56 protein-coding genes (1 of these 56 running past the window's edge) are annotated in these 56279 nt (G+C 68.9%); 20 read left to right on the forward strand and 36 right to left on the reverse strand.

From position 1 onward, the window contains the following. From NM1_RS25235 to NM1_RS25265, 7 genes are all read right to left on the reverse strand, one after another. The coding region (locus NM1_RS25235) for an ArsA family ATPase (protein WP_255286224.1) at positions 1-643 on the reverse strand (643 nt) is incomplete at its 3' end. Positions 644-651: 8 nt separating this feature from the next. Then, positions 652-1089, reverse strand: a complete 438-nt coding sequence (locus NM1_RS25240; RefSeq protein WP_068024656.1) for an SRPBCC family protein — start codon at positions 1087-1089, stop codon at positions 652-654. A 58-nt stretch (positions 1090-1147) separates the two neighbouring features. Next, positions 1148-1555, reverse strand: a complete 408-nt coding sequence (locus tag NM1_RS25245; RefSeq protein ID WP_068024659.1) for a polyketide cyclase / dehydrase and lipid transport — start codon at positions 1553-1555, stop codon at positions 1148-1150. Positions 1556-1644: 89 nt separating this feature from the next. Then, positions 1645-2796 carry a glycosyltransferase family 4 protein gene (locus NM1_RS25250; RefSeq protein WP_068024662.1) on the reverse strand — a complete coding sequence of 384 codons (1152 nt, stop codon included), beginning with the start codon at positions 2794-2796 and terminating at the stop codon, positions 1645-1647. A gap of 76 nt (positions 2797-2872) precedes the next feature. Further along, positions 2873-3880 carry a hypothetical protein gene (locus NM1_RS25255; RefSeq protein ID WP_068024664.1) on the reverse strand — a complete coding sequence of 336 codons (1008 nt, stop codon included), beginning with the start codon at positions 3878-3880 and terminating at the stop codon, positions 2873-2875. Positions 3881-3928: 48 nt separating this feature from the next. Next, the gene (locus tag NM1_RS25260; protein WP_246011369.1) at positions 3929-4966 is read right to left on the reverse strand and encodes an NlpC/P60 family protein; all 1038 of its coding nucleotides are present in this window, start codon (positions 4964-4966) and stop codon (positions 3929-3931) included. 300 nt (positions 4967-5266) lie between these two features. Next, positions 5267-5869 (reverse strand): C40 family peptidase, encoded by a 603-nt coding sequence (locus tag NM1_RS25265; protein ID WP_068024667.1) that lies wholly within the window; start codon positions 5867-5869, stop codon positions 5267-5269. 551 nt (positions 5870-6420) lie between these two features. Between NM1_RS25265 and NM1_RS25270 the strand changes: the two genes are divergently transcribed. Both NM1_RS25270 and NM1_RS25275 read left to right on the forward strand, forming a co-directional pair. Then, positions 6421-8442: a DEDD exonuclease domain-containing protein gene (locus tag NM1_RS25270; protein ID WP_114699625.1), complete on the forward strand. Its 2022-nt coding sequence runs from the start codon at positions 6421-6423 to the stop codon at positions 8440-8442. Between the two features lie 188 nt (positions 8443-8630). Beyond that, the gene (locus tag NM1_RS25275) at positions 8631-8906 is read left to right on the forward strand and encodes an Lrp/AsnC family transcriptional regulator (protein ID WP_068024669.1); all 276 of its coding nucleotides are present in this window, start codon (positions 8631-8633) and stop codon (positions 8904-8906) included. 174 nt (positions 8907-9080) lie between these two features. Here the strand turns inward: NM1_RS25275 and qcrB (NM1_RS25280) are convergent, their stop codons facing one another. The 4 genes from qcrB (NM1_RS25280) to ctaE all read right to left on the reverse strand — a co-directional run bounded on the left by qcrB (NM1_RS25280) (position 9081) and on the right by ctaE (position 13440). Continuing rightward, positions 9081-10712: a cytochrome bc1 complex cytochrome b subunit gene (gene qcrB, locus NM1_RS25280; RefSeq protein ID WP_068024672.1), complete on the reverse strand. Its 1632-nt coding sequence runs from the start codon at positions 10710-10712 to the stop codon at positions 9081-9083. After that, complete coding sequence (gene qcrA / locus NM1_RS25285) at positions 10709-11854, reverse strand: cytochrome bc1 complex Rieske iron-sulfur subunit (protein WP_068024674.1); 1146 nt, start codon at positions 11852-11854, stop codon at positions 10709-10711. The genes qcrB (NM1_RS25280) and qcrA overlap by 4 nt, the downstream gene beginning before the upstream one ends. Positions 11855-11874: 20 nt before the next feature. After that, positions 11875-12756 carry a cytochrome bc1 complex diheme cytochrome c subunit gene (gene qcrC, locus NM1_RS25290; RefSeq protein ID WP_068024677.1) on the reverse strand — a complete coding sequence of 294 codons (882 nt, stop codon included), beginning with the start codon at positions 12754-12756 and terminating at the stop codon, positions 11875-11877. Between the two features lie 72 nt (positions 12757-12828). Beyond that, complete coding sequence (ctaE, locus tag NM1_RS25295) at positions 12829-13440, reverse strand: aa3-type cytochrome oxidase subunit III (RefSeq protein WP_068024680.1); 612 nt, start codon at positions 13438-13440, stop codon at positions 12829-12831. A gap of 360 nt (positions 13441-13800) precedes the next feature. On the opposite strand from ctaE, the gene trpD reads away from it, so the two are divergent. From trpD to NM1_RS25310, 3 genes are all read left to right on the forward strand, one after another. After that, positions 13801-14856 carry an anthranilate phosphoribosyltransferase gene (trpD, locus tag NM1_RS25300; RefSeq protein WP_068024684.1) on the forward strand — a complete coding sequence of 352 codons (1056 nt, stop codon included), beginning with the start codon at positions 13801-13803 and terminating at the stop codon, positions 14854-14856. A gap of 86 nt (positions 14857-14942) precedes the next feature. Further along, a complete protein-coding gene (locus NM1_RS25305; RefSeq protein WP_246011371.1) occupies positions 14943-15404 on the forward strand; it encodes a nitroreductase/quinone reductase family protein in 462 nt (153 codons plus the stop codon). A 161-nt stretch (positions 15405-15565) separates the two neighbouring features. Continuing rightward, positions 15566-16222, forward strand: a complete 657-nt coding sequence (locus NM1_RS25310) for a YdcF family protein (RefSeq protein ID WP_068024687.1) — start codon at positions 15566-15568, stop codon at positions 16220-16222. Between the two features lie 18 nt (positions 16223-16240). Here the strand turns inward: NM1_RS25310 and NM1_RS25315 are convergent, their stop codons facing one another. Genes NM1_RS25315 through NM1_RS25335 form a run of 5 tightly spaced genes read right to left on the reverse strand, consistent with a single transcriptional unit; the run spans position 16241 to position 21310 of the window. Further along, positions 16241-16693 (reverse strand): MaoC family dehydratase, encoded by a 453-nt coding sequence (locus tag NM1_RS25315; protein WP_068024690.1) that lies wholly within the window; start codon positions 16691-16693, stop codon positions 16241-16243. After that, on the reverse strand, positions 16690-18174 hold the full coding sequence (locus NM1_RS25320; protein WP_068024694.1) for a long-chain-fatty-acid--CoA ligase: 1485 nt from the start codon (positions 18172-18174) through the stop codon (positions 16690-16692). Before NM1_RS25320 ends, NM1_RS25315 begins: the two co-directional genes overlap by 4 nt. A 9-nt stretch (positions 18175-18183) precedes the next feature. After that, a complete protein-coding gene (locus NM1_RS25325; RefSeq protein WP_068024695.1) occupies positions 18184-19341 on the reverse strand; it encodes an acyl-CoA dehydrogenase family protein in 1158 nt (385 codons plus the stop codon). Positions 19342-19366: 25 nt separating this feature from the next. Further along, a complete protein-coding gene (gene fabG, locus NM1_RS25330; RefSeq protein ID WP_068024697.1) occupies positions 19367-20125 on the reverse strand; it encodes a 3-oxoacyl-ACP reductase FabG in 759 nt (252 codons plus the stop codon). A gap of 33 nt (positions 20126-20158) precedes the next feature. Further along, positions 20159-21310 carry an acyl-CoA dehydrogenase family protein gene (locus NM1_RS25335; protein WP_068024699.1) on the reverse strand — a complete coding sequence of 384 codons (1152 nt, stop codon included), beginning with the start codon at positions 21308-21310 and terminating at the stop codon, positions 20159-20161. 140 nt (positions 21311-21450) lie between these two features. Here NM1_RS25335 and NM1_RS25340 point away from each other — a divergent pair, with 140 nt between their 5' ends. Continuing rightward, positions 21451-22113 (forward strand): TetR/AcrR family transcriptional regulator, encoded by a 663-nt coding sequence (locus tag NM1_RS25340; protein ID WP_068024955.1) that lies wholly within the window; start codon positions 21451-21453, stop codon positions 22111-22113. Between the two features lie 28 nt (positions 22114-22141). Here the strand turns inward: NM1_RS25340 and NM1_RS25345 are convergent, their stop codons facing one another. From NM1_RS25345 to cysD, 5 genes are all read right to left on the reverse strand, one after another. Then, on the reverse strand, positions 22142-23278 hold the full coding sequence (locus tag NM1_RS25345) for a sulfotransferase family protein (protein ID WP_068024700.1): 1137 nt from the start codon (positions 23276-23278) through the stop codon (positions 22142-22144). Between the two features lie 15 nt (positions 23279-23293). Further along, positions 23294-24079 carry an SDR family oxidoreductase gene (locus NM1_RS25350; protein ID WP_068024703.1) on the reverse strand — a complete coding sequence of 262 codons (786 nt, stop codon included), beginning with the start codon at positions 24077-24079 and terminating at the stop codon, positions 23294-23296. 17 nt (positions 24080-24096) lie between these two features. Further along, positions 24097-25284, reverse strand: a complete 1188-nt coding sequence (locus tag NM1_RS25355; RefSeq protein ID WP_068024706.1) for a hypothetical protein — start codon at positions 25282-25284, stop codon at positions 24097-24099. 40 nt (positions 25285-25324) lie between these two features. Next, positions 25325-27214: an adenylyl-sulfate kinase gene (gene cysC, locus NM1_RS25360; protein WP_068024709.1), complete on the reverse strand. Its 1890-nt coding sequence runs from the start codon at positions 27212-27214 to the stop codon at positions 25325-25327. 115 nt (positions 27215-27329) lie between these two features. Next, on the reverse strand, positions 27330-28235 hold the full coding sequence (gene cysD / locus NM1_RS25365; protein ID WP_068024712.1) for a sulfate adenylyltransferase subunit CysD: 906 nt from the start codon (positions 28233-28235) through the stop codon (positions 27330-27332). A 173-nt stretch (positions 28236-28408) separates the two neighbouring features. Between cysD and NM1_RS25370 the strand changes: the two genes are divergently transcribed. Then, positions 28409-29224: a helix-turn-helix domain-containing protein gene (locus NM1_RS25370; protein ID WP_255286225.1), complete on the forward strand. Its 816-nt coding sequence runs from the start codon at positions 28409-28411 to the stop codon at positions 29222-29224. Positions 29225-29238: 14 nt separating this feature from the next. On the opposite strand, the gene NM1_RS25375 is transcribed toward NM1_RS25370, so the two are convergent. After that, positions 29239-30123, reverse strand: a complete 885-nt coding sequence (locus tag NM1_RS25375) for an oxygenase MpaB family protein (RefSeq protein ID WP_068024715.1) — start codon at positions 30121-30123, stop codon at positions 29239-29241. Between the two features lie 91 nt (positions 30124-30214). Here NM1_RS25375 and NM1_RS25380 point away from each other — a divergent pair, with 91 nt between their 5' ends. Continuing rightward, positions 30215-30832: a TetR/AcrR family transcriptional regulator gene (locus tag NM1_RS25380; RefSeq protein ID WP_068024718.1), complete on the forward strand. Its 618-nt coding sequence runs from the start codon at positions 30215-30217 to the stop codon at positions 30830-30832. Between the two features lie 60 nt (positions 30833-30892). Here the strand turns inward: NM1_RS25380 and NM1_RS25385 are convergent, their stop codons facing one another. Further along, on the reverse strand, positions 30893-31714 hold the full coding sequence (locus tag NM1_RS25385) for an SGNH/GDSL hydrolase family protein (RefSeq protein WP_084520016.1): 822 nt from the start codon (positions 31712-31714) through the stop codon (positions 30893-30895). Positions 31715-31949: 235 nt separating this feature from the next. On the opposite strand from NM1_RS25385, the gene NM1_RS25390 reads away from it, so the two are divergent. Further along, complete coding sequence (locus NM1_RS25390) at positions 31950-32546, forward strand: TetR/AcrR family transcriptional regulator (RefSeq protein WP_068024725.1); 597 nt, start codon at positions 31950-31952, stop codon at positions 32544-32546. 3 nt (positions 32547-32549) lie between these two features. Here the strand turns inward: NM1_RS25390 and NM1_RS25395 are convergent, their stop codons facing one another. The 3 genes from NM1_RS25395 to NM1_RS25405 form a co-directional block, all read right to left on the reverse strand. After that, positions 32550-33470, reverse strand: a complete 921-nt coding sequence (locus NM1_RS25395; protein ID WP_068024961.1) for an alpha/beta hydrolase — start codon at positions 33468-33470, stop codon at positions 32550-32552. Positions 33471-33631: 161 nt separating this feature from the next. Next, positions 33632-34540 carry a cutinase family protein gene (locus NM1_RS25400; protein WP_068024730.1) on the reverse strand — a complete coding sequence of 303 codons (909 nt, stop codon included), beginning with the start codon at positions 34538-34540 and terminating at the stop codon, positions 33632-33634. Positions 34541-34740: 200 nt separating this feature from the next. Continuing rightward, entirely contained in the window at positions 34741-35142 is a 402-nt protein-coding gene (locus NM1_RS25405; RefSeq protein WP_169814323.1) for a DUF4440 domain-containing protein, read from the reverse strand. Between the two features lie 145 nt (positions 35143-35287). Here NM1_RS25405 and NM1_RS25410 point away from each other — a divergent pair, with 145 nt between their 5' ends. From NM1_RS25410 to NM1_RS25425, 4 genes are all read left to right on the forward strand, one after another. Next, entirely contained in the window at positions 35288-36259 is a 972-nt protein-coding gene (locus tag NM1_RS25410) for an NAD(P)H-binding protein (RefSeq protein WP_068024737.1), read from the forward strand. Between the two features lie 451 nt (positions 36260-36710). Continuing rightward, complete coding sequence (locus NM1_RS25415) at positions 36711-37079, forward strand: hypothetical protein (protein ID WP_246011374.1); 369 nt, start codon at positions 36711-36713, stop codon at positions 37077-37079. Then, positions 37057-37572 (forward strand): DUF6879 family protein, encoded by a 516-nt coding sequence (locus tag NM1_RS25420; RefSeq protein ID WP_068024740.1) that lies wholly within the window; start codon positions 37057-37059, stop codon positions 37570-37572. The genes NM1_RS25415 and NM1_RS25420 overlap by 23 nt, the downstream gene beginning before the upstream one ends. Continuing rightward, positions 37569-38423, forward strand: a complete 855-nt coding sequence (locus NM1_RS25425; protein WP_084520018.1) for a helix-turn-helix domain-containing protein — start codon at positions 37569-37571, stop codon at positions 38421-38423. The genes NM1_RS25420 and NM1_RS25425 overlap by 4 nt, the downstream gene beginning before the upstream one ends. A gap of 47 nt (positions 38424-38470) precedes the next feature. Here the strand turns inward: NM1_RS25425 and NM1_RS25430 are convergent, their stop codons facing one another. Next, positions 38471-40132, reverse strand: a complete 1662-nt coding sequence (locus NM1_RS25430; protein WP_246011375.1) for a hypothetical protein — start codon at positions 40130-40132, stop codon at positions 38471-38473. Positions 40133-40360: 228 nt separating this feature from the next. Between NM1_RS25430 and NM1_RS25435 the strand changes: the two genes are divergently transcribed. After that, complete coding sequence (locus NM1_RS25435) at positions 40361-41263, forward strand: alpha/beta fold hydrolase (protein WP_246011376.1); 903 nt, start codon at positions 40361-40363, stop codon at positions 41261-41263. 18 nt (positions 41264-41281) lie between these two features. Here NM1_RS25435 and NM1_RS25440 read toward each other — a convergent pair whose 3' ends face one another. The 3 genes from NM1_RS25440 to NM1_RS25450 all read right to left on the reverse strand — a co-directional run bounded on the left by NM1_RS25440 (position 41282) and on the right by NM1_RS25450 (position 43527). Continuing rightward, positions 41282-41512 (reverse strand): hypothetical protein, encoded by a 231-nt coding sequence (locus tag NM1_RS25440; protein WP_068024752.1) that lies wholly within the window; start codon positions 41510-41512, stop codon positions 41282-41284. A 104-nt stretch (positions 41513-41616) separates the two neighbouring features. Beyond that, positions 41617-42564: an NADP-dependent oxidoreductase gene (locus NM1_RS25445; protein WP_068024966.1), complete on the reverse strand. Its 948-nt coding sequence runs from the start codon at positions 42562-42564 to the stop codon at positions 41617-41619. 81 nt (positions 42565-42645) lie between these two features. Beyond that, complete coding sequence (locus tag NM1_RS25450) at positions 42646-43527, reverse strand: TIGR03854 family LLM class F420-dependent oxidoreductase (RefSeq protein WP_068024755.1); 882 nt, start codon at positions 43525-43527, stop codon at positions 42646-42648. A gap of 157 nt (positions 43528-43684) precedes the next feature. Between NM1_RS25450 and NM1_RS43105 the strand changes: the two genes are divergently transcribed. Next, positions 43685-44068: a cupin domain-containing protein gene (locus NM1_RS43105; protein ID WP_068024759.1), complete on the forward strand. Its 384-nt coding sequence runs from the start codon at positions 43685-43687 to the stop codon at positions 44066-44068. 15 nt (positions 44069-44083) lie between these two features. Here the strand turns inward: NM1_RS43105 and NM1_RS43415 are convergent, their stop codons facing one another. From NM1_RS43415 to NM1_RS25475, 4 genes are all read right to left on the reverse strand, one after another. Continuing rightward, positions 44084-44461: a hypothetical protein gene (locus tag NM1_RS43415; protein ID WP_068024762.1), complete on the reverse strand. Its 378-nt coding sequence runs from the start codon at positions 44459-44461 to the stop codon at positions 44084-44086. Between the two features lie 169 nt (positions 44462-44630). Continuing rightward, the gene (locus NM1_RS25465; protein WP_068024764.1) at positions 44631-46583 is read right to left on the reverse strand and encodes a vWA domain-containing protein; all 1953 of its coding nucleotides are present in this window, start codon (positions 46581-46583) and stop codon (positions 44631-44633) included. A gap of 16 nt (positions 46584-46599) precedes the next feature. Continuing rightward, complete coding sequence (locus tag NM1_RS25470; RefSeq protein WP_068024767.1) at positions 46600-47994, reverse strand: ATP-binding protein; 1395 nt, start codon at positions 47992-47994, stop codon at positions 46600-46602. Positions 47995-48098: 104 nt separating this feature from the next. Next, a complete protein-coding gene (locus tag NM1_RS25475; RefSeq protein WP_068024770.1) occupies positions 48099-48440 on the reverse strand; it encodes an MmcQ/YjbR family DNA-binding protein in 342 nt (113 codons plus the stop codon). Between the two features lie 222 nt (positions 48441-48662). Between NM1_RS25475 and NM1_RS25480 the strand changes: the two genes are divergently transcribed. Then, positions 48663-49397: a DUF6008 family protein gene (locus NM1_RS25480; RefSeq protein ID WP_068024773.1), complete on the forward strand. Its 735-nt coding sequence runs from the start codon at positions 48663-48665 to the stop codon at positions 49395-49397. On the opposite strand, the gene NM1_RS41480 is transcribed toward NM1_RS25480, so the two are convergent. Beyond that, positions 49309-50298, reverse strand: coding sequence for an aminotransferase class IV (locus NM1_RS41480; protein WP_114699608.1), 990 nt, complete (start codon positions 50296-50298; stop codon positions 49309-49311). The genes NM1_RS25480 and NM1_RS41480 overlap by 89 nt on opposite strands. A gap of 168 nt (positions 50299-50466) precedes the next feature. Between NM1_RS41480 and qcrB (NM1_RS25485) the strand changes: the two genes are divergently transcribed. The 3 genes from qcrB (NM1_RS25485) to NM1_RS25495 all read left to right on the forward strand — a co-directional run bounded on the left by qcrB (NM1_RS25485) (position 50467) and on the right by NM1_RS25495 (position 53222). Beyond that, positions 50467-52119, forward strand: a complete 1653-nt coding sequence (qcrB, locus tag NM1_RS25485; protein WP_068024776.1) for a cytochrome bc1 complex cytochrome b subunit — start codon at positions 50467-50469, stop codon at positions 52117-52119. Then, positions 52116-52361, forward strand: coding sequence for a hypothetical protein (locus NM1_RS25490; protein WP_068024779.1), 246 nt, complete (start codon positions 52116-52118; stop codon positions 52359-52361). The genes qcrB (NM1_RS25485) and NM1_RS25490 overlap by 4 nt, the downstream gene beginning before the upstream one ends. A 222-nt stretch (positions 52362-52583) precedes the next feature. Beyond that, positions 52584-53222 (forward strand): carbonic anhydrase, encoded by a 639-nt coding sequence (locus NM1_RS25495; RefSeq protein ID WP_068024782.1) that lies wholly within the window; start codon positions 52584-52586, stop codon positions 53220-53222. A gap of 34 nt (positions 53223-53256) precedes the next feature. Here NM1_RS25495 and rph read toward each other — a convergent pair whose 3' ends face one another. Then, positions 53257-55863: a rifamycin-inactivating phosphotransferase gene (gene rph, locus NM1_RS25500; protein WP_246011400.1), complete on the reverse strand. Its 2607-nt coding sequence runs from the start codon at positions 55861-55863 to the stop codon at positions 53257-53259. Between the two features lie 181 nt (positions 55864-56044). On the opposite strand from rph, the gene NM1_RS25505 reads away from it, so the two are divergent. After that, positions 56045-56279, forward strand: partial view of a DUF389 domain-containing protein gene (locus tag NM1_RS25505; RefSeq protein ID WP_068024969.1) — the 5' portion only. Its footprint extends 734 nt past the window's final position; the window shows 235 of its 969 coding nt (coding positions 1-235); its start codon is at positions 56045-56047; the stop codon falls past the right edge of the window.

Raw genomic sequence — 56279 nt, forward strand, 5'->3', positions numbered from 1 at the left:
CGCGGTCGGCCAGCAGGTCCCGCACGCCCGCGACGGCGGTCGCGATCCGTTCCACCGCCACCGCCAGCACCGCGCGCCGCAGGTCCGAGCCGCCCGCACTGAGCGCGCGGGACTGTGCGGGCCACACTCGCTCGAGATAGCCGAGCAGGGTCTCCGGCGCGGTCACGATGCGCAGCATGTCCGCCGACGGCGGGCAGTCCACGACGATCACGTCCCAGTCGTCCTCGTCGGCGAATTCCGCGATCTCGGTGAGCATCAGCAATTCCTGCACACCCGGCAGCCCGGTCAGCTCGGCCGGGTCCAGCGCGGCCAGGTCGACCCCGTGTTCGTGCCCGCCGCCGCTGCCCAGCATGCGCACCATGTCGCGGAACCGGTCCTCGAGCAGCGCCAGCGAGTCGATCTCGATCACGTCGAGTCCGGGCAGGACCGCGGCCACGCCGGCGACGGTGCCCGGGTCGTGCGGGAACCGGAACCCGAGCGCGTCGCCGAGCGAATGCGCCTGGTCCAGCGAGGCGACCAGCACGCGGGCACCGGCGCGGGTGTGCGACATCGCCGTCGCGCAGGCCAGGGTCGTCTTGCCCACCCCGCCCTTGCCGATGAACAACTCCAGGCGGGTCCGGCCCGCCGAGCGATCCGCAGTCACCCGCCCCGTCAGCCTTCGACCCGCTTCTTGAGTTCCTTCAGCGCCGTATCGGTGATCACCTTCTCGGCCTTGCGCTTGAACATTCCGATCATCGGGATCGTCAGGTCCACGGTCAGCTCGTAGACCACCTGGGTGGTGCCGTCGGGCTGGTCGATCAGCTCGTAGGTGCCGTCCTGGGCCTTCTGCAGATCACCGCTGACCAACTGCCAGCTCACCGCCTTGCCGTCGGGGCGCCAGGTGTAGGACAGCAGGTAGGTGTCCTTGACGACGCCCGCGTCGAGCACGAACCGCGCGGTGCGGGCGCGGCCGTCGGGGAATTTGTCGACGATCTCCACCGACCGGGCCGCCGATACCCACTCCGGATACGACTCCAGATCGGCGATGACGCTCATCACCCGATCCGACGGGGCGTCGATGATGATCGACCTCTGGGTCCGGTCGGCCATGAGTGCCTGGGTGTCCTTTCCGGCTTGCGGTGCGGGAGAACAGGTTTCGGACTGTGAATCAGGGTGAGACGGCGGTGGGGCGGGTGGGTCCGGGGGCGATTCCAGCCGCCCGGCCCGCCTCGAGCCGGGCCTTGATCTCGAACGACATCTTCTTACCCGCCACCCGGCGCGCCCGGTTGACGGCCATCAGGTCGCGCGCGGGCAGCCTGGACGCGTCACCGGGTTCGGCGTGCAGGAAGTAGTGCAGGATCACCCCGTCCATGCAGGGTTGCAGCCACACCTCCATCGTGCCGTCCAGCGGGCCGCTCACGGTCCAGCGAATCCCCTTGTCGCCGCGGTCCTCTCGCGCCTCGAGGGCGAGGTCCGGCCACCACTGCCGCCAGCGGGAGCGGTCGGCCAGGACCTCGGCGACCGCGGCGCCCGGCGCGGCGACGAACGTCTGATCGGCGACCTGGATGCTGCTCATAAAGGGTGAGCCTAATGGGCGCAGTCGGCGAAGCCGTCGTCAGCCCGCGCATGGCCGGAGCGAATGCGGAGGTACGCCTAACCCACCGTCTACCGGCGGCCCGATCGCGCGCTCGCATCCAGCAGGGTGCGCAGGCGACCGCCGAGCACATCCCAGCGCCACTGGTCGGCGACCCACTCGCGCCCCGCGGCGCCCATGCGCGCGGCCGCGTCGCGATCGCTCAGGATGCCCACGATCGCGTCGACGATCTGGTTGTGCGCGCGCCCGTCGACGACGTGCCCGGTCCGCCCCTCCTGCACGGTCTCCGGCGCCCCGCCGGAATTCCCCGCCACAACCGGGACGCCGGTCGCCGAGGCCTCGAGATAGACGATGCCCAGGCCCTCCACGTCCAGTCCGGCGCCGCGGGTGCGGCACGGCATGGCGAAGACGTCGGCGATGGTGTGGTGGGCGGCCAACTCCCCCGACGGCACCCGGCCGGTGAACACCACGTGGTCGTCGAGGTCGAGTGCGTGGGCGAAGGCGCGCAGCTTCTCCTCGTAGGGACCGCCGCCGGCGATCACCAGCACGGCGCCGTCGATGCGCTCGATGATCTCGCGCATCGAGATGAGCAGCATGTCCTGCCCCTTGCGAGGCACCAGCCGGGACAGGCACAGGATGGTGGGGCGGTCCCCCAGCCCGTAGCGGGCCCGAAGTTCCTCGCGCGCCGCCGGATCCGGCCGGAACACCGTGGTGTCGACGCCGGGCGGCAGATACTCCAGCGCCGCCTGCGGGCCGAACGCCGCCGCGAACCGGCGCCGGGTGTACTTGCTGACGTAGGTGACGACATCGGTGTGGTCGCCGATCGCCCGCAGCGACTGCCGGGCCGCCGGGAGCATCGACCAGCCCACCTCGTGGCCGTGCGTGCTCGCCACGATCCGCCGCGCGCCCGCGCGCCGCAGCAGCGGCGACATCAGTGCCAGCGGCGCCGCGGCGCCGAACCACACGGTGTCGCAGCGCTCGTCGCGCAGCAGCTTGGCCGCCCGCCGCAGGACCAGCGGCGTCGGCAGCATCAGCGTCGTCGGATGCCGCACCACCTGGAACGGCTGCTCGGCATCGAAACGCTGATGGCTGTCGCCCTTCCAGCGCGGCGCGTACACCACCAGTTCGTCCGGCGGCAGTTGCAGCGCCAGCGAATGCACATACGACTGGATACCGCCCGGCCGCGGCGGGAAATCATTGGTAACCAGCAGGGTGCGCGCCATGGGGGCAATCCTATCCACGCCACCGGGCGACGCCCCCGCGGGCGGTGGCGGGCACCACGCGGATTCCCTTGGTGCGCTAGGCGAGAATGCGGGAGCGGATCCAGTCCCGCCAGCGGGCGACGAAATCGCCGTGCCCGATGCCGAGACAGGACCGCAGGGTGCCGTCGAGCGCGTGGGCGTCCTTCGGGCCGGTCGCCATGCGGCGGTACAGATCCACCAGCTTCGGCTCGCCGAACTGGCTGGCGGCGAAGGCGTTCGCGGACCAGGCCTCCTCGTAGGCGAGCGCCGCGTCGTTACCGGCCGCGGGCGCGAAGGCGGCGTCGGAGGGCAGATCCTCCGGGAGGTCGCCGGTGCGGGCGCGGGCGGCCAGCGTCGGCGCCTGCTGGGCGAACGGATCCCGTTCCTCGCGCCGGGCCGAGTACTCGGCGAACCCCTCCAGCACCCACTGCGGTGAGCCGTCGGTGGTCCGCGCCCGCGCGGCGACGTGGGTGAGCTCGTGGCGCAGGGTGTCGCGGAATCCCTCCGGGCCCAGTCGGCGGATGGCGTCGGGGGCGAACACGACGCGCTGGCCGGTGGGCCGACTGCCGGGCAGGAAGGGATCCGAGACCGAGGCCGCCGCCACCGCCGCGGACACCGTCCCGGTCGCGTGGGTGAGCGCGGCGAATTCGGCGGGCCCCGAGGCGATGGCCACCACGGCCGACTGCGACCAGTCGGGCCCCCACAGCCCGGTGATCTCGGCGACCGCGGGACCGATCTCGCGGGCCAGCGTGTCGATGTCGCCGCGCTGCCGCGAATGCCCGAACACCGTCGACAGCCGACCGTTCTCGCCGGAAACCTGCTGGGTGACAACGGGTCCGTAGGACTCCATGACCCGGCGCAGCTCGGCGAGCTGCGGGTCGGGATCCACGGGCGCCACCGCCTCGGCGGCCGCGGGTGCCGGATGGATCCTGGTCAGTGCCGCCTTGGGCAGCAGGACCAGCGCGCCGCCCGCCGCGGTGAGCGCGACGACCATGGCGACGGTGGCCACGAATTCGAATCGCCGCCGCGCCCGCATCCAGTCACGGACCCGCCACCACGCGGTCATACCGCGCCTGTGCTGCACTCGTTCATGCCTCGGCTCACCTCGGTGTGATTACGACATGCCCTTCCAGTATCGCCGCGCGGAGTTGTACGGGGTCGAGTCCATCGGCGCCACCGCGACCGGAACTCCGAAGGTCGAGGCGTGCAGCATCAGGCCGTTGCCCGCGTAGATCCCCACGTGCGTGATGTCGGGATAAAAGAAGACCACATCTCCGGGCTGCAGGTCCCCTTTGCTCACCGGCGTGCCGACCGATGCCTGCGCCTGACTGGTGCGCGGCACGTTGATGCCGACCTGGCGGAAGGCCCACTGGACCAGCCCGGAGCAGTCGAACTGGTCGGGGCCGGTGGCGCCCCAGACGTACGGGTCGCCGATGCGGGTGAGCCCGGCGGCGAGCGCGCTGGTGCCGCTGCCGGGGACCAGGCCGTTGAGCAGCCGGTCGCGGTCGAAGCCGGGCGGGAACAGCGACCCGGCCAGCGCGGATTTATCGCCCGCCGACAGCTGGCCCCAGGCCCCGATCACCTGGGCGATCGACCCCTGCAGGTCGGCGCGCTTGCGCTCCAGATCCGTGCGGACCGTATCGGCCTGCTGCGCGGCGGCGTGGGCGGCGTCGGAGGCGGCGCGGGAGACGTTCTGGGCGGCGGTGGCGGCGTCGGAGGCCTTCTTGTACTGCGAGACCTGCGCGGCGGTCTGGGCCGACATCACGTCGAGGGTGGACATCTGGTCCAGCAGTTGCTGCGGCGAATCGCTGACCAGCACCGAGAACAGCCGATTGGTGCGGGCGCCCTGATAGGCGGCCACCGCGGTGCGGTCGATGGCGGGCTGGAACTTGCGGACCTCCGCCTGTGCCGCGTCGACGGCCCCGGTCGCGCTCGCCAGCTTGGCGTCGGCGTCGGCGGACGCGGCCTGCTTCACGTCGAGGTCGGACTGGGCGGCGAGCGCCTGCTGGTTGAGCTGCTCGGCCTGATGCGACAGCTCGATGAGCTGCTGCACGGCGTCGCTGGCGCTGGTCGGGGCGGCGACCGGGTCGGCGGGCGCGCCGCCGGTACCACCTCCGAACACCAGGACTCCCACCGCCAGGGATCCACCCACCAGGCGTCTGGTTCGATTGTTGCGGTGATGCGCAGTCACTGCCTGCCGTGCCCCGTTCTCGCTGAAGTCCGATGCGGTGTCCGCGGAACCTGCCACGCGGAAATCACGAAGGTCTCGATCAGGTTACGGAACGGCTACCGTCCGTGTCCAGTAGGCCACGAAACGATCACGGACTCAGAGGTTCCCGCAGTCCGAAGCAGCTGCTCGAGCGACTATTGAGAGCTTTGCGGGCGGGAGGCTCGCTCGACCACGATGTCGCGCGAGCACCCGCCCTTCGGCGCCGTTCCGAACGAACCAGCCTCAGTAGCGGCTGGCCCCGTCGGCCGGCATCGAGGAGATCGGCGCGACGGCCACCGGCTGGCCGTAGGTGGAGGCGTGCACGACGTTGCCGTCGCCGACGTACAGGCCCGAGTGGCCGCCGCCGTAAAACGACACCACGTCGCCGGGCTGCAGATCGTCCATCGACACCGGGGCGCCCGCGCCGGCCTGGGCCTGGCTGGTGCGGGGCAGTTCGACGCCCGCCTGCTCGTAGGACCACTTCACCAGACCGGAGCAGTCGAAGGCGTCCGGACCGGTGGCGCCGTACGAATAGGGCGTGCCGACCCGGGTCATCGCGGCATCGGCGGCGCGCTGGCCGGCCGACTGGCCCTGCGGGGCCGGGGCCGGGCCGACGCCCGGAAGTTCGACGCCCGGGGGCAGCACGCCCGGCGGGATGGCGCCCGGCGGAATCTGGGCGAGAACCTGATCCGGCACGTCGACGCTGCCGATGCCGGGAACGGTGACCGGCGCCGCCGAGGCGGGCGCCGCGGGAAGCAGCAGTGCGCTGAGGGTGGCTGCGCCAACGGCTCCGGCCGCCACGGCCCGGTTGGCGGTGCGCCCCGGACCCTGTCGCTTGTTCGCCATGATGCGGTACTCCTCATCTGCCCCACGACGCCGCACCCGGTGGTGCGTCGGACTCCGTGAGGTCTCAGGAAGATTACGAGCACATAACGGTGCGTTGTAAAGCCGCGAACAAGCGAAACGGGGCTGGACAAGATTTGCCGACCGCACGGCCTGCGACATATCTCACACCAATCACGAAACGATAACGCGGGACAGCTACCAGGGCGTTTCCCGTCCGCTACCGGACCCTGCACCCGGCGAGCCGATCTTGGGTTTACATCGCGGAAATTCGGGGAATCAGCATGTCGGGAGGATCCTTTCGCGCGGAAGGCGACCGATCAGTCCGCGTTTTGTGACCGACCACAACGACACGGCGTAGCACGCCCCGGGCAGCCCCCTGTCGTTATCTGCGAAGTCTCGCGAATTGATCCGGGTTACGCATGAATGTGACCCTGGTCTCATTTCCTCGGATTCCGGCAATTCGAACCCTGCAACCCGAAGGCTCGACCGGAACTTCAGGCAATTCCCACGTCGGGGCGTATGTGTCGGACCTCGTCGTTACGCTGCCCGCCGTGCCCGACACCGCGTTCGATGCGTCGTCAGGGTCCGTCGCGCCCCGTCCCGCCCAGCTGGCGTTCGACGACCTGGATACGCCGCTGTACGACACCACGTTCGTCGTCGTCGACCTGGAGACCACGGGCACCAGCCCGGAGCGCGACGCGATCACCGAGATCGGTGCGGTGAAGGTGCGCGGCGGCGAGGTGCTCGGCGAGTTCGCCACCCTGGTCGACCCGGGCTGCGCGATTCCGCCCCAGGTCGTGCACATCACCGGGATCACGACGGCCATGGTGATGGAGGCGCCGCGCATCGACGCGGTCCTGCCCGGATTCCTGGAGTTCGCCGCGGGCTCGGTGCTCGTCGCGCACAACGCCCGCTTCGACACCGGATTCCTGAAGGCCGCGGCGGCACGCTGTGCGGCCGCCTGGCCCGCCTTCCAGGTGCTGTGCACGGTGCAGCTGGCGCGGCGGATCCTGGCGCGCGACGAGGCGCCGACCGTGCGGCTGTCGGCGCTGGCACAGCTGCTGGGCGCCTCCACCCGCCCGACCCACCGCGCGCTGGACGACGCCCGCGCCACCGTGGACGTGCTGCACGCGCTGATCGAGCGGGTCGGCAACCAGGGCGTGCACAGCCTGACCGAACTGGTCGACTATCTGCCCGAGGTGAGCCGGCGACAGCGGTCCAAACGCTTCCTCGCCGCCGACCTGCCCGGTGCGCCCGGGGTGTACCTGTTCCGTGGGCCGTCGGAGGAGGTCCTCTATATAGGGACGGCGGTGCATCTGCGCCGGCGCGTGCGCAGTTACTTCACCGGATCCGAAACCCGCACGCGCATGCGGGAAATGGTGGCGCTGGCCACCCGGGTCGACCACGTGCGGTGCGCGCACGGGCTGGAGGCCGGGGTGCGGGAGCTGCGATTGCTGGTCGCGCACACGCCGCCCTACAACCGGCGGTCGAAATTTCCCAAGCGGGCGTGGTGGCTCACGCTCACCGCCGAGCCCTTCCCCCGCTTCGCGATCACCCGCACGCCCACCTGGGATGCGCTGGGCCCGTTCGGCTCCCGCAACGATGCCGCCGAGATCGCCGCCACCGTCGCCGAGTACTGCGGAGTGCGCACCTGCACGACGCGGATACCTCGGCACGGGCGGCACGGCGCCGACTGTCCGCCCGCGGCGGTCGGCGGCTGCCCGGCGGGCACCACCGGCGAACTCCGCGACGCCGCGGACTACGCGTCGGCGCCCCGGTCGGTGCGCGAACTGTTCACCGGAGGCGGTGACGCGGTTTTGCGAGTCATCCGGGATCGGATCGAAACCTATTCCGCCGCTGAGCACTTCGAGGCCGCCGCCCGGCTGCGCGACCGCCTCACCGCGGTGGTCCGCGCACTGCGCCGAACCCAGCGCCTCGCCGCCGTGGCGCGCCTCGCCGAACTGATCGCCGCCCGCCCCGACGGCTCCGGCGGATGGGAGTTCGCGGTGATCCGCTACGGCCGCCTCGCCGCCGCGGGCACCGCCGCCCGCGGCGTCTCCCCCATGGCCGTCGTCGAATCGCTCGTCGCCTCCGCGGAAACCGTCATCCCCGCCATGCTGGACGCGGGAGCGCCGTCGACGCACAGACCGAGCGCCAGGATCGCGGGTGACCCGGGCGACGGTCTCCCCCAGCGCCGTTCGGAGTGCGATGGCTCGAGCGGTGATCTCATCCCGGCCTCTCGCCCGGGCAGTCCCGGCATCGTCGGCGACTTCGAGCGCTCGCACGCCTCCCAGGGCATGCCCGCCGAGACCCTCGAACTCCCTCTCACCCCCGCCTCCGACGCCACCGATCTCCTCGCCGACCCGCGCTATCCGCCCCTGCGCGGCGCCTCACCCGAGGAGACTGCCCTCATCGCCCGCTGGCTCGAACAGCCCGGCACGCGCATCGTCCGGACCACCGACGGGTACCACGAGCCCCGCCTCGGCGCGGGCCACTGGCTGCGCTGGCTCGAGCGCGCCGAGGCCGCCGCCCGCACCGAGTTCGCCGCCAACGACTACCTCGCCCACACCTGACCCACCGGCAGGTCGCCACCGTGCCGCCCCGCCGACCCGGGCTCCGAGCCCTGCCGCACCCCGTGCGTATTCACGCACCCCGTACAGGGGGCTGCGAGGGGTGCGGGGACAAGCAGGGGGTGCGGGAAACGGAGTGGTCCTGGGTGGTTTGTGCCGCGGGCGCCGCGGGCCGCAATAGACTCGGCGGCATGATTACCGCGATCGTGTTGATCCACGCCGAGGCCGCCCGCATCCCCGAGACCGCGCAGGCGCTGGCCGACCTGGACGGGGTGGCCGAGGTGTACTCGTGCGCCGGGGATGTCGATCTCATCGCGGTGGTGCGGGTCCGCGACCACGAGCAGATCGCCGAGGTGGTCACGGGCCGCATCAACAAGACCCCCGGCGTCCTGCGCACCGCCACCCACATCGCCTTCAAGTCCTACTCCCAGGCCGACGTCGAAGCGGGCTTCTCCATCGGCGAATAGAGCGGCGAGCCCGGTCGTTCCCGCACCCCGGATTCGTTCGCGCACCCGCTACAGCTGATGCGGGGGGTGCGGGAACATGCACGGGGTGCGGCGAGAGCTGGGGCGTCCTGGGTGGCCTCGGCGACGGCGAAGGCCCCGAGTCGGTGACGACTCGGGGCCTTGCGCTTGTGCGGGTCAGTGGCCGGGTTTGCCGCTGCCCTCGCCGCTGCTCTGTTCCTGGTACTCGGCCAGGATCTCCAGCTGCTTGTGGTGCTCTTCGCGCTCGTAGGCCGTGAGCTGCTCGGCCTGCGGGGCGGGGTCGGCGCTGAGGAACGAGCCCAAGCCCGGCTTGCCCGCCGAACCCAGCTTGTTCATCTTCTTCGGCACCGGCGCACCCTGGTACTCCAGCGGGATCGGGTGACCGTGGTCGTCGACCGGGCCCAGCGGCTGGTGCACCTCGATGTACTCGCCGTGCGGCAGCCGCTTGATCACACCGGTCTCGATGCCGTGCTCGAGCACCTGACGGTCACTGCGCTGCAGACCCAGGCACATCCGGTACGCGAGGAAGTACGCGATCGGCGGGCCCACCAGCAGCGCGATGCGGAAGAACCACGTCGTCGCGTTCAGCGAGATGTCGAACTGCAGCGAGATGATGTCGTTGACGCACGCCAGGGTCAGCACCAGGTAGAAGGTGATCGCCATGGCGCCGATCGCGGTGCGCACCGGCACATCCCGCGGCCGCTGCAGCAGATTGTGGCGGGCGGTGTCGCCGGTGAGCCGCTTCTCGATCCACGGGTAGGCGATCAGCACCGTGAACACCAGGCCCATGATCAGCGCCACCCAGAACGCCGCCGGAATGGTGTAGCGGCCCAGATACAGCTCCCACGGCGGCATCAGGCGCGCCATGCCGTCGGTCCACATCATGTAGAAGTCCGGCTGCGAACCCGCCGACACCTGGGAGGGGTTGTAGGGCCCCAGGTTCCAGATCGGGTTGATCTGCAGCACACCACCCATGATCGCGACGATGCCGAGGGTGAACATGAAGAACGCACCCTGGTCGGCGGCGAACACCGGCACGATGCGGGCGCCCACCACGTTCTTCTCGGTGCGGCCCGGACCGGGGAACTGGGTGTGCTTCTGGTACCACACCAGCGCCACGTGCGCCGCGATGAGCGCCAGGATGATGCCGGGCAGCAGCAGCACGTGCGCGATGTACAGGCGCGGCACGATGATGTCGCCGGGGAAGTCACCGCCGAAGATCAGCCAGTGCAGCCAGGTACCGACCACCGGCACGCCGATCGTGATACCCGAGAACGCCGCCCGCAGACCGGTTCCCGAGAGCAGATCGTCGGGCAGCGAGTACCCGAAGAAGCCCTCGAACATCGCCAGGATCAGCAGCAGCGAACCGATCACCCAGTTCGCCTCGCGCGGCTTGCGGAACGCGCCGGTGAAGAAGATGCGGAACAGGTGGATGATGATCGACGCCGCGAACAGCAGCGCCGCCCAGTGGTGCACCTGCCGCACGAACAGGCCGCCGCGCACCTCGAACGAGATATCCAGTGCGGTCTCGAACGCCCGCGACATGGTCACGCCGCGCAGCGGCTGATAGGCGCCGTTGTAGACGACCTCGCTCATCGACGGGTCGAAGAACAGGGTCAGGTAGATACCCGACAGCAGCAGGATGATGAAGGCGTAGAGCGCGATCTCGCCCAGCAGGAACGACCAGTGGGTCGGGAAGACCTTGTTGATCGACCGCTTGACGAACGCAGCCATGTGGTAGCGCTCGTCCATTTCGTTGGCCTGCGCGGCCGCTTTGCTAGGACTCATGAACGACGCTCCCAGTAGGCCGGGCCGAGCGGCTCGATGAAGTCGCCCGCGGCGACCAGGTAGCCCTCGGAGTTGACGGTGATCGGCAGCTGCGGCAGCGCGCGGGCGGCGGGGCCGAAGACCGGCTTACCCCACTCGGTGGCCGAGAACTGCGACTGGTGGCAGGGGCACAGGATCCGGTTGGTCTGCTGCTCGAACAGCGACGTCGGGCAGCCCAGGTGGGTGCAGATCTTCGAGTAGGCGAAGTAGTCGCCGTAGTTGAAGCTCTCCTGGCCCTTGCGCTTGATCGCCTTCTGCGCGTCCTCGGTGCGCAGCCGGATCAGCATGACCGCGTTGCGGATACCGCGCAGCGATTCGAGGGTCTCGTGCTCGTCGCCGCGCCACTCCTCTTTCCAGGGGAAGACGGTCTCCATGGCGCCGGCGTCGAGATCCTCGGGCCGCACCAGCACGATGTCCTCGGGACGGCCGGTGTCCTTGCGGATGTAGATGGTCTGGCCCGGGAAGTCCGGCGTCCAGCCCGACACCCACAGCGGCGACTTGTCGCCCTTGGCCCACGGGTTCTTCACCAGGCCGCCGACGAACAGGAACAGCGCGCCGATGCCCAGCACGCCCACGCCCAGGCCAGCGGTGCGGGTGATCATCTTGCGGCGGCCCAGCGTCGAGGTCTCCCCCGCGTCCTTCAGCTGCGCGACCAGCGTGCGCCGCTCCACCTCGTCGGACTTGCCGTCGTGGCGGTCCTGGATGGAGATCTCCGGCGGGATGAACTTCTTGCGGATCAGCACCACCGCGATACCGATGGCCAGCACCGCCACGCCCAGCGTGATGCCGTACAGCGGGGTGGTCAGCGAGTAGATCCCGGCGCCGTCCTCGTGCCGGCTCTTGTACTCCCAGGGCCAGAACAGGAAGACGCCGATCAGCGCGAGGGCCGAGATCGCCGAGATGGCGAACCACAGCGACACCTGGCGCTCGGCCCGCTTCTCCGCGCGGGTGCCCGGAACCGGCCAGCGCGGGGCACGGTAGGCGACGTCGACGCCGTCGCGCTTGGTGCCGAGCTCGACCAGCTCGGACTGCGACATCGCGTCGAGCTGCTCCTCGGTGGGGTTCAAATCGTCCCCCGGCTTGCCGTCAGCGGGCGCGCCCATGTCGTTTTGCTCCTTATCACTCATGAGCGGGATCCGATCCACATCGCCGAGCCGACCAGCGCCACGATGCCGACCACCCAGATGGCCAGGCCCTCGGTCGCGGGACCGAAGCCGCCGAGGCCGTAGCCGCCCTCCGGCTTGGACTCGGTGCGATCCTTCACGTAGGCGACGATGTCGCGCTTCTCCTCCGGCGTCAGCTGCCGGTCGGAGAACTTCGGCATGTTCTGCGGCCCGGTCAGCATCGCGGTGTAGATCTGCTGCTCGCTGGCGGGGCCGAGCGGCGGCGCGAACTTACCGGAGGACAGCGCGCCGCCCTTGCCGGTGAAGTTGTGGCACGACGCGCAGTTCATCCGGAACAGCTCGCCGCCGCGGCCGAGGTCGCCGCCCTTGATCAGCGACTCCTGCGCGATCTCGCCGTCCGGGTCGCGCACGACCGTCGGGCCGCCGCCGTTGGCCGCGATGTAGGCGCCCAGCGCGTCGGTCTGGCGCTCGTCGAACTTCGGTGGCTTGCGCTCGATCTGCGCGCCGTTGGCCGCGGCCGGCATGCGGCCGGTGGAGACCTGGAAGTAGACGGCGGCCTCGCCGACGCCGATCAGGCTGGGGCCGCGGTCCTGCACACCCTGCAGGTTGGCGCCGTGGCAGGTGATGCAGGAGGTGTCGTAGATCTGCTTGCCCTCGCGGATCATCGCGGACTTGTCCTCGTTCGCCGTCGCGACCTGCGCATCCGGGGTCAGCGCGGACGCCGCGAAACCGGCTCCGACAAGACCCATCAGAAGAACCATTCCGCCCGCGACCTTGCGGCGCATCCGGCGCTGCTTCCGGGTCTTGGTGGCCTGGTTATTCCGAGCGCTGCCGATCCCCGGGCTGGCGGGATCTGGCGCTGACGGAGGAGATGAACTCATCTGTGTCCCTTTGGAGTAGACGGAACCGACTGATGCTTGGGGGCTGGTGCTTGCCGAAAAGCGTAGGTGTCCCTACCTGACGAAGTAGATCGTGGCGAACAATCCGATCCACACGATGTCGACGAAGTGCCAGTAGTAGGAGACGACGATCGCAGCGGTGGCCTGGGCCGGCGTGAACTTACTGGCCTTGGTGCGCACCAGCAGGAAGATGAACGCGATGAGACCACCGATGACGTGCAGACCGTGGAAACCGGTGGTGATGTAGAACACCGAGCCGTAGACGCTACCCGAGATGGTCGTGCCCTCGTGTACGAGGTTCATGTACTCGTAGCCCTGACCGCCGACGAAGAAGGCGCCCATGATGAAGGTGAGCACATACCAGCGCCGCAGCCCGAACACGTCGCCCTTCTCCGCCGCGAACACGCCCATCTGGCAGGTGAACGAGGAGGCGACCAGCACCGCGGTGACCGGCACGGCGAGCTTCAGGTTCAGCTCCGTCGGCTCCGGCGGCCAGTTGCCATGGGCCTGGGCACGGGCGACGAAGTACATGGCGAAGAGGCCGGCGAAGAACATCAGCTCGCTCGACAGCCAGATGATGGTTCCGACGCTGACCATGTTGGGCCGGTTCAGCGAGTGCACGCGCTGAGTAATGGCCGATCCTGGGGTGCCTACTGCGGTCGTCACGCGGGTAAGTATGACTCGTCGTAGTACGACAGGCGTAGCCGGGTACGAAACTTCCTGTCGCGTGTCGGAAATCCCACGGCGAGAGGGGGTCTCGCCACCCCTCCGGCGTGTCATACGAATATGCAGCTCGGAGGCGGTCCGAGTGGCCGTTCACCGGGCTTCCACCGCACTCGGGGCCCGATGCCTGTCGTTGTATGTCGGACGAATGCGGCGCCCGGTTCCCGGAGTGTCCCGAATTTTTTCGGCGGAGGGGCCGGAGGCACTGCGACCGGAGGCGTGCGTAGCCCCGCAACCAGGGGCATATCTCCTTGCCCCGCACCGTTAGGCTGCTAGCAAGCGGACACGCGACGGGAGACATTGATGAGCGCGCGCACCTGGCCCCAGATCCTCGGGGCCCTCACCGACGGGGTCGACCTGACCACGGACGAGGCGGCGTGGGCGATCGACGAGATCTTCTCCGACAACGCCACCCAGGCGCAGATCGCCGCGTTCGGCGTGGCGATGAAGATGAAGGGCCCCACGGCCTCGGAGCTGTCCGGGCTGGCGTCGGGCATGCTGGGCCACGCCCGGCGGGTGCCGCTGGAGGGCCCCGCGGTCGACATCGTCGGCACCGGCGGCGATCGATCGGGCACCGTCAATATCTCCACCATGTCCTCGATCGTGGTGTCGGCCAGCGGAGTTCCGGTGGTCAAGCACGGCAACCGGGCGGCCTCGTCCAAGAGCGGCGGCGCGGATGTGCTGGAGGCGCTGGGCGTCCGCATCGCCCTGGGGCCCGAGGCGGTCGCGCGGTGCGTGCGCGAGGTCGGCATCGGGTTCTGCTTCGCGCCGCTGTTCCACGCCGGGCTGCGGTTCGCGGGCCCCGCCCGCAAGGAGATCGGCGTGCCGACCGTCTTCAATGTGCTGGGCCCCCTGACCAATCCGGCACAGCCGCAGGCCGGGCTGATCGGCTGCGCGTTCCCCGATCTGCTCCCGGTCATCGCGGGCGCGTTCGCCGAGCGCGGGAACAACGCGCTGGTGGTCCGCGGCAACGACGGGCTCGACGAGATCACCACCGCCGACACCACCACCGCGTGGGTGGTCACCGGCGGGCATCTCACGCAGACGACCCTCGACCCCACTCGGATCGGAATCCCGCGCGTATCCCAGGAGTCGCTGCGCGGCGGCGACGCCGAGACGAACGCGGTCATCGCGCGCAATATGCTGGCCGGTCAGCCGGGCCCGGTGCGCGATGCGGTGCTGCTGAATTCGGCCGCCGCCATCGTCGCCTACGAGCTGACCCCGGAGACCGCCGACAAGGACATCCACGACGTGCTGGCCGGGGCCGTGGACCGGGCGGCGCACGCCGTCGACAGCGGCGCGGCGACACAGCTGCTGGACCGCTGGATCACCCTCACCAGCGAACTCGGTTCGGACTGACCATTCCCGGCCCGTCCGTCGCTTTTGCGCATGTCGGACGGCCGGAGTTCCTAGAATGCGGGGAAGCAGGCAGGCAGGAGCGGGCCATGAGCTTCCAGAAGATTCCGCCCGGCACGCGGGGGCCTTCCGGTATGCCCTCCACCTTCTTCACCCGGTCGATGATGCGTGTGATGGAGCAGCTGCACCGGTTCCGCGGGGATCGTTTCCAGGGCATGGACCTGCTGTATCTGACCACGGTGGGCGCGCGGACGGGGCAGAAGCGCCAGGCCGCCCTCAGCCGGTTCCACGACGGGGACGGCTGGCTGGTGGTGGCCTCGATGGGCGGCGCCATCCGGCATCCGGCCTGGTATCACAACATCGCGGCGCATCCGGACCAGGTGTGGGCGGAGGTCTGCGCGCGGGAGTTCCGGGTGGAGGTCGAGCAGTTGGAGGGCGCCCAGCGGGAGGCCGCGTGGAAGCGGATCACCGCCGAGCAGCCGCGCTATCTCGAATACGCGGCGAAGACCGATCGGCTGATCCCGATCCTGAAGCTGCGGCCCGTCACCTGATTTCGGCGATGGTACCGGACGAAATCCCGTTCTCGCCCGCCGTGTCACTTTCACGCCGATGTGGCGTGTCCCCCTGTCCCCCAGCTCAATTCGAGTGATCATGGACGGATGGCCCGTCTCTGCGCCGGGTACCCCGGCGCGGCTGTCCTGGGGAGGTTCGATTGTTTCCGACCGTCCGCTCCAACCGAATTCCGGCCCGTATCCGATTCCCGAAGCTCACCGCGGCGCTCGCGCTGGCCGCCGCCGCGCTCGGCGTCACGCTCACCGCGGCTCCCGCCCGCGCCGACGCACCCCCCGATCCGCTCGCCGCACTCTCCGAAGACGTTCTGGCCGCATTGAATTCGGCCAGTTTCCAGCTGCCCGGGCTGCCGCTGGTCGCGGGCCTGGGCGCCGACACCGCGATCGTGGTGCTGGGATACGGGCTGGAACCCGACGGCGCGATGCGGCCGGAACTCGCCGACCGGCTGTCGGCCGCATACGTGCAGGCGATGCTGACCCCGAACGCGCCGATCGTGGTGACCGGCGGCAACCCCGAGAACGGCATCACCGAGGCGCAGGTGATGGCGGATTGGCTTGTCGGCCGGGGTATTCCGCCGCATCGCATCCACATCGAGGATCGCGCGGAGTCGACGATCGAGAACGCCGAGTACTCCGCGGAGATGATGGGCACCATCGGCGCGAACAGCGCGGTGCTGGTCACCTCCTCCGACCATGTGCAGCGCGCACAAGGCGATTTCGTCGCCGCGGGCGTCACGGTGGTGGCGACCCTGACCCCCGATCAGGCGCCGCCCGCGGTGGTGCCCTTCGGGTCACCGTGAGCCGAGACCCGTTGTGGCTCAGGTGAGATACCGGGCGATGCTCGCGGCGACGCAGGCGGGCTTGTCGGCGCCCTCCAGTTCGATGGTGACGGTGCGCTCGGCCTGCACGCCGCCCGGGATGTCGCGCACCGCATCGAGGGTGACGCGGGCGCGGATGCGACCGCCGGAGGGCACCGGGGTGATGAAGCGAACCTTGTCGAGGCCGTAGTTGATTCCCATCCGGATGCCGCCGACGGTGGCGGCCTGGTTGGCCAGCGGCACCGACAGCGACAGGGTGAGGAAGCCGTGCGCGATGGTCCGGCCGTAGGGGCCCGCCGCCGCCCGGTCCGGATCGACGTGGATCCACTGGTGGTCGCCGGTGGCCTCGGCGAAGGTGTCGATGCGGTCCTGATCGACACGCAGCCAGTCGCTGACGCCGATCTCCGTGCCCACCGCGGCCTTCAACTCCTCGAGATCGGCGAAATCCGTCATGTGAAGCGCTCCTTCAGTTCTCGCTTGCGGACCTTGTGCGTCGGCCCGAGCGGCAGTTCGGTGACGAACTCGACCCGGCGCGGATACTTGTACCGTGCCACATGCTCGCGGCCGTAGGCGATCACCTCGTCGGCCGTCAGCCGGCCCGAGGCCACCACGACGGCCACGATCTCCTCGCCGTAGGCATCGTCGGGCACGCCGATCACCGCGACCTGCGCGATATTCGGATGCCGCAGCAGGGCCGCCTCCACCTCCGTGGGGTAGACGTTGAACCCGCCGCGGATGATCATCTCCTTGATCCGGTCCACGATCGTCAGATATCCGTCGGCGTCGCGCACGCCGAGGTCGCCGGTGCGGAACCAGCCGTCCACCACCACCTCCGCGGTGGCGTCCGGCCGCCCGGTGTAGCCGCCGAAGACGTTGTGCCCGCGCACCACCACCTCGCCGATGCTGCCGGTGGGCAGCAACTCGATGCGCTCACGCGCGTCCGGATCGGCGATCTCCACGTCCACACCCCACACCGGATGCCCGACGGTGCCGGGCCTCGCCCCGAGCAGCGGCTGATTCACCGAGGCCGTCGGCGAGGTCTCCGACAGGCCGTAGCCCTCCAGAATCTGTGCGCGGTAGAGCTTTTCGAACTCCTCGAGCACCGGCGAGGGCAGCGCCGCGCCGCCGGAGACGCACAGCCGCAGGGACGGGAGTTCCGCCGCGCCCGCGGCGGCCTCGATGAGCCCGTGGTACATGGTCGGCACCCCGTGGAAGGTGTTCACGTGCTCCCGGACCATCAGCCGGATCGCCTCGGTCGCCTCGAATCTCGGCAGCAGCACCAGCGTGGCGCCGACCCGCCAGGTGGAGTTCATCGACACCGTCTGCCCGAACACGTGGAACAGCGGCAGGGCGCCCAGGGCGATGTCGTCGCGGTGCACCTCGTTGGCGTCGAAGGCGTTCACCGTCGCGCACATCACCATGTTCAGGTGGCTCAGCTCCGCGCCCTTGGGCCGACCGGTGGTGCCGCTGGTGTAGAACACCACGGCGGTGTCCAGCGGACCGCGCGGCTCGAACCTCGCGATCGGCTCGGCGGCAAGGTCTTTCGGATCGACGCACGGAATGTCGGCGCGCTCGGCGGCGCGCCTGCCGACCGCTGCCACCTGCTCGTGGCAGACCAGCAGGCTGGCACCGCTGTCGCGGAGGACGTATTCCGCCTCGTCGGCGGTCAGCAGCAGATGGACCGGCACCACCGTCGCTCCGGCGGCCAGAATGGCGAAGTAGGCGCGGGGGAAGTCGGCGGTGTTGGGGCCCATGAGCGCGACGCGGTCGCCGGGCGAGACACCGAGGTCGATCAGTGCCGCCGCCTGTTCGCGTGCCTGCCGCCACAATTCGGCGAAGGTGATGCGCTGCTGACCCTCGATGAGAGCGATGTGGTCCGGCCGCCGCCGGGCCGGTTCGGCGAGGATGCTCGCCAGCGACAGCGTCGTGTTCACGGCAGCCCCCTACAGCCCCATATCCTTGGCGATGATCATCTTCATCACCTCGTTGGTGCCGCCGTAGATGCGGTTCACCCGGTTGTCGGCGTACAGGCGGGCGATCGGGTACTCGTTGATGAAGCCGTAGCCGCCGTGCAGCTGCAGGCACCGGTCGATGACGCGGGCCGCGACCTCGGTGCAGAACAGCTTCGCCGACGCGGCGTCGGCGGCGGTCAGAGTGTCGGCGTCCAGCGCCTCCAGTGCACGGTCGACGACGGCCTCGGCGGCATCCACCTCGGCCTGGCACGCGGCCAGCTCGAACTTGGTGTTCTGGAACGTCGCCACCGGCTTGCCGAAGACGTTGCGCTGCTGCGTGTATTCCTTGGCGAACTGCACCGCGGCCGCGGCCTGCGCGTAGGCGCCGACGGCGATGGACAGGCGCTCCTGCGGCAGGTTCTGGCCCAGGTAGGAGAAGCCCCGATGCTCCTCGCCGAGCAGATCCGCCACCGGCACCCGCACGTCGGTGAAGCTCAATTCGGCGGTGTCGGAGGTCTTCAGGCCCAGCTTGTCGAGCTTGCGGCCGACCGTGTAGCCGGGCGACTTCGTGTCGACGACCAGCAGCGAGATGCCGAAGCGGCGGTCGTCGTCCCGCGCGGGCGCGGTGCGCGCGCACACGATCACCCGGTCGGCGTGCACGCCGCCGGTGATGAAGGTCTTGGACCCGTTCAGCACGTAGTGGGTGCCGTCCTCGGAAAGCTTTGCTGTGGTGCGCATTCCGGCCAGGTCCGAGCCGGTGCCGGGCTCGGTCATCGCGATGGCGAACATGATCTCGCCGCTGACGAAGCCGGGGAACCAGCGCTGCTTCTGCTCCTCGGTCGCCAGCTTCTTCAGGTACGGCAGGCACAGCCCGACGTGCACGCCCGAACCGCCGAAAGACACTCCGGCGCGGGCGGTCTCCTCCATCAGCACGGCCTGGAACTTGAACGATTCGATGCCCGCGCCGCCGTACTGCTCGGGCACCTCGATGCCGAAGGCGCCGAGTTCGGCCAGCTTGTAGTAGAACTCGCGGGGCACGATCCCCGCCTCGTACCAGTCGTCGTAGACCGGTACGACCTCGGATTCGATGAACTTGCGCGCGGTCTCGCGGAACGCTTCGTGGTCGTCGTTGTAGACGGTTCTCTGCATGGGGTCTCCGAAATCTGCGTGGTGGTCAGAGGCGGCGGCCGCCGTCGACGTACAACGTCTGGCCGGTGATGAAGGAGGAGGCGTCCGAGGCGAGGAACGCCACGGCGTTCGCGATGTCCTCCGGGCGTCCCACCCGGCGCACCGGGGTGATCTCGGCGGTCTTGGCCTGCAGTTCCTCGGGGGTGGTGCCGAGGCGGGCCGCGGTGGCCGCGGTCATCTCGGTGACGATGAAGCCCGGCGCGACCGCGTTGACGGTGATGCCGAAGGGGCCCAATTCCATGGCGAGCGTGCGGGTCAGGCCCTGGATGCCCATCTTGGCCGCGGAGTAGTTGGCCTGGCCGCGATTGCCGAGCGCGGACACGCTGGAGGTGTTCACGATCTTGCCGTACTTCTGCGCGACCATGTGCCGCTGGGCGGCCCGGCAGCACAGGAACGCGCCGCGCAGATGCACCGACAGCACGGTGTCCCAGTCCTCGGCCGACATCTTGAACAGCAGGTTGTCCCGCAGCACGCCCGCGTTGTTGACCAGGATGTCCAGCGAACCCAGCTCGGCGGCAACGCGATCGAACGCGGCGTCGACCTCGGCCTCGTCGGTCACGTTGCAGGCCACCGGAATCGCGGTGCCACCGGCGGCCACGATCGCCTCGGCGGTTGTCTTGCAGGCTGTTTCGTCGAGATCGGCGATGGCGACGGCGGCTCCGTCTGCGGCGAGTTTCGCTGCGGTGGCGGCACCGATGCCGCGGGCGGCGCCGGTGATGAGGGCGACTTTCTGTTTATCGGTCATGGGTTCTCCTGCAGTGGATTACGTGATTCGCTGCTACACAAAGGCGCTTACCCCGGTCAGCGCACGGCCGATGAGCAGCTTCTGGATCTGGCTGGTGCCCTCGTAGAGGGTGAGCACGCGGGCGTCGCGCAGGTACTTCTCCACCGGGTACTCGTCGACGTAGCCGTAGCCGCCGAAGACCTGGATGGCGTTGTTGGCCGCCTTCACCGCGGCCTCGCTGGCGAACAGCTTCGCGACCGAGGCCTCGGTGCCGAACGGCTTACCTCTGTCGACGAGGTCGGCCACCCGCCAGGCCAGCAGCCGCGCCGCCTCGACGTCGACGGCGATATCGGCGATCAGCTCCTGCACCAGCTGGTAGGAGGCGATGGGCTTGCCGAACTGCTCGCGCTCCTGCGCGTACCGCACCGACGCCTCCAGGCAGCCGCGCGCCACGCCGACGCATCCGGCGGCCACCCCCATGCGGCCCTTGTCCAGGGCCGCCATCGCGATGCGGAAACCGGTGCCCTCCGCACCGAGCCGCGCCGCGTCCGGCACCCGGACGCCGTCGAGCGCGAACTCCGCGGTGGCCTGCCCACGGAGGCCGAGCTTGCCCTTGATCTCGGTGCGCCCGAAGCCCGGTGCGTCCGTGGGCACGAGGAATGCGGTGATGCCCTTGGGCCCCGGCCCGCCCGTGCGCGCGAAGACCACCGCGATATCGGCCCAGGTGCCGTTGGTGATGAATATCTTCGTCCCCGACAGCACCCAGTCGTCGCCGTCGCGGAGCGCGCGGGTGGTGAGATTGGCTGCGTCCGAGCCGGTTTCGGGTTCGGTCAGCGCGAAGCAGCCCAGTGCCTCCCCCGCGCACAGCCGCGGCAGCCACTGCCGCTTCTGTTCCGCGCTGCCATAACCCTTGATCGACTTGGCGACCAGGCCCAGCGAGACCGACACGATGCCGCGCACCGAACTGTCGCCGCGGCCGAGCTCCTCGAGCAGCACGCAGTACGACAGCGCGTCACCGCCGGAACCGCCGTACTCCTCCGGAATCTCGATGCCGAGGAAACCCATCTCGCCGAGCTTGCGCACGATCGCGGTGTCCACCGCCTCGGCCCGGTCCCAGGCGGCCGCATGCGGGACGACCTCCTTGTCGACCCAGGCGCGGGCGACCTCGCGCAGGGCGGCGTGGGTGTCGCCGAGTTCCAGATCCATGGCGGGAAACTCCTAACCGAACGGTGTTAGGTTTAACGCCGATACGTTAACCTAACGGTGTTTGGTTTTTCAAGGCCGAGCCGGGACGGGTGATAAATTCGACTCCTTTGCGCGCAGGCGAGACCCGAGGAGGTGTGCACATGGCCAGACCCCGCGTGCCGCTGCTGAGCCGCGAGCGCATCCGCGACGCGGCGCTGGAACTGATCGATCGCGACGGGCTGGGCGAGCTGTCCATGCGCAAGCTCGCGGCCGAGCTCGGCGTGCAGGCGGCCTCGCTGTACGGGCACTACCCCACCAAGGACGAGCTGCTCGATGATGTCGCCGCGGGCATCATGGTCCGGGTCGACACGTCGGGGTTCGATTCCACCGACTGGCGCAGCGGGCTGATGTCGTGGGCCCGCTCGTATCGCGCCGCGCTGGTCCGCCACCCCAATTTCGTGCCGTACCTGGCGTCGGGCCCGGGGCGTCGCGACGAGAATCTGCGCCACGCCGACGCCGTGCACGGCGGCCTGGTGCGCGCCGGTTGGCCGCCGCGGCAGGCGACCATGATCGGCGCCGCCACCCGCTATGTGGTCATGGGCTCCACGATCGGCTCGTTCTCCCGTGGCTTCGTCGACGACGTCCAGGTCTACCGCGACCGCTACCCCCACCTGGAACAGGCACACCTGCTCCGCGCCAAGGCCGACGAAATCGACTCGGAGAGTTTCGAACTGGCCCTCGAATCGTTCGTCGACGGCCTGGAGGTCCGGTTCGGGGCCATCACCGAACGCCGGGCCCGGAGACGCGGAAAGGCGAGCGACTGATCGCTCGCCTCTCGTTGTCGAGATCCGTTCAGGGCAGCCGGAACTCGTCCCGGATCCGGTTCTCGGTCAGGCCGTAGTCCGACAGCGCGTACCGGTGCGCGGGCCTGCGGTCGCCGGTGCGGCTCTCCTCGTCGAGGGCGGACATCGCCGCGCGGGCGGCGTCGGTGAACTCGATCCCGAACGCCCGGTAGATGGATTCCACGGTCCCGAGCGGGTCCGAGCGCAGGTCCGCGAAGTCGATGTCGAGGAACTGCGCCTGGTCGTAACGCTTACGCGCCGTGGTGAATTCGTGCAACCCGCGGGACCACAGCTCGAGCTGACTCTCGCCGATGCGGGAGCCGGTGAAGGTATCCGACCAGCCGCGGGCGGCATGTTCGGACAGGCTGCACACCGAGGCCAGGACCGTAGCCGGGTCGCGGTGGGTCTGGATCACCAGCGCGTCGGGATAGACCGCCATGAGCGCGTCGAGGGCGAACAGATGGCTGGGGTTCTTCAGGATCCAGCGGCGCTCGTCGCCCAGGCCGATCAGCTGCAGGTTGCCGCGGTGGCGGGCGTAGGCGTCGGTCCAGTCCTGCTGCCGCAGCCACTGCGAGTAGGTGGGCAGGTAGGCCAGGCATTCGTAGGACACGGACTTCACCGTCTGCCGCAACAGCTGCCAGCACTCCTCCACCTCGGCGGCGGTCATGTAGTGCAGGCCCATGAATTCCGGGTTCTCGATGTGATGCTGCGCGAATCCGGCGTCGATCTGCCGGTAGACCGGGTTGTCGGCCCAGGTTTCGCGCGGCGGGCGGGGCTGCGGGAACTCGGTCAGCCACATCTCGAGCGCCTGATGCCGCGGGTCGGCGGCGAGCAGGCGGTGCAGCGCGGTGGTGCCGGTGCGGGGCAGGCCGGTGACGAAAATCGGCCTGGTGACCGGGGTGTCGGCATACGACGGATTGGACTTCCAGGAGGCCTCGCTCAGCGCGCGGGCCACCAGGGCGCCGCGCAGGAAGTAGCGGTTCATCTTGCTGCCGAGCTCGGTGAGGTCGGCGTCGCGCTGGTAGGACTCGAGCAGGACGCCGAGGGCCTCGTGATAGTCGCCGGACCCGAAGTCGGTCAGGCCACAGGCCTTGGTGGCGGAGGCGTGCAGGTCTTCGACGGTGCCCACGTCGGTGCGGGTGGTCATAGAGCGATCCTTGGTTCAGGCGTGGTATTCGCCGCAGTTGACGTCGAGGGTCTGGCCGGTGATGGCGCTGGACCAGTCGGAGGCGAGAAACACCACGGCGTGCGCGATTTCGTCCGGTTCGGGCAGGCGTTTGAGGTCGGATCGCGCGGCGGTCTGCTCGTACACCTGATCGACGGTGATGCCGTACTTCTTGGCGACCTCGCCGAAGTACCACTTCAGCTGGTCGCTCCAGATGTAGCCCGGCGCCACGCTGTTGACCCGGATTCCCTTGTCCCCCAGCTCGGTTGCCAGGGTCTGCGACATCGCCAGCAGGGCGGACTTGGCCATCTTGTAACTGCCGTAGCGCGGTTCGGAGTGGCGCAGCACGGCCGAATTGATCATCACCACCGCGCCCTTGGTCTCGGCCAGCGCCTCGGTGAACGCCTGCGTCATGCGCAGGCCACCCAGCACCGTGAGGTCCACGCTGTCGCGGATCTGCTGAAAGTCGGTGCGGGCCAGCGGTTTCATCGACGGCACCGAGAACGCGTTGTTGACCAGGGCATCGACCCGGCCGAAGGTGTCGACGGTGCGCCGGACCAGGTTCGCCACGGCGGCCTCGTCGGCGATATCGGTGGGCACGCAGAGTGTTTCGCCGCCACCCGCCTCGATCTCGGCGGCGACCTCCTTCAGGCGGGACTCGGTGCGCGCGGCCAGCACCACCTTCGCCCCGGCCGCGGCGGCCTCGAGGCAGATGGACCGGCCCAGGCCGGGCCCCACCCCGCTGACCACGACGACCTTGTCCGCCAGCAATGCGGTGCTCATGCTGCTTCCTTCCTTGCTCATCCGAGCATCCTCGCCGCGAAACCGCGCTGCCGGGCGGCAATGCGCTCGCGCCAGCCCGCCTCGTCGACGGCATTGAATTCGTAGTGCGGCAACAGGTCCCGGACCTTGCCGAACGGCACCACCTCGGCCACCGGGCCGTCCGCGGGGGTCATCGCGCGGTCGGTGCGCTGCCAGCGGAACTGCAGGATGCCGTGCGTGCACCCGGTGGTCTCGATCCAATTCGCCACGCCGGGATTGCGCGCGGACACCACCATCCGGATCTTGCCGTCCGGATCGACCTGTGCCTGGGCGCTGTTGAGGCTGGTCTGGTGGTGGACGTAGTCCAGCGAGATGTACCAGCGGCTGCCGAGCTGGAAACCTTGGTAGGGCGCATCGGATTTCGGCACGGTGATCAGCAGCGCCTGATCGTCGTCGAGGTCGAAGTGGCCGACCGAGGAGTACTGGGTGCTGAGACCGCCGGGTGTCAGCCGCGGCTCGGTCAGCGTGTTCACCGGCAGGTCCAGGTAGAACCACTTCGGGAAGTTGAACCAGGTGTGGATGCGCTGCACCAGCATGCGCGCGGCCGCCCGATAGCGCTTGCGCAATTGCTCGACACTCGGTGCGGCAGCGGCGGTCCCGATGGTGTCGACGCGCTCGATGCGGATGCTGCCCTTGTGTTCGGCGGTCCAATCGCCGTACACCTCGCGGACGGCGAGCATCGAGGCTCCCTCGCCGAGGGTGAAGTAGTTCGGCCCCGGATCCTGCTTCGGCGGGCCGAATCTCAGCTGGTACGAACCGTCGGGCGCGATGTCGAGGCGGCGGTCGTCGAACGCGTCCTCGCCGCCGGGGACGTCGGTGGCGGTGTAATCGCCTTTGAGCACTTGGAAACTCAGGTCCACCGTACTGCCGCGGGTGCCGGTGACCAGATACTCGGCGCCCGGTTCGATAGTGGCGTGGTAGTAGAGCGTGTCCGGGTTGTCCAGGGCCATCTTGGTGTACGGGCCGGTGGAGCTGACGAAGTACGGGTGGCTGGTGCCGTGCACGCCGGACAGCTGCAGCACGGCCTGGATGCTGCCCGCGAGGTACTCGTAGCCCTCCGCCAGGTCCCGCTCGTCGCGGATGAATTCGGCCGTGGCGACCAGTCTTTCGGCCTCGGCGATGGCGGTGAGCAGCGGTTCGGTCAAGGGCGGATCGGGCTGTTCCATGGGATTCCTGTTCTCGATGCGGGATGTGCGTGCCGCACGGCTACAGCCGCAGCTGCTGTCGAATGTGGGCGGCGATCTCGGCGGGCGTGCCGTGCTCGGGGGTGACCACGAGATCCGGATGCTGGGGCGCCTCGTAGGGCGAGTCGATGCCGGTGAACTCGCGCAGCTCCCCCGCGCGGGCGCGGGCGTACAACCCTTTCGGGTCGCGCCGTTCGCACAGCGCCAGGGGCGTGTCGACGAAGACCTCGTGGAACGGTAATCCCCTGTCGCCGTGCACCGCCCGGGCGAGTTTGCGCTGTGCGGCGAACGGGCTGATCAGAGAAACGATCGCGGTCACGCCCGCATCGGCGAACAGGGCGGCCACCTCCGCGACCCGGCGGATGTTCTCGCGGCGGTCGTCGTCGCCGAAGCCGAGGTCGTTGTTCAACCCGTGGCGCAGGTTGTCGCCGTCCAGCAGATATGCCGGGCGGCCCGACTCCACCAGCCGCCGCTCCAATTCCACTGCGATGGTGGACTTTCCGGAGCCGGACAGGCCGGTCAGCCAGAGCGTGGCGCCCGCGTGCGGGCGCTCGGAGCGGGTGACGGCCGAGCTCTGCCAGACCACGTTGGCGCTGCGGCCACGGCCCTGGGGTGCGGATTCGATCCCGGTGTCGCGCGCCACTATCATCCCCGCCGCGACCGTCTGGTTCGTCGCCTCGTCGACGAGGATGAAGCTGCCCGTGCGGCGGTTGTCGCGGTACGCGTCGGCCATCAACGGCTGCCGACCGGACAGTGAGACGCGCGCGATATCGTTGAGCGCCAGGCTTTCCGCATCCGTGACACGGTGCAGTGTGTTCACGTCGAGGCGATAGTCCAGCCCGGTGACACGCACCCTGCCGGACTGCGCGGCGGTGCGAAGCTCGTAGTCGCCGCCGACCCGCAGCTCCGTCTCGTCGGAGAACCAGCACACCATGGCGTCGAGATCGCGGGCGATGTGCGGGCGATTCCCGGGGCGCGCCAGCATATCTCCGCGCCCGACGTCGATGTCGTCGTCGAGGGTCAGCGACACCGCCATCCCCGTGAACGCCTCGTCCACCTTGGTGCCGCCCGGACCCCAGATGCGCGCGACCCGGGTCGCACGGCCCGAGGGCAGCACCACCACTTCGTCGCCGGGCTTGAAGATGCCACCGGCGACCGTTCCGGCATAGCTGCGCTGTGCGGGGTCGGCCGCCGTTTCCGGCGCGAGCGCCGTACTCCGCGGACGGATCACGTACTGGATCGGCAGCCTGGCGTCGATCAGGTTCCGGTCCGAGGCGATGTGCACGTCTTCCAGGTGGCGCAGCAGCGACGGGCCCGGGTACCACGGCATCTGCGGCGAGGAGTCGACAACGTTGTCGCCGTGCAGCGCCGAGACCGGTACGAAGCTCAGGTCGCCGACGGTCAGTTTCGCGGCGAAACCGGCGAATTCCGTGCGGATCTCGTCGAACCGGCTCTCCGACCAGTCCACCAGGTCCATCTTGTTCACGCAGACCACCAGATGCGGCACCCCGAGCAGCGCGGCGAGGAAGGCGTGGCGGCGGGTCTGCTCGACCACGCCGTGGCGCGCGTCGATCAGGATCAGCGCCAGGTCGGCGGTGGACGCGCCGGTCACCATGTTGCGCGTGTACTGCACATGCCCGGGGGTGTCGGCGATGACGAATTTCCTTCGCGGCGTGGCGAAGTAGCGGTAGGCCACGTCGATGGTGATGCCCTGCTCGCGTTCCGCGCGCAGCCCGTCGGTCACCAGCGCCAGATCCGCCGCGGCGGCGCCGCGTTGGGCACTGACGCGCTCGATGGCGGCCAGCTGATCGGTGAACAGGCTCTTGGAGTCGTAGAGCAGGCGCCCGATCAGCGTGGACTTCCCGTCGTCCACGCTCCCCGCCGTCGCCAGCCGTAAAAGGTTGCGGCCCATCAGAAATACCCTTCCCGCTTACGGTCTTCCATGCCCGACTCCGAGATTCGGTCGTCGGCTCCCCGAGGGATGACACAACGCGCCGCGCTCGGTCCCGCCAACTGCACGCAACACATCAGAAGTAGCCTTCCCGCTTACGGTCTTCCATGCCGCTCTCCGAGATTCGGTCGTCGGCTCGGGTCGCGCCGCGCTCGGTCAGCCGGGTGACGGCGGTCTCGGCGATCACCGCGGCCGGGTCGGCGGCCGTGCTCTCGACGCAGCCGGTGCAGGTGGCGTCGCCGACGGTGCGGAAGCGCACGGTGGCGTCGAGCACCTCCTCGCCGTCGCGGGGCGTCAGGAATCGCCCGGCGGCCAACAGCATTCCGTCGCGGCGCAGCACGGTGCGGCGATGCGCGTAGTACAGCGAGGGCAGCTCCACCGCCTCCCGGTCGATGTACTCCCAGATGTCGAGCTCGGTCCAGTTCGACAGCGGGAACACCCGGATGTGTTCGCCCGCACGGTGTCTGCCGTTGTAGAGGTTCCAGATCTCCGGGCGCTGCGCCCGCGGCTCCCACGCCCCGAACTCGTCGCGGAAGCTGAATACCCGCTCCTTGGCGCGCGCCTTCTCCTCGTCGCGGCGGGCGCCGCCGAAGACGGCGTCGAACCGGTGCTCGGCGATGGCGCGCAGCAGAGTCGTTGTCTGCAAACGATTCCGGGTCTCCCCCGGCCGCTCCACCACGCGCCCGGCGTCGATATCGTCCTGCACCCGCGCCACCAGCAGCCGCGCCCCGACCCGCGCCGCCGTCCGGTCGCGGAAGTCGATCACCTCGTCGAAGTTGTGCCCGGTGTCGACGTGCAGCAGCGCGAACGGCAGCGGCGCCGGCCAGAACGCCTTGCGCGCCAGCTCCAGCATCACCGCCGAATCCTTGCCGCCGGAGAACAGCAGTACCGGCCGCTCGAAGGTGGCCGCGACCTCCCGGAAGATGTGCACCGACTCGGCCTCCAGGGCCGCCAGATGCGACAGCTCGTATCCCGTCCGCATCACTCAGCTCACTCACTCACCGCGCCGAACACCCGAGTTGCAGTGTCGAATATTCGACGCTATCGTTCGATATTGTGACACCGACGATAGGCCGATCCGGCCCCGCCGGTCAAGAACCTGTTTCAGAAAACGGGTCCGCGACCGCCTCGCCGCCCACCCACCGCGTGGTCCGCGTGATCGAACTGCTGTCCCGCCATCCGGCCGGTCACCTGTCGCTGGCGCGCATCGTGCGCGATACCGGACTGTCGCGCGCCACGGCCCACGCCGTGCTCACTCAGCTCACCGCCGACAACTGGACGGTGCGCGATGACGACGGCAATTACGGCCTCGGCCTCGGGCTGCTCACCGTGGCGCGGCGGGCGGAGGCGGCCTTCCCGCTGCGGCGGCTCGCGCTGGATCCGATGCGGGAGCTGTCGGCTCGGCGCGGCGTCCCGGTCTTTCTCGCCGAGCGCGACGGCGACTCCATCCTCATCACCGAGGTGGTCGGCACGCCGTCGGTGCCGTGGATCCGCCAGGGCCGCCGGCTCCCGCTGTCCCCGCCGGTGGCCCGCGAATTCGTCGCCTGGGCACCGGAATCCGAACGCGCCACCTGGCTGGACCACGCCGATCCGGCGCATCGCGACCGCCTGCGGGCGGTGCTCGACGCCGTCCGCGCCCGCGGCTACTCGGTCGAGCGCCTCGCCGACGATTCCGCCCCCATGCTGGAAGCCCTTGCCGCCCTGCGTAATTCCCCCGTCACCGACCCGCTGCGCCACCGCCTGGGCGGCATGATCGCCGACCTCATCACCATCGACTACCTCCCGCAGGAGCTGGGTGAGGAGAACGCGGTGGTGACCGTCGCGGCCCCGATTCGCCACGGCGACACCGTCTCCGCCGCACTCGTCGCCTGCCCCGATACGCGCCTGTCGGCCGCGGCGCTCGCCGACCTCGGCTCCGCCCTCGCGTCCGCCGCCGACCACCTCACCTCGGCCCTGACCCGGACACGCTGAACCGCCGCTGCGGGCTACGCTGCTGTGACCTGCCCGGTTCGTGCTGCGCGCCGGATTCCCGCGTAGGCGCGGCGGGTGTAACGCAGCCGGTCGGGCAGCAGCGGCCAGGTGCGGCGAATGACGTCGGCGAACAGTCGGAATCGTCGTTCGTCGGAGTCGGTCCAGGTGAGGCCGAGGATCTCGCGGGCGCGTCCGGGGAACAGCGCCGTGGCCAGCCAGACGTTGAATCGCATGACGGGCCGCTGGATCAGCGCCCATATCGGTGCGGGCACCCCGGGCAGCGGCGGGATCGGCCGCCCCTCGATGGTCATCGCGAAGTCGGTGGTGGGATTGCTTTCCAGAACCTCGGAAAGCATGTGCTGCCAATAGGTCTCGAACTCGGCGTAGGTGGAGAACGCGGGCCGCATCGATAGCCCGTACCGCTGCCACCAGGTGACGGCCTCGGCGACGACCTGGTCTTTCTGCTCGCGGGTCAGCGGGGTGCCGAAGTGTTCGTTGACCGCGATGATGAACTCGAAGAAGGTGACGTGGGTCCACCAGAACACGTCCGGGTCCAGGGCGTGGTAGCGACGGCCGTCGGCGTGACGGCCCTTGATCCCGCGGTGATAGTCACGCACCTGCGGCCCGGTGCCGTCCTCCGGCGAGTCGTAGACCACGCCGAAGATCGGCGGCAGCGACCGGAACAACCGGTCCCACGGGTCGGCGAAGAAGTCCGAATGATCCTGTAGTGCCTGCCCGACCGCCGGATGCATGTTCTGCAACGTCCCCGAACGGCCGAGGTACAGCAGCACCCGCCGGTCTCCGAAATAACGCCAGGTCAGCGATCCGGGGCCGAGTGGCGCGCCGACCGGGTCGCCGCCGGGGCCGGCCGGCATCTCCTCGTGCTGGGCTGTTGTCATCGCTGGACCTCCTCGTCACAACCTTCTCGCAACAGTGCAACACAATACGTGAAGTGATGCAATCTCTCAGGCGAGGAGATATGATCGGCCGATGCGCCGCTCTCCGTTACTGGCCCGCGCCCTGGACGCCCCCGGGGGCGTCGATGCGACCGATGAGCGCATCCTCGAGTCCGCGCTCGAGCAGTTCACCCTCGTCGGGATCCGCCGCACCAGCGGGGACGACATCGCACGCCGGGTCGGGATGAACCGGACCACGCTGTATCGCCGGATGGGCACCAAGGACGACATCGTGCGCGCCGCGATGATGCACGAAACGCGGCGCGTGCTCGCCCGATTGGACGACGAACTGTCGGCGCTCGACGACGCCACCGAGCAGGTCCTGCACAGCTTCGTGTTCGCCGTGTCCGCGCTGCGCTCCCACCCGCTGCTGCGCCAGCTGCTCACCGCCGACCGCGACGACACCCTCGCCTGGGTCACCGTGCACGCCGGACCCGTCGTCGATATGGCAACCGCATTCCTCGCCGACCTGATCGGCGAAAACCCTGGCACACACCAGGATCCGGGAACCGCTCACGCAACCGCCGCGATTCTCGTGCGTTTCGTGCAGTCGCTCGTCCTCACCCCCACCGGAGCGCCCGACCTGACCACCGACGAACAATTGCGCCACTTCGCCGACCAGCACATCCGGCCACTGATCACGCGAAAATGACCCCGCGCCCCACCATCGCCGCGCGGACACGGACAGTGAACGGTCAGGGCCGGGACCGGCTCAGCGCCGCGTGAGGACCGGGAGGAAGGTGTCGGCGATGCGGCGGTAGCCGGCGGCGGTGGCGTGGCCGTCGTTGTCGGTGCACTGGTAGGTCCAGGCGCAGATGCGGGCCACGTTCAGGGGGATGGTGCCGTAGCGCGGATCGGTGATCGGGGTGAAGTCGTGGGTGTCGAAGGCGGCGTTGATATCGGCGACGGCGAAACCGTTGGCGTGGTAGACGGTTCGGCCCCAGGTGTTGAAGAGGTCCACCAGTGGCACCGAAGCGGCCGCGACGGCCCGGCCGGGGACACCGCCGAGCCACGCGGCCAAGCCGGGGTCGTAGTAGGTCATCGCGGCGTAGACCGGGGTGTCCCCGCCCGCCTGCCGCAGCCGCGAGGCGATCCCGGACAGCTCGGTGAGCAGCGCACCCCCGCCACGCACGCCGCAGGCCAGGTCGCCGTGGAGGACGCATTCGGTGTTGTTGGCGCCGATGTCCAGGGTCACGTAGGCGACCTCGCCCGCATGCCGCCGCAGGAAGGAAGCCGCCGCGGCCAGCTGGGATCCCTCGGGGTAAGGGCAGATTCCGCCCTCGAGCATGGTCGTGGTGGTCTCACCGCCGCAGCCCAGCTTCACCAGCCGCAGGCCGGGGTGGCGGTCCGCCAGTGCGGCATGGAGATTGTCGGCGTACCCCTCGTCGGTAGGTCCCCTGCCGAACTGAGATCCGACCGCTAGCGAATCACCGAGCGCCAGATAGTATTTCGGCTCCTCGGCGCGCGCAGACGGGGACCCCGGGAGCAGGAGTACAGACGTCGCGGCGAGGGCGAGCGCAACCATGCGTGTCATCGGTCCCTCCGATCCGGTGCCGAGGGCCGCATCGCGGCGGTCGACCGGCTCGGAGAACGGACTCGAGGTCGTCCGGGATGGGCTGGGGCACCGGAGTTCTTCGCGGGATACGTCCCGCTATCAGTGTCCGTCCGGACGGGCGCGCTCGACCGCCCGATGCACTATCGCAGGGTTGCCGTGACTCCGCCGTTACGCCGCCGCCGGTGCGCATCCCGCTGCTACCGTGGCGGGCACTATGGTCGATGCCCCGCGAAGAAGACCACGTCAGCGGCGGTCCCTGGAGATGGTGGACACGCTGCTGGAGGCGGCGGCCCAGGTGTTCTCCCGCGAGGGCATGGCGGCGACCACCAATCGGATCGCGGAACGTGCCGGAGTGTCGATCGGCACGCTGTACCAATACTTTCCGAACAAGCAGGCGCTGCTGCGGATGCTGGCCGAACGCCATCTGGCCGAGGCCGGGGCGCGGCTCGGCGAGGTGTTCGCGGAACTGCGCGCCACTCACCCGCCGTTCGAGGAAACGATGCACGCCGTCATCGACACCGTCGTCGAGTTGCACGCGGATCGGCCGGCACTGCATGCGCTGATGCACCGGCTGGCTCCGCGCGTTCCGGCCGAATGGAACGCCCTGCAGGAATTCGAGGATCACCTGGTGACGGAGGTCGCCTACCACCTGGATCGGTGCGGGCGCGGCGGCGACGACACCGAACTCACCGCGCGAACGCTCGTGCACACCATCGACGCGCAGGTGCACCGAGTCCTGCCGCGGCATCGGCTCGGCACCGAACAGGTGGTCGCGCTGACGCTGCGGCTCACGCCCGAGACGCCGCGGTGAGGGTCAGCCCGGGACCGTCCGCAGGTCGTCCAGGATCTCCCGCAATGCGGCGGCGAGCTGCGTTGTCCCGGGCTCCTCGATGGGAAAATGCCCGCAGTTCCGCAGCAGCACTGTCCTTTTCGGTCCGGAGATCCGCTCGACGAATCGGAGGCTCAGCTCCGGCGGAGTCCACCGGTCCGCGGCCGGGTGCACCAGTGTCACGGGTGCGCCGCGGAAGTTCTCCGGGGCGGTGTGCCGGAACCGGAGGAAGTCGCCGAGGAAACCCAGCGGAACGCGGACGCCGCCACCACGGGGATCGGTGGCGCACAACCGGGACAGCTCCGGGTCGAGGCTCATATTGTTCATGTCCACCAGCCAGCGGATCGGGACTCGCACGCCGCCGAGCAGCGGTTCGACCGCGCCGAGCAGAACCGGCGCGAGACCGCCCGTGACAGACCAGCGGGCCGCGGCTCGTCGCGCCTCGGGGTCGCCGGGATCGAGCAGGCACGTCGCCACGACGTGCGCGACCCGTCCCGTGCGCGCCGCGGTCTCGTAGGCGAGCATGCCACCCATGCTGGCACCGAAGAGCACCAGCGGACGATCATCGGATTCCGTTTCGGCGCAGACGAATTCGGTGAGCAGTTCGACCCAGTCGCGGTACCGGACGGCGCGCGGCCGGGCCACGGTGGTGTCGCCGTACAGCGGCAGGTCCACGGCCGTCGCCTCCACACCCTCGTGGGCGGCCAGCGCGGCGAACGGCCACAGCAGACCGGCGTGGCCACCGGCGCCGTGAATCAGCAGCACCCGCACCGGCGCATCCGGCACCGTGGCGCGCGCGATGTGCACGTCGCAGTCCCGCCACCGCCACCGGGTGGACGTCGGGGCGGGCAGCGGGACGGTGCGATATTCGGCGGGGCGGTATCGGGCGTACTCGAGGTAGTCCATACCCACGAGCGTGTCCGTCCGCGGGAGCCGCCACAACTCGCGTTCGGTGGTGGCGACTTGCCCTGCGGCGGGGCGCTGACCTGCGATTACCGGTCCGACATGTGATGTCGGCGCGCACTACTCGCATTCCGGCATGACACCGTCGGGCACACTCCGCCGCGTCAGCCCCGTGCCGCGTTGATCAACTGTTGGCGCAGCCATGTCAGCGACGTGGCGCCTCCGGCCGCGACCACGTACCCGGGATAGCTCTGGTGGATGCCGGACTTCACGAAGTCGTCGATCTGCTGTTTGCGCTCGTCGTAGGCGGAGGTGTTGAGCTGGTCGCCCAGCAGGCCGAGGCCGCCCGCGGCCAGCGCGTCGGCGAGCAGGTTCGAGCCCTGCTGCTGGTACACGCCGAACTGGGCCGGATCCGGATTCGAGATCTGGGCGAAGAATCCGGCGATGCGACCCGCGAAGTCGCCGTCGGGCATGGAGCAGTACAGGTCTCCCGGGGCGCAGAAGGTGTAGGTCCTGGGGGTCAGCCAGCCGAAACCACCCAGGCGCGGACCACCGGCGCCCGCACCGAGGACGGGCGGGCCGACCAGGTTGTCGGCCGGTGACCGGCGCGGATCGGCGATCAACCCCACCAGCGCCACCCGGTTCGGCGAGACGACACCGAGCCCGGTGCCGATCTCCCCCGCCAGATCACCGGCGGCGTCGGCCCCCTGGCTGTAGCCCAGCAGTGCGAATTGCGTTGCGGCGCAACGCTGAGCCATCGCCCCGACCAGCCCGCGCGCGCCGTCGAGGGCCTCACGCTTGGAGCGGCCGTAGACGTCGCCCTCCCACGGGAACGCGGTCGCCGGGTAGGCGACGTAGTCGGTCCATACCCTTCCCGGCAGGTTGTCGGTGACGGCGGCGAGCATGCCCTCGCCCGGTTCGGACTTCGAGGTTTCCCACGTTCCGGGTACCGCCACGACGTACATGTCGGGGCACTGGGGTTCGGCCTGCGCGGGCGTGGCCGCGGCGATCGGAAGAATGGCGGTAACCATGGCGGCCGCGCACAGGGCGGCGCCCCTCCATCTAGAAAACATCCTGCTACTCCGGGTGTTCACGGTCGGCATGGGTGGCCGACCGGCGAAATCTACTCCGTGAGTGTAAACGTCACGGCGGAATAGCGCCGGAGTAACCAATCAACGAGAAGAATGTCCGGTACGGCACGGCACAGGTAGTAGGGCAGCTTCGCGGGGATTCACCCGTTTGTTGCGCAGATATTCACCTTCGGGGGCTCGATTCAGCTCGGCGCCGCGGTCTCGTGGACGCTGCGCCAGCGTAATCCGTTGCGGGCCTGCGGGTCCGGCAGCAGTAGCGCGGTGGTGAGGCGCGCCGCCGTCCCCTTGGGACCGCGATGCACCTCCTTGAACCGCACCACCGCGCCATCGGGCGAGCGGTACAGCTGCTCGATATCGACGATCTCGATCCCCAGGCCCGACGCCGCGCCACCCGCACCCCGCAGACCCTCGAGCAACTGCTCACGCGGCACGATCACCCCGTCGACCGTGACCATGGAGAAATCCGGATGCAGCTGTGCGGCGAAGCGTTCCACCGCGTCCGCCTCCGAAGCGCCCAGCCAGCTGGCCAGATCGACATGCTGCGCACGAACCTCGTCGACAACCGCATCTTGATCAGTACTCACGATTCGCAAACTACCGAACGATACGGAAGGCGCCCGCAGCGAGCAGCCGTCGAGTGTCGCGGGCGTGACCCCGCACCGTACTAGAGAAAACTCGCGGATCGTCGCTAGCTTCGGTTCGGAAACCGACGCGACCGAAGGAGTTCCGATGGTCCTGCTGACCGCCATGCCCCCTTCCCGGCAGCCGGGAGCCGTTCCCGCCGTGCCCGTGATCCACCATTTGGCCCGGCGGTTGATCGACCGTGGCGAACGGGTCCGGGTGCTGGTCCCGGAATCGGAGGCCGCTGATTGGCCCGAAGACATCGGACTGCATATCGGCGCCGTGACCGACTCGGCAGCCTTCACCGAGGCCGTCTCGGATACCGACCGGGTGTTCCTCGCGGGACTGGTCGGGGAATCTCTGCTGCCGCTGCGGGCACTCACGAACGCGCTGATCGCGGGTGACGTCGAACGGGTTGTGCTGCTCGGTTCCCACGGCTCGGATTTCGAGGACGAGATCTCGGAGGAGACCTGGCAGTGGTCGGCCTTCGAGCGCAGCCTCGACACGCACGGGATCAGCTGGGCCTACCTGCGTCCGACCGCCGTGATGGGCAACGCCCTCGTCGGCGGCTACCCGATCCCCGGGTCGGCGCTCGTCGAAACGATCCGGAACCACCAGAACGTGCACGAGTACCTCCCCGACGCCCCCTACGCATTCATCCACGAGGCCGACCTCGCCGAAATCGCGGCAATCATACTGTCGGACAACGAATACCGCGGATCGATCGACGTCAGCGGAACCACCGCCACCGCGACCGAACGCCACACGATGCTCGGCGCGGCCCTCGGCGTCGAAACGAAAATGATCGAACTGTCCGCAGACCAGGCGGCGAACCGGTGGCGGAACGAGGGCTGGCCCGAAGACACGATCGCGGTAATGCTCTACGCCCTCCCGGCTTTCGCCGCCCACCCCGACAACCCCGCCCTGCGCGGACAGGAACAACGAGCCCGAACCCTACTCGGCAGAGCACCACGCACATTCCAGGAGTGGGCGGATGAGTTGGTCGACCCGGACGCACAATCCGACCTCACCGTCCGCCTCGGCCTTCCGAGCCCTCCCGCTCGATGCGATCGCGAATAGCCCGCACGGACCTGTCTCTCGGCATCCGCTGCGGCCACAGGACCGCGATCATCAAGACCACCAGCGGAATTCCCGTCACGACGAGCAGGCCGACCTCCCAATCGAGCCCATTCATGAGGCCTCCGTGTCGGACCGGCCGTCGCGCACCGAGTCCGCGTCGTCACCACCCCAGTACTCCAGGTAGATCCCCGGCCCATCGTCAACATCCTCACCGTCGTAGGCCCGAACCTCGAAAATACCTCCGGGGAACTCGAATATCCTTGTGCGCCATTCCATTTCGACCCCTCATAGAAGTTGGTGGGCAACCCGGAGCCGGGACCGCTCCGCCGAACCCGGGTGCCTGCCATGACGCTACGGAGCGTGGTATGCAGAGTCGACAACCATGCTCCAATATGCTCATATCTATTCATCAGGCAAGAGAATCTGCATCTGGGGGGGTAATGAGAGCCCTATGAGCATGAAGTCGCATGAACTCGCTAGGAGCCTCATCATGTGCTTACAGTTCCTCGGCAGGGGTGGGACCGAGGGCGGCGGGTGTCCCGCGCTCTACGCCACCGATCACACCTATGTAGTCAATGGATGGAAGACCAGCACACCGGGATCCATCGAGATCCCGCACCTCTTGCTCGGGTATGCCCAACCGGACACGTTCATCGGGGCCGCCATGATGGACACCGGCAGGGGAACGTTTACCCTCACGGGGAAACCGGTGACAGATCCAGAGGTGCTCGCTCAGGTGGACAGCTACCCGGACGAGACGGCCGTGGAGGTACCCAAGGCGGAAAGGACGTTCTACGGTGCTGCTGGTCCAGGACGATGATTTTCTGAATCTCTTCCACAACGCCGAGCGAGAAGCGTTCCACCTGGAGGTGAAGGATACCTACTACACGGCCGAATACGGACCGTTGCGCAAGTTCCTGGCCGACGAGCCCCAAGATTTCGAGTGGCTCGAGCCCTGGCTGGAACACGTCAGCAGGACAACGACCCGAGGCGTGGCCGTAAACCGCGCAAGGGTGGTGAGCGTCCCACACAACGATTACACCAGGTACGCCAAGTTCGTCGCCCGCTTCAATGTCGGTGCGGGCGAAGACGTCCGATATCTCTCTCGCCATCTTGTGGGTCCCGACGAGCTGACGACGGACGATTGGTGGATATTCGATGACTCCGTCGTTGCATTCACTGTATTCGAATCCTCCGGCCGCTGGGCGGGTGGCGCGGTGACGACAGATCCACAGATAGTCGAATACATTCGCACTGTGAAAGAACGAGTGTGGTCGCTGGCGGTGCCGCTGGAGGCGTACGCGGACCAGTGACCAATTCGCTTCACGACGCCAAGGAAGCTCTCGGACATCGGCTTCGAGAGCTTCGCTTGGAGGCTGGCATCACCGGAACCAAGCTCGCCGAACTGGCGGGCTGGCACCAAACGAAGGTGTCGAAGATCGAGTACGGCAAGACCCGGCCGACAGAGTCCGATATCAGAGCTTGGTGCGCCCACACCGGCAACGACGACCAGGTACCGGATCTCATTGCGACGGTCCGTAACATCGAGAGCGCCTACCTCGAATGGCGACGTGTACTCGGCGCGGGAACCAAGCGCAGACAACAAGCCTCGGTCAAGATCGAGTCTGAAACCGACTTCATGAGGTGCTACCACTCGTTCCTGATACCGGGGCTCCTTCAGACAGCTGAGTATGCACAGGAGATCCTGCGGAATGTGATTGAGTTCCAGAAGGTTCCGAATGATGCCGATGCGGGCGTATCGAAAAGACTGGAGCGCCAACAGATTCTGTATCGGCCCAAACATCGCTTCCACTTCGTAATCGCGGAACAGGCACTGAACACAACGGTCGGCGACAATAGCATCATGATCGGCCAACTCGACCGGCTTCTAGCCGTTGTGGGCATGCCGCGGGTTGTTCTCGGCATAATCCCGGCTCGAGCCAGATACCGAGTTCCGATGTCGAACTTCACCATCTTCGACAACAGGATGGTTATGGTCGAGACGATCGCAGCCGAGATGACCATAATCCAGCCCCGAGAGATAGCACTGCATCGGCGAGCCTTCGACGTACTGACCAGCCAATCGGTAACCGGCAACGCCGCCCGTGAACGAATTCGGGCCGCATTGGAGTCCAGGGTTACCCACAGCCGCACCGACGAGTGAGAAGAAGTGCCCGGCGGAGTCCACGCACCGGGCCTACTACTCGCCGATCAGGTCAACCCCCGGATGAACTCCGCCAGGTACTGGCCGCTGTAGTCGGGTTTTCCGTTGTTCTGGAGGGCGGCGGCGCCGATAGTGTCTATGTGGTTGTAGCCGGGGAGGGATTCGACCTGGGCGGTGGGTGGGGTGGGGATCCAGTTGCCTACGCCGAATTGGACGACGCTGTCGCCCGCGTAGGCGACGAAGTTCGGTTTGGTGCGGCTCATGTTGTGGTAGCGGAGGTTGACCATATCGCCGCCGCGGGCGCCCCCGAGTCCGGCGGCGATATCGACGACGATGCGCAGCGGGAAGTAGGTCTCCCAGTAGGCGGTCGGCGCGCCGGTGCCCAATTGGCGTGCGACCTCGTGGATATCGGCCACCTCGCGATTGGGCGCGGTGAACGGGACGCCGCGCACATCGTTGTAGTTGCGCCACGTGTACAGCGCGTTGCGATCGGTCGGCGCGACGCGCACCTGCGGTCCTGCACTCATGCGCAGATAGTTGCCGAGCACCGGAATCTGCGCGGCGCCACCGGGATTCGGGAAGGTCTTCTCCTGCACCGGACCGCCCGCCAGCGCACCGACACCCTGCTGCAGCAGCGCGAAATTGCCCGAGTTGTTGTCGATGAACACGCCCAGCAGCGCGGCGTTGGTGAAGTGATAGTCGCGGATGGTGCCCTCGCCCGTGGCGCCGCCCGTCACGACCCCGGCCCAGCTCTGGCCGAACATCGTCGTCAGCGTCGCCTCGACCTCCGGATCGTGAATGTGGGCCAGCAGTCGGCTTTCGGCGTCGGGCTCCAGGTGCGCGGCCAGTCCGGCCAGCCGATACAGCATCATCGCCTTGGTGCCGATCACCGGCGCGGGGCCGAAGGTGCGCAGCGGCAGCACGCCGGAATCGAAGCCCGCCTTCAGCAGATCGTTCGTCGGGCCGACGATGGCGTTGGTGACGTCGTGGAAGAACGGGGTGTTCTGGATCGCGGCCGGATCGGAGGAGACCATGGAGTCCTGTGCGGCGAAACCGGCGCACTGATTGAAGCCCGCATCCGACTGGGTGGCCGGGTTGCCGTCGAAATCCCAGTCGGAGAACAGGCCGGTCACCATGCCGCCCATGGAGATTCCGGTGCAGACGAACTTGCGCTGGCGCTCGCCCTGGTCGGGAAGTTCGGCGAGCATCATCTCGTACTGGTCGCGGATCACCCGCTCCAGGCCCATCGCGTCGAGCAGCGGCAGATCCTGAGTCGCCTTGAACCCAGGGAAGATTCGGCCGTCGATCGGCTTACCGTTGAAGTAGTAGTCGACGGCGTCGAGATAGTTGCCGGTCCGCAGCGCCTCGTCGAATCCGGTCGTCTCGTCCAGGCAGGCGCTGCGCCGGGCCAGCGCCCAGAACTCGATGGAGCGGCCCAGCGACTTCGCCGAACGCACCGTATTCGCCGCCACCCCATCGGAATTCACCGCACCGCCGCCGAGCCCCTGCTGCTGCACCACGACCGCATCGGCATCCCGCGAATTCTCCGGCCCCTCCGCCGGCCGGTAGCGCAGGAACCCGGCCCGGTCGCAGGCCGGTGCATGCGCGGGAGCACCGGCGGGCAACGGCAACAGGTAACTCACATACGAAACCTCGACACCGTCACGCGTCGCCAGCACCTGCTCCTGCCGATCCGCCGCCACACTCACCGGCGGATTGTCGGCCGCGGCGGACGCAGGCTGCACGAAACCGGCCACCACCAGCCCCAGCGTGGCCGTCGCCGCCCAACCACCCCGGCCCCTCCCGAACTTCCGGAGCCGAACAGAATGCCGCACTGCCTCTTTCACGCACGTTGACGTTTCCACGCGACGTGAGCCCGGTCACTGGGCTATTCCCCAGGACTCCCCCACCCCCTTCATGCACTTGTCCAACGGCCGATGAGTTCTCGGCGTCTGCGCCGTCCTACCGATATGAAGACATTCGTGCTCGAAACCGCCGAAGCGGATATCACCTATGACGTCGCCGGCCCGCTGCCTACCGCGGATGGGCGCCCGCCGCTGTTCCTGATCGGTCAGCCCATGGACGCCGCCGGGTTCCGTACTCTGACGTCGTACCTTCCGGACCGGACCGTGATCACCTACGATCCGCGCGGGCTCGGCCGCAGTGTCCGCAAGGATGCCCGGGTCGATCATTCGCCCACGGTGCAGGCTCGCGACGTGCACGCCGTGATCGACGCGCTCGGCGCGGGCCCGGTGGAGATGTTCGCCAGCAGCGGCGGCGCGATCACCGCGCTCGCCCTCGTGGCCGACTACCCCGGCGACGTGACCACGCTGGTGGCGCACGAACCGCCGCTCATCCAGGTACTTCCCGACGCCGCAGCCGCCGAGCGGGCCCGCGCAGGGTTCCGAGATGCCTACGAGGCCAAGGGATTCCATGCGGGCATGGCCGCCTTCATTGCGATGACGTCGTGGGAGGGCGAGTTCACCGACGAGTACTTCGCACAGCCCGTGCCGGACCCCGCGCAGTTCGGGATGCCGTCCGAGGACGACGGGAGTCGCGATGATCCGCTGCTGTCGGACCGGTCCTGGGCGGTCAGCAGCTACGAGCCCGACATCGACGCGCTGGCGGCCGCGCCGACCCGGATCGTGATCGCCGTGGGCGAGGAGTCGATCAACACCTTCACTTGGCGCACGTCGCTCGGGATCGCAGGGCTGCTCGGCCGGCAGGCCACGGTGTTCCCCAGCCACCACGGCGGCTTCGCGGGCGACGAATACGGCTACGCCGGTCAGCCCGAAGCCTTCGCGCGGAAGCTGCGCGAGGTGCTCGACGACAAGCAGTGAGGCGAGCTCGCGGCACCGTCAGGCGCCGAGCAGGCGTATCTCCGTGTTCAACAGCTCGGCCTCGACGGCCAGTTGCGAGTCGTCGGGCCGGTCCCCGATGCGGTCGGCCAGCTCGCCGCGCGTGACGACCTGCAACCCGCCCTCGTCGCCGCCGACGCCCGGCGCCAGCCGAATCTCGCCCTCCACCGCTATCAATCGCGTCCCCGGGCTGCCGGTCTGCAGCAGTTGACGCAGGTCCGCCTCCGTCACCTGCGGACGTCGGCGCGACGCTGAATGTTGCCCTTTTCCAATCTGTTCGTCCGTGTTCATGTTGTCCCGGGTGCCCGGGCACGCCGGACCGAAACAACCCCGGGTCAGAAGCGGAGCACGAGGCGCCCGCGCACCCCGCCCGCCTCCAGCAGGCGGTGGGCCTCCGCGGCGCGCTCGGCGGGAAAGGTCCGCGCCACCCGCAGCGTCAGGACCCCTTCCGCGGCAAGACGACTCAACTCGGTCAGCTTGGCGGCATCGCGGACGTGGTCGGTGACCATGACGTAGTGCACGCCGATGCCTCGCTCGGATTCGACACCACCGGTCAAGACGGGTGGCCGCAGCGCCACATACGCGCCGTTGTCGCGGACGGCGGGCAGTACGGCGCCGCCCAGCAGCGCGCCGTCCACCACCGCATCGACACCGGCCGGGGCGTGTTCTCGAATCCGTTGCGCGACATCGGTTCCGCGCGGCACGACGGTATCGGCGCCGAGGTCGGCGACCAGCTCCCCGTCCGCCGGTGCGGCATCGGCGATCACCGTGAGTCCCAGGTGCTTCGCCAGCTGGACAACGTAGCCGCCGACCGCGCCCGCCGCACCGGTCACCGCGATCGTCTGACCCGGCTTCGGGGCGAGCGCCTCGAGGGCGATGAAGGCGGTCAGTCCGTTCATCGGAAGTGTCGCGGCCGCAACCATATCGGCGCCCTCGGGCAGGCGGGCGACCGAATCACCCGGCACCACAATCCGTTCGGCGTAGGCGCCGCCGCCCTCGAGGACCGGCCTGGTGACGGCGACGACTCGGTCGCCGACCCGCCACCCGGTCTCCGGATCTGCCTCGTCGATCACGCCCGCCGCGTCCCAGCCCGGAATGTACGGCGGCGCGATGTCGCGATACCGGTCGTGCACCCGGCCGGAGCGGGTCACGGTATCGGACGGATTCACCGCCGCGGCCTCGACGCGGATGCGGACCTCGCCCGGTCCCGCATGCGGTTCCGGCAGCTCCACCGGCCGCAGCACCTCCGGACCGCCCGGTTCATCGAAACCGATCGCCAGCATCACCACTCCCAACCGTCGCTTGTCCTGTTCCTGCAGCAACACCGTCGGCACGCCGGGCTGTTCCCGGTCGGCGAGGCGGGTTCAGTTCTGCCGCGGCATCAGCTCGGTCACGAAGCGGTCGATGAATGTGTCGATCGGCCGGCCGCCGACGGATCCGACGACGAACTTGGTGAGCCCCGCGTCGAGATGACCGTCGATCAAGCGATGCAGCTCCTTCCAGCTGCCCGCGACCAGGTCGCTCGGATCGACGCCGGGCCTGCGACGCCCGATCGCCGCCGTCAGCTCGGGCGGTATGCCGTCCTCGGCCAGCACCAGGCTGATGCCGAAATGGTCGGCCTCGATCTCGCGGCCCGCCTCGGCGGCCGCGGCCTGAATCGCCTCCCGGCCGTCACGGGCCTCGGCGGGAGCCAGGAAGCTGCCGAGCCAGCCGTCGGCGAAACGACCGATGCGACGGAAGGCGGCCGGCGCCGAACCGCCCAGCCAGATGTCCGGCGGCCGAGCAGGACGCGATCCGAAACCCGCATCGCCGATATCGAAGAATTCACCGGAGAACGCGACCTCGTCGTTGTCGAGCACCGCGCGCAGCAGCCGCAGCGACTCGTCGAATACCGCGCCGCGCTTGCCCTGCGGCACCGGGAACAGCTCGCGCTCGCCGGGCCGGGCGGGCTGCAGACCGAAGACCGGCAGCACCCGCTTGGGGGCCAGGGCGGCGAGCGAGGCCAACTGCTTGGCAACCAGGACCGGATGGCGGCCGGGCAGAATCGCCACCGACGTGCCGACCTTCAGCCGTGTCGTCCGCGAGAGCGCGAACGCCATGCCGACGACCGGGTCGACGGACTTCGAGTAGACGAGTTCGGACAGCCACAGCGAGTCCACGCCTTCGGACTCGAGCCGGTCCACGATGCCCGCGAACTCCTCGGGCTCGTCGCCCGAGCCCAGCCCGACGCCGAACCGAACCTTCATACGCCGACTCCTCACCCGTGCCTTTCCCACTGCCAACCGGGCACAGGTTCGACGCATTCCCGGCGCGGAACGCGGGGATCGGCGGATTGACCTCAACCGCGCTCGAGGCTCTACGGTCGCGGCTGCGGGTCACCCGCCGACGGAGGGAGCAGCGCGCATGCAGACACAGGTCGTCACGATCGCGGACGCCGAGTGCCGCGCGGAGTGGGAACCGCTGGGCGACAATCGTTTCGCGGGAAGCGATCTCATCGACGCGACGACACATCCGGATGCGCGGATGACCGTCGGGTTCGGTCGCATCGCGGGAGGCGAGTCGATGCGGGCCACCTACCCCTACGACGAGGTGATGGTGGTCTTGAAGGGCACCGTCACCGTTCGCACCCAGGGCGGCGAAACCTTCACCGCCGCACCGGGAAACGTGGTCTACATGCCCGCCGGATCGACGAACACCTATGAGTTCTCCGGCGAGGTCGAGGTCGCCTACATCGCGAATCCGCCCGCGGCGTATGCGGAGCACGTGGCGCGCTCCGCCGCGACGTAGGTCGCCCTCGCCCCGTTAGAAGGCGCTTCCGGTCGACGGCGGCACCATGGGCCAGCCGTACCAGCCGGGGTAGACGTAGCCGGGACGGTTCCAGCTGTTCCAGCCGCCGTAGCCGCCCCAGCCGCCGTGGCCCCAGCCGCCGTGGCCCCAGCCACCGCGACCCCAGCCACCGCGGTGACCCCAGCCGCCGCGATGGCCCCAGCCACCGTGAACTTCCTGTGCGGACCCGTCGGCCTCGACCTGGACGGGCTGCTCCGGTGCGGCCGGTGCGCTCACCGCCGGCGAGGCGAGGGCGGGTGCCGCGACGGCCAGCGGCGCGGCGGCCACGGCGAGCACGGCGGCGACGCGGAATACGGTCTGCCGGGAGCGTACGGGGATGTGATTCCGAGTCATCGGAACTTCCTTACCTGCGGTCGTTTCCAGCGGATGACCGGGCGATCCGGCCAACCTCCTGCCACGAAGTAATGTACCGCTATTTAACGGCACGTTCAATGGGGCGTAGACCACTGTCCGTATCGGGACGCAGACCGGCGGTCGGGCGGAAGGAACGACGGGCGCTCCGTCAGCCCCGCCGACCCCGCAGATAGTCGCGCACCACCGCCGCACCGAGGCCGTCGAGATCGGGCGCCACCACGCGGCCGCCGCTGCGCCGCGCCACCAGATCGACGAAGGCGGCCAGGCGCGGGTCCTCGCCGAGCATGAACACCGTCACGGAGGCGCCGAGCTTGGCGAGGGCGTCGACCTGGTTCATCGTGACGCCCAGCGTGCGCGGTTCGGGCGGCCAGTTGAAGTACGCCTCGCCGTCCGGCTCCAGGTGCGCGGTCGGCTCACCGTCGGTGACCACGAGGACGACGGGCACGGCGTCCGGATGCCGGCGCAGGTGCTGCCCGGCCAGCAGCAGCGCGTGGTGCAGGTTGGTGCCCTGCTCCCAAATGGGTTCCTGCGCGGTCAATTCGCCGATATCGACGGTGGTGGCGTGCCGCCCGAAGGTGATCAGGCTCAGCGCGTCGGAACGGAATCGAGTACCGATCAGATGGTGCAGGGCGAGGGCCGTGCGCTTCATCGGCACCCAGCGACCGTCCTGCACCATCGACCACGACGTGTCCACGCACAGCGCCACGGCCGCCCGCGCACGCTGCTCGGTCTCCATGATCTCGACATCCGAAACATCCAGCGCCACACGGCGACTGCCGGACGACGCGGACCGGAGCACCGCGTTGCGCACGGTCCGCGGGACGTCCCAGGGCTCGGTGTCGCCGAACCGCCAGGCGCGCGAGGCGCCGGTCGGCTCGCCTGCCGCACCGGACAGCGCGGTATCCCGCTCGCCGCGCCGGGAACGCAACTGCCCGATCACATCTCGCAAAGCCGTCTCGCCGAGCCTGCGCAACGCCCTGGGTGTCAACCGCAGCGACCCGTCGGGGGCGCGCTCGAACAGACCCTGCCGCCGCAGTTCCCGCTCCAGCTCGGCCAGCCGGCCGGCATCCACGCGGGCGTCGTCGCCGAGGTGGCGGGCCAAGGCGTCCAGGTCGATATCCTCGAGCCTGGCACCGGGGTAGGACTGTCCGAGTTGTTCTGCGAGAGCATCCAATTCGGCCAGATCCTGCAGGGCCTGCGCGCCCTCGCCGAGGCCCAGGGGATCCTGGCCGCGGAACCGCTGCGCGGACTCCCAGTCCTCCCCCGGGCGCAGCGCCCGCAGGTTGGCGTCCAGCGCGGCGATCTGCCCGGCGATGCGCGGGTCGCCGAACGCCTGGCCGGTCAGCTCGGACAGCTCGGTCCGCTGCTCCTCGGTCATCGAGTTCATCATGCGCTGCGCCGCCGCCGCGCGGGCGGCCAGCGCGTCGATCAATTCCTCTGTGTCGCGCGGGTTTTCGGGAAAGAACTCGCCGTGCTGCGCCATGAAATCGGCGAACTGCCGCTCGGTGTCGTCCCCGCGGGCGTGCGCCGCGAGCAGATCGTTCAGGTCCGACATCATCCGCCGGATCCGCTCGACATCCTCCGGCGTGGTGTTCTGCAGCGCCTGCTTCATCCCCTGGAAGCGGGACTCCAGCAGGTCCCGGCCGAGCAGGTCGCGGATCTTCTCGTAGTTCGCCCGGCCCGTGTCGGATCGCCAGGGGTATTCGGCGAGTTCGCCCACGGCGGCGGCCGTGCTCGACGGCAGCGCGTCCAGGCGGGCCTCGGCGAACCGGGCGTCGTCGGACGGGTCGGGGAACAGTGCCCGGCGCTCGGCCTCCAGCGCCTCGTCCAGCAATTCGCGAATCTGCTGCAGCGAACCGTCGAGCCGATGCCGCCGGGAGATCTCCGACCGGCGCTGCCACAACCGGCGGGTCAGATCGTCCAGCCCCGCCGTCTCGCGCAGGCCGCGCCGCAGCAGTTCCTCGAGCGCGCTGCGCGGCGAGCTGCCCTCCATCACATCCCGCCCGACCTGATCCAAAGCCTCGCGGAGGTCGAGCGGGGGCGCCAGTGGATCAGGTCCGTCGTGATACGGGCCGTAGGAATAGCGGTCAGCGGAAGTCATTGCGCCTCACCGATTATCACTGCCCGTACACCGTCATGCCGTCGTCCGAGTCCTTGGCGATCTGGCGGGCCAGATACAAAGACTCCAAGGCGAATTCGACTGCCGCGGCGATCCGGGCGGGGGTGTCGGCGGCGTCCACGCCGAGCCTGTCGGCGACCTCGTGCAGCACGGGGAGTTCCGGTAGGGCGGACAGGACGTCCTGGCCGGGCACGCTCTCGCCCGTGGTGACCAGGTGGCCGTCGCCCACGGCCTCGGAGAGCGGCCGCAAGTTCAACCCGCCCAACCGTTCTCGCGCGGATTCGGCGAACGACCGACGCAGCAGGTGGGTGAGGTGTTCCTGTTCGCGGCCCTCCTCGCCCGATTCGAATTCCAGCTTGCCGCGCAGCACCGCGGGCACGGAGTCGAGATCGACAGGACGGGCGACGGCGGGCCGCTCCCCCGTGATCGCGGAGCGACGCAATGCGGCCGCGGCCACCGTCTCCGCGGCGGCCACCGCGAACCGGGCCGACACCCCGGATCGCTGGTCGATGGCCGGGGATTCGCGCAGGTTCCGGACGAACCGGGCGATCACCTCGATCAGCGGGTCGCCGACCTCGGCCACCAGGTCGGCCTCCTGCCGGACCATCGCCACCTCGGCCTCGACCGTCAGCGGGTAGTGCGTGCGGATCTCCGCGCCGAACCGGTCCTTGAGCGGGGTGATGATCCGGCCGCGGTTGGTGTAGTCCTCCGGATTGGCGGTGGCGACGAGCAGCACGTCCAGCGGCAGCCGCAGCGTGTAGCCGCGGACCTGGATATCGCGCTCCTCCATCACGTTCAGCAGCGCGACCTGGATGCGCTCGGCGAGGTCGGGCAGCTCGTTGATCGCGACGATGCCGCGGTGGGCGCGCGGCACCAGCCCGAAGTGAATGGTCTCGGGATCGCCGAGGCTGCGGCCCTCGGCCACCTTCACCGGGTCGACGTCGCCGATCAGGTCGCCGACGGACGTGTCCGGCGTGGCGAGCTTCTCGGCGTAGCGCTCCGAGCGATGCCGCCACGCCACCGGCAGGTCGTCACCGAGTTCGGCGGCCAGGCGGCGGCCGGCCGGGCTGATCGGGTCCAGCGGGTGTTCGCCCAGTTCGGTGCCCGCGATGACGGGCGTCCACTCGTCGAGCAGGCCGGCCAGGGTGCGCAGCAGGCGGGTCTTGCCCTGGCCGCGCTCCCCCAGCAGCACCACGTCGTGCCCGGCGAGCAGCGCGCGCTCGAGCTGCGGCAGCACGGTCCGGTCGAAGCCGACGATGCCCGGCCACGCGTCGCCGCCGGAACCCAGCAGCGCCAGCAGGTTGTCGCGGATCTCGGTCTTCACGCCGCGCGGCTCGTAGCCGGCCGCGCGCAGCTCACCCGCGGTGGCGGGCAAGTGTTCTGGAACAGTCACGACATCGACGCTACGACGATTCCGCGATCACGTCGACGTGGAGTAACTCCAGCAAAGCCGCTGGAAAAGCGATTGACAGCCCGAATAAGAAGGCGCTCGGGAGACTACACGGCGTCGTTGTCCAGCAGGTTGCGCGGCGCGGCCTGACGCCACGAATCGGTGATGATGGCCTCCAGCTCGTCCCGGTCGTCGAGGGCGGCCAGGCGCACCCGGACCCAGGCATTGTTCGCCTCGTGGGAGGCGATCCAGAACTTGCCGGGCTCGGCCAGGACCAGCTCGTCGCGTTCGATGATGGGACAGCGCACGGCCATCGAGGTCTCGTTCTCCGGCAGCGTGAGGTACAGCTTTCCCGCGACCCGGAACGTCGGCATCCCCCAGGTGAATTGCTCGGCGGTCTCCGGCAGCGACAGGGCGAAGGCGCGGACATCATCCCCAGTGGAACTCATGCGCAGAATCTTTCCAGGCGCCGGTGACAGCCGGAATCCGCCTCGAAACTCCTACCCCACCGACCGGCTCTCACGTGTCCATTTCGACCGAATTGTGAGATTGGACAACATTTCTCGGAGACGGGAGCGGCATGTGTCACGGACTGTATTTTCGGACGCAGATCGATCAGCCTCCGCATCCGACCGTCGCCGTCGGCGGAGTGGGCCGAAGGGCGGTTGGATATGGAACATACGGCCGAAGCGAGCGGATGGGCCATCGCGGGGGCGATCGGCATGGTCCTGTTGATGGTTGTGATGTGGGCGGGGGTCGCGGTGCTGTTCGTCGGGCTGCGAAAACCACTGCGGCCGTGGATGTTCTGGACCGGAGCCGGGGTCGTGATACTCGGTGTCTTCGCGCAGATCGGCCACTTCCAGGAACATGTGCTCCAAGCCGGATACTGGATCGGGCACCCCAACGCTCCCGCCTGGATGACGCCGTGGGGCACCAGCCTGGCCAATGGATTCGGCCAGGTGAATCACGCGAAACCCACACTGGGGATGGAGATCCTGCATCTCGTCGGCAACTTCCACTTCCTGGCGGGCCTGGCCGGGGTCGCCCTCCTCACCCACCATGCGCTGCAGAGCAAGGCGCGCCGCTGGGGCCGAATGGGCGTGCTGATGCAGGGCATCCACGGCCTGGAACATGTCGCGCTCACGCTGTCGGTCCTGCTGGGCAGCAAGGCGATCGGCCTGTCCACCATCTTCGGCCTGCTCGACGCCGGGCCCGGGCTGTGGACCTTCCGGGTGTGGTGGCACTTCCTCGCGAATGTCCTGGGCACCAGCATCTTCGCCATGGCCCTCTACTACCTGTGGCGCGAGCGCGCGACGATCACGGCCTCCTACGGGGTCTCGGGACTCCCGCGGACGACGACCGCCCCGGCCGGACCGGTCGAGGGCGCGGTACCCGCACTGCCGTAATACCGCAACGACACTCGGGTTCAGCTCCCGTCATTTCCGGCATGCCCTCCATCACTCCGGCATGCCCTCCACATTTCCGGCATGCTTTTCGCCGGAATCCGCACTGGAGGTCCGAATCTCGCCGCGCGGCATCCAACCGCGCCTGCCAGCGCGGCGCCCGTATTGCCGGACCGGGGGCGATCTCTGCCCCCATCCAGCTCCGCACCGGGCGAATTCCGTGCAGCGCGTTGACCATCCAGGTTTCCAGGCCGTCCAGTTCACTGAGGAACGGGCGGTCGTGGACCACCTCGATGCCGGACTCGGCGGCCATGCGCAGGATCGTCCGGCTGGTCACGCTCGGCAGCAGATCGCAGCGATCCTGGGCCGGCACGCACAGCGCTTCGCCCCGCCACCACAGCAGCGCGGTCGTCGCACCCTCGCGGGCCCGGCCGTCGGGCGCGAGCAGGAGCGCCTCGTCGGCACCCGCGTCGACCGCCTGCTGCCGCACCTCACTCAGCCAGGCGAGATCGGGCCCCTTGACCGTGGGGTGCCGCCGCCGGTCGGGCCCCGGGTGGATTCGCAGGTTCACCCCGGTTCCCCGCGGCGGCGCCGGACGCAGCCACAGTTCGAGCGCCGGGCCGCCGTCATCGATGAGTTCCACTCGCGGAAACCAGCGGCCGCGCAACGGAATTCGACAGGCGACCGCGCGCAAAAAGTCGCGGGTCGTCTCCGGCGGCACCGCGGCCAGCGCCGTGCAACCGGCCGCGAAGCGGTCGGCGTGCAGTTCCGGCGACACCGTCTGTCCACCCGCGACGAGCCAGGAGTCGATGACCACCGGCGCCCGGGACAGCGGCGCCGGGCGCAGGTCGCGCTCCCCCGGTGACCAGCGCCATCGAGTTATCAGCTCCGCTACCTCGGCCATCGTGGTTCCCTCGTCTCGCACCCGATCCGGTCCCCAGTAAGAGCCGGCCCGGCTCCCGAACTGTGACGTCTCGAAAATGTAACGACGGTCACACGACGTCACATATCGCGCCTCCCGAACGTCTCATGGGCACACGGTTTCGTCGACCGATCAGGAGGTCATGCATCCATGAGCACGGTGGCACACCGAGCGGACGCGGTAGATCAGCGCTACCACGCTGCCGCCTTCGTCAAACGGTCGATCAACAAGGTCTTCCCGACCCACTGGTCGTTCCTGCTCGGCGAGATCGCGCTGTACAGCTTCATCGTGCTGCTGCTGTCGGGCGTGTATCTGACGCTGTTCTTCGATCCCTCCATGACCGAGGTCGTCTACAACGGCGCCTATCAGCCGCTGCGCGGCGTGACCATGTCGCGGGCGTTCGAGAGCGCGCTGAACATCACCTTCGAGGTGCGCGGCGGGCTGTTCGTGCGGCAGGTACACCATTGGGCCGCACTGCTTTTCTCGGCCTCCATGATCATTCATATGTGCCGGGTGTTCTTCACCGGCGCGTTCCGCCGCCCGCGCGAGGGCACCTGGGTGGTCGGCTCGCTGCTGCTGATCCTGGCGATGTTCGAGGGCTTCTTCGGGTACTCGCTGCCCGACGATCTGCTCTCGGGCACCGGCCTGCGGGCCGCGTTCTCCGGCATCACCATCGGCATTCCGATCATCGGCACCTGGCTGCACTGGCTGATGTTCGGCGGCGATTTCCCGGGCGACCTGATCATCCCGCGCCTGTACATCGCGCACGTGCTGCTGTTCCCGGGCATCATGCTGGCGCTGATCGCGGCCCACATCATGCTGATCTGGTATCAGAAGCACACCCAGTACCCGGGGCCCGGCCGCACCGAGAAGAACGTCGTGGGCGCCCGCATCGTGCCGGTGTTCTCCCTCGATCAGACCGCGTTCTTCATGTTCACCCTCGGCGTGCTGGCGGTCATGGGCGGCGTCCTGCAGATCAATCCGATCTGGAATCTGGGCCCCTACAACCCATCCCAGGTCTCGGCAGGCACCCAGCCCGATCTCTACCTGATGTGGACCGACGGCTTCCTGCGCCTGTTCCCGGCGTGGGAGGGATACATCTTCGGGCACACCATCCCCGGCGCGTTCTCGGTCGCGATCCTGATGCCGCTGGTCTTCGGGCTGATGATCTGCTATCCGTGGATCGAGAAGCGGCTCACCAAGGACTACGCGCACCATAATCTGGTGCAGCGGCCGCGAGATGTGCCGGTGCGCACCGCGATCGGCGCCATGTCGCTGACGTTCTACCTCGTGCTGACCCTGGCCTGCGTCAACGACATCATCGCCCTGCAGTTCGACATCTCGCTCAACGCGACGACGTGGTTCTTCCGCATCGCCCTGCTGTTCGGCCCGCCGCTCGCCTATTTCCTGGCCTACCGGATGTGCCTGGGTCTGCAGCGCAGCGACCGTCAGGTGCTCGAGCACGGCATCGAGACCGGCATCATCAAGCGGCTCCCGCACGGCGAGTACATCGAGATGCACCAGCCGCTCGGCCCGGTCGACGACCACGGTCACCCGATCCCGCTCGAATACCAGGGCGCCCCGGTGCCGAAGAAGATGAGCAAGCTGGGCTGGGCGGGCAAGCCGGGCCTGGGCTCATTCCTCCGCTCGGATCCGGCCACCCAGGTGGCCGACCTCACCGCCTACGAGCACGAGCAGGAACGCAAACAGCTCGCGGTGCTGCGGAACTACCAGGACCGCAACGGAATCGGCCGCGACGGCAGCGGCAGCAACGGGAACGGCAGCAGCGGAGACGAGCAATGAGACTGCGGCGCAACAGATCGGCGGCGGAACCCGAGACCGAGGACTACGGCCTGCTGGTCGCCGCCGCCACGGTGCCCAGCGACGATGCGGCCCGAGTGGTCCGGAACCTGCTGCGCGCCAACGGCATCCGCTCGACAATCGGACGCGCATTCCGGCATCCGGAACAACATCACCGCCGCGTGCTGGTGTTCGCCGAAGACGCCGCGCGCGCCTACCGGGTGATCTGCGCGCACACCAGGTAGCCCCTGCTCTGCGCCCACACGCGGTAGCACCTCGCCGGACCGGCGACCGTAACCCGGTCCGGCGTGCCGCCGTGACGAAGGACCAACCGGACGGCGGAGGACGCAAGCAGGATCACATCCCCGCGCCGATGCATACCGTGACCTGCACGCGGCCCATCGGAGAACAGCGTGGTCACAGGGTTTTCGGTCGCCAGCCGATAGCTCATATGGTAAATCGGACATATGCCCCACACGAACCCCATCAGCGCCTGGAAGTCCCTCCGAGACGGCAACGACAGATTCGTCGACGGTGCATTGCAGCACCCCGGCCAGGGAGCCGCGGACCGGGCCAAGCTCGTCGGCGGACAGCAGCCGTCCGCGATTCTCTTCGGATGCGGCGACTCCCGCGTCGCGGCCGAGATCATCTTCGACCGCGGGCTCGGCGATATGTTCGTCGTCCGCACCGCCGGTCACGTCGTCGACTCGTCGGTCCTCGGGTCGATCGAGTACGGCGTGGCGGTGCTGAACGTGCCGCTGATCGTGGTGCTCGGCCACGACAGCTGCGGGGCCGTGCGCGCGACCATCGACGCGCTCGACGGCGAGGGCGTACCGGGCGGATTCATCCGCAGCGTAGTCGAGAAGGTCACGCCGTCGATCCTGATGGGTAAGCGCGAGGGCCTGACCGGAGTAGACGAACTGGAGGCCCGCCACGTCGTAGAGACCACCCGCCTGCTGATGCAGCGGTCCTCGATCATCGCCGAACGCGTCGCCGCCGGGGACTGCGCGATCGCCGGTGTCACCTACACCCTGTCCGACGGCAGGGCACAGTTGCGCGGCGTGATCGGCGACATCGGCGAAACAGCGCTCCCCATCGAGGTCTGAGCCGACCACCACGCGGTTCCGGTCGGCGCGGCCCTCACTCGCTCCGCCGTGACAGGATCTCGACGTACCCGTCCGCACCGTTCACCCGGATGCGGTCACCGTCGCGGATCAGCTCGGTGGCATGCTCCACGCCGACCACCGCGGGCAGGCCGTACTCGCGGGCGATCACCGCACCGTGCGTCATCACTCCGCCGACCTCGGTCACCAGGCCGTTGATCGCGACGAACAGCGGGGTCCAGCTCGGATCGGTATAGGCGGTAACCAGGATGTCGCCCGTCTCCAGGTCGGCCCGCGCGAGATCGGACACGACGCGGGCGCGGCCCTCGATCGTCCCGGCCGATACCGCCATGCCGGGCAGCGCATCCGCGGGCAAGTCCTCGCGCCGATACGCGCCGGTGAGGGCCTCGCCGTCGGAGGTGAGCACCCGCGGCGGGGTGAGCGCCCGGTACGCGCGGAACGCCTCCTTGCGCTCGTCGATCAGCTCCGCGTTCGCGCGGTGCGTGTTCGCCACCTCGCGGAGTTCGTCGAATGTCAGGTAGAAGATGTCCTCGGGCTCGCGCAGCACGCCCGCCCGCACCAGGCGTCCGGCCTCCTCCAGCAGGGCCCGCTTGTAGACGAAGTAGCGGCTGACCATCCGGTACTTCGGATACTCCCGATACCCGGAGAACGTGCGGACGCGGTCGATCATCCGCTCGGTCTCGGCGGCCTTCCGCTCGCCGTCCGGCAGGGCCCGCAGACGGTGCAGGAGTTGCGCTTTCGTCCGTTCGGCGTCGCGCAGGCCGTCCTCGAACCGCTGCCTGCCCGCGCCGGGCCGGAAGTTCCGGATATTGCCGAGGATGGTCGGCACCAACGTGGCGGGGCTTTCGCTCCAGCGCGGCCTGGTGATGTCGATCTCGCCCGCACAGCGCATGCCGTACGTGTCGAGGAAGCCCTCGATCGCGGCGCGCGCCTCGGGCCCGCCCGGGCATTCCGCCAGCTCCTCCAGGAAACCGTTCCCGGTCGGCCCCGCCCGCTCGACCTGTTCCAGATAGGCCACCGCCTCCGGATGCGGGCGGATCGCGTCGGCGACGTCCAGCAGCGCCAGGCCCATCTCGGAGGTCACGTTCCCCGGCACCGACTGGGTGAGCGCATCGGCGGCGTTCTTCTCGCCCAGCCATTCCTGCAGTCGATCGTTGAGCCAGAACGAGGCATCCACCGCGGCCGTGATCACCTGCAGCCCGCGCGGGGTGAACAGGACCCGCTGCAATTCCCGGATATCGGCTTGGACGAAGTCGAGCAGTGCCGGTCCGGACGCGCCGCGGATATCTCGCTGCAACGCCGCGAAGGACGCCTCGCTCTCCGCGATCAGCTCGGTGACGATACCGGGATCGGTCTCGATCGGCGCGGGTGCGGCGGCGGCCGGTGCGGCGACCGAATCCTGTTCCGGCACTTGACGAACGAAGCCGCGGTCGATCACGGTCCGCAGCGCGTCCCCGATCAGGGGATCGGACTTGCCGAGCGCCTCGGCCAGACCGGCGGCGCTGCCCGGCGACGACAGCATCTTGGTGACATCCACGAACAACCGCCCGCCCGCGGCACGCATCGGCGCCCGGCTCGTGAGCTGCCACAGCGAGATTCCCAGGGGCTTCATCGCGTCGGTCATCATCTGCTGGTGACCGACCGAGACGTAGACGCGGTTGTCCTCGTCGGCGGTCTCGGGAATCGGGAACAGCGTGGTGATCGGCCTGCTCTGGACGATGCGGACCGCGTCGCCGTCGAGGCACCACTCGATGTCCTGCGGGGCGCCGAAATGTGCCTCGATGCGGCGGCCCAGCCGCGCGAGCCGCAGCACCTCGGCGTCGGTGAGCACCGGTTCGTCCCGGTGCTCCGGCGCGATCTCCCGAACCTGAGTTCCGCCCGCCGGCGCCGACTCGACGGACAGTTTCTTGGTGCCGATCGTCCTGCCGGTGACGCTGCCGTCGCGAACCCGGTAGACGTCGGCGTTCACGAGGCCGGAGACGAGGGCCTCCCCCAGGCCGAAGCCCGCGTCGATGGATACCACCGTCCGATCGGAGGTGACGGGGTCGGCCGTGACCATGATGCCCGCCGCCCGCGGGAAGACCATCCGCTGCACGACCACCGCCATCCGGATCGCCTTGTGGCCGAACCCGTTTCGCAGGCGGTAGGTGACGGCCCGCTCGGTGAACAGCGAACCCCAGCACCGGCCGACGTGTTCGAGGATCGCCGCGGACCCCACGATGTTCAGATACGTGTCCTGCTGGCCGGCGAAGGATGCGGTGGGCAGATCCTCGGCCGTCGCACTGGACCGGACGGCGTAGGCGCCCTCCGCACCGAGCCGGGCGTGCGCGCCGACGATCTCGGCCGCCACATCCTCGGGAATCACGAGTTCCGTTACGGCGCAGCGCATCTGCGCGCTCAGCACACCGATACCTGCCCGGTCGTCCGGTTCCAGGCGGGCCAGCTCGCCGAGCAGATCCTCGATCGACGGCGCGGCTGCCAGCGTCCGCGCGAAGGCGTCCGTCGTCACGCAGAAACCGTCCGGCACCGCGACCCCGTCGACCCGCATCAGCTCGCCGAGATTCGCCCCCTTGCCGCCGACGTCCGCGACATGCGTCCGGCCGACCTCCCCGAGACTCAGCACATAGGCCAACCCGCACTCCTCACCTGGTTGTTTCGGTTGTCAGCGAGCGATTATGGACCATAAATCGGAGCCTCATGAGGCCCCGGAATTCTCTGTACAGTGGAAGGTGAAGGGGGACGACGGCGAAGATCACCTCTTCCGGGTGAATCCGGGGGTCGCCGATGCGCGCAGAATCCGGCGAATGCAGTATCTGCTTCCGGACAGTCAGCGCCGCTCGCTGGACGAGCTGACCGATCGGCTGGATCTGTCGGTCGGTGATTCGTCGGCGAAGCGGTCCGCGTTCTGGATCATGCTGGTGCTGTCGGCGGTCATCGCGATCTCGGGCGTGGCGGGTGATTCCACGGCGACCGTGATCGGCGCGATGATCGTGGCCCCGCTGTCGGTCCCGATCCTGGGTATCGGGCTGGGTATCGCGA

It is taken from the genome of Nocardia mexicana NBRC 108244, assembly GCF_001613165.1.
Classification (GTDB): Bacteria; Actinomycetota; Actinomycetes; order Mycobacteriales; family Mycobacteriaceae; genus Nocardia; species Nocardia mexicana.

Coding starts and splice junctions, on each gene's coding strand:
- NM1_RS25240 (WP_068024656.1), bottom strand. CDS start 1,089: ATGGCCGACCGGACCCAGAGGTCGATCATCATCGACGCCCCGTCGGAT.
- NM1_RS25245 (WP_068024659.1), bottom strand. CDS start 1,555: ATGAGCAGCATCCAGGTCGCCGATCAGACGTTCGTCGCCGCGCCGGGC.
- NM1_RS25250 (WP_068024662.1), bottom strand. CDS start 2,796: ATGGCGCGCACCCTGCTGGTTACCAATGATTTCCCGCCGCGGCCGGGC.
- NM1_RS25255 (WP_068024664.1), bottom strand. CDS start 3,880: ATGACCGCGTGGTGGCGGGTCCGTGACTGGATGCGGGCGCGGCGGCGA.
- NM1_RS25265 (WP_068024667.1), bottom strand. CDS start 5,869: ATGGCGAACAAGCGACAGGGTCCGGGGCGCACCGCCAACCGGGCCGTG.
- NM1_RS25275 (WP_068024669.1), top strand. CDS start 8,631: ATGATTACCGCGATCGTGTTGATCCACGCCGAGGCCGCCCGCATCCCC.
- qcrB (WP_068024672.1), bottom strand. CDS start 10,712: ATGAGTCCTAGCAAAGCGGCCGCGCAGGCCAACGAAATGGACGAGCGC.
- qcrA (WP_068024674.1), bottom strand. CDS start 11,854: ATGGGCGCGCCCGCTGACGGCAAGCCGGGGGACGATTTGAACCCCACC.
- qcrC (WP_068024677.1), bottom strand. CDS start 12,756: ATGAGTTCATCTCCTCCGTCAGCGCCAGATCCCGCCAGCCCGGGGATC.
- trpD (WP_068024684.1), top strand. CDS start 13,801: ATGAGCGCGCGCACCTGGCCCCAGATCCTCGGGGCCCTCACCGACGGG.
- NM1_RS25305 (WP_246011371.1), top strand. CDS start 14,943: ATGAGCTTCCAGAAGATTCCGCCCGGCACGCGGGGGCCTTCCGGTATG.
- NM1_RS25315 (WP_068024690.1), bottom strand. CDS start 16,693: ATGACGGATTTCGCCGATCTCGAGGAGTTGAAGGCCGCGGTGGGCACG.
- NM1_RS25325 (WP_068024695.1), bottom strand. CDS start 19,341: ATGCAGAGAACCGTCTACAACGACGACCACGAAGCGTTCCGCGAGACC.
- fabG (WP_068024697.1), bottom strand. CDS start 20,125: ATGACCGATAAACAGAAAGTCGCCCTCATCACCGGCGCCGCCCGCGGC.
- NM1_RS25335 (WP_068024699.1), bottom strand. CDS start 21,310: ATGGATCTGGAACTCGGCGACACCCACGCCGCCCTGCGCGAGGTCGCC.
- NM1_RS25340 (WP_068024955.1), top strand. CDS start 21,451: ATGGCCAGACCCCGCGTGCCGCTGCTGAGCCGCGAGCGCATCCGCGAC.
- NM1_RS25345 (WP_068024700.1), bottom strand. CDS start 23,278: ATGACCACCCGCACCGACGTGGGCACCGTCGAAGACCTGCACGCCTCC.
- NM1_RS25350 (WP_068024703.1), bottom strand. CDS start 24,079: ATGAGCACCGCATTGCTGGCGGACAAGGTCGTCGTGGTCAGCGGGGTG.
- NM1_RS25355 (WP_068024706.1), bottom strand. CDS start 25,284: ATGGAACAGCCCGATCCGCCCTTGACCGAACCGCTGCTCACCGCCATC.
- cysC (WP_068024709.1), bottom strand. CDS start 27,214: ATGGGCCGCAACCTTTTACGGCTGGCGACGGCGGGGAGCGTGGACGAC.
- cysD (WP_068024712.1), bottom strand. CDS start 28,235: ATGCGGACGGGATACGAGCTGTCGCATCTGGCGGCCCTGGAGGCCGAG.
- NM1_RS25375 (WP_068024715.1), bottom strand. CDS start 30,123: ATGACAACAGCCCAGCACGAGGAGATGCCGGCCGGCCCCGGCGGCGAC.
- NM1_RS25380 (WP_068024718.1), top strand. CDS start 30,215: ATGCGCCGCTCTCCGTTACTGGCCCGCGCCCTGGACGCCCCCGGGGGC.
- NM1_RS25385 (WP_084520016.1), bottom strand. CDS start 31,714: ATGACACGCATGGTTGCGCTCGCCCTCGCCGCGACGTCTGTACTCCTG.
- NM1_RS25390 (WP_068024725.1), top strand. CDS start 31,950: ATGGTCGATGCCCCGCGAAGAAGACCACGTCAGCGGCGGTCCCTGGAG.
- NM1_RS25395 (WP_068024961.1), bottom strand. CDS start 33,470: ATGGACTACCTCGAGTACGCCCGATACCGCCCCGCCGAATATCGCACC.
- NM1_RS25400 (WP_068024730.1), bottom strand. CDS start 34,540: ATGTTTTCTAGATGGAGGGGCGCCGCCCTGTGCGCGGCCGCCATGGTT.
- NM1_RS25410 (WP_068024737.1), top strand. CDS start 35,288: ATGGTCCTGCTGACCGCCATGCCCCCTTCCCGGCAGCCGGGAGCCGTT.
- NM1_RS25415 (WP_246011374.1), top strand. CDS start 36,711: ATGAGCATGAAGTCGCATGAACTCGCTAGGAGCCTCATCATGTGCTTA.
- NM1_RS25435 (WP_246011376.1), top strand. CDS start 40,361: ATGAGTTCTCGGCGTCTGCGCCGTCCTACCGATATGAAGACATTCGTG.
- NM1_RS25445 (WP_068024966.1), bottom strand. CDS start 42,564: ATGCTGGCGATCGGTTTCGATGAACCGGGCGGTCCGGAGGTGCTGCGG.
- NM1_RS25450 (WP_068024755.1), bottom strand. CDS start 43,527: ATGAAGGTTCGGTTCGGCGTCGGGCTGGGCTCGGGCGACGAGCCCGAG.
- NM1_RS43105 (WP_068024759.1), top strand. CDS start 43,685: ATGCAGACACAGGTCGTCACGATCGCGGACGCCGAGTGCCGCGCGGAG.
- NM1_RS43415 (WP_068024762.1), bottom strand. CDS start 44,461: ATGACTCGGAATCACATCCCCGTACGCTCCCGGCAGACCGTATTCCGC.
- NM1_RS25465 (WP_068024764.1), bottom strand. CDS start 46,583: ATGACTTCCGCTGACCGCTATTCCTACGGCCCGTATCACGACGGACCT.
- NM1_RS25475 (WP_068024770.1), bottom strand. CDS start 48,440: ATGAGTTCCACTGGGGATGATGTCCGCGCCTTCGCCCTGTCGCTGCCG.
- NM1_RS25480 (WP_068024773.1), top strand. CDS start 48,663: ATGGAACATACGGCCGAAGCGAGCGGATGGGCCATCGCGGGGGCGATC.
- NM1_RS41480 (WP_114699608.1), bottom strand. CDS start 50,298: ATGGCCGAGGTAGCGGAGCTGATAACTCGATGGCGCTGGTCACCGGGG.
- qcrB (WP_068024776.1), top strand. CDS start 50,467: ATGAGCACGGTGGCACACCGAGCGGACGCGGTAGATCAGCGCTACCAC.
- NM1_RS25490 (WP_068024779.1), top strand. CDS start 52,116: ATGAGACTGCGGCGCAACAGATCGGCGGCGGAACCCGAGACCGAGGAC.
- NM1_RS25495 (WP_068024782.1), top strand. CDS start 52,584: ATGCCCCACACGAACCCCATCAGCGCCTGGAAGTCCCTCCGAGACGGC.